56 protein-coding genes and 1 pseudogene (1 of these 57 cut by a window edge) are annotated in these 56230 nt (G+C 60.3%); 30 read left to right on the plus strand and 27 right to left on the minus strand.

Annotated features, from left to right (window positions below):
• Together rep and AC1RBR_RS00010 are read left to right on the plus strand one after the other, a co-directional pair.
• Complete coding sequence (gene rep / locus AC1RBR_RS00005; protein WP_027610430.1) at positions 1–2010, plus strand: DNA helicase Rep; 2010 nt, start codon at positions 1–3, stop codon at positions 2008–2010.
• 55 nt (positions 2011–2065) lie between these two features.
• Positions 2066–2638 carry a xanthine phosphoribosyltransferase gene (locus tag AC1RBR_RS00010; protein ID WP_007962388.1) on the plus strand — a complete coding sequence of 191 codons (573 nt, stop codon included), beginning with the start codon at positions 2066–2068 and terminating at the stop codon, positions 2636–2638.
• Positions 2639–2767: 129 nt separating this feature from the next.
• On the opposite strand, the gene AC1RBR_RS00015 is transcribed toward AC1RBR_RS00010, so the two are convergent.
• From AC1RBR_RS00015 to dadA, 6 genes are all read right to left on the minus strand, one after another.
• Positions 2768–4690: an acetyl-CoA hydrolase/transferase C-terminal domain-containing protein gene (locus AC1RBR_RS00015; RefSeq protein WP_492562402.1), complete on the minus strand. Its 1923-nt coding sequence runs from the start codon at positions 4688–4690 to the stop codon at positions 2768–2770.
• A 135-nt stretch (positions 4691–4825) separates the two neighbouring features.
• Complete coding sequence (locus AC1RBR_RS00020) at positions 4826–5242, minus strand: c-type cytochrome (RefSeq protein ID WP_085606091.1); 417 nt, start codon at positions 5240–5242, stop codon at positions 4826–4828.
• Between the two features lie 182 nt (positions 5243–5424).
• Entirely contained in the window at positions 5425–5973 is a 549-nt protein-coding gene (locus tag AC1RBR_RS00025) for a cupin domain-containing protein (protein ID WP_007920393.1), read from the minus strand.
• 88 nt (positions 5974–6061) lie between these two features.
• Positions 6062–7135: an alanine racemase gene (gene alr / locus AC1RBR_RS00030; RefSeq protein WP_492562404.1), complete on the minus strand. Its 1074-nt coding sequence runs from the start codon at positions 7133–7135 to the stop codon at positions 6062–6064.
• A gap of 94 nt (positions 7136–7229) precedes the next feature.
• Positions 7230–7583 (minus strand): RidA family protein, encoded by a 354-nt coding sequence (locus AC1RBR_RS00035; RefSeq protein WP_204894034.1) that lies wholly within the window; start codon positions 7581–7583, stop codon positions 7230–7232.
• Positions 7555–8859 (minus strand): D-amino acid dehydrogenase, encoded by a 1305-nt coding sequence (dadA, locus tag AC1RBR_RS00040; RefSeq protein ID WP_492562406.1) that lies wholly within the window; start codon positions 8857–8859, stop codon positions 7555–7557. Before dadA ends, AC1RBR_RS00035 begins: the two co-directional genes overlap by 29 nt.
• 156 nt (positions 8860–9015) lie before the next feature.
• Between dadA and AC1RBR_RS00045 the strand changes: the two genes are divergently transcribed.
• Positions 9016–9504 (plus strand): Lrp/AsnC ligand binding domain-containing protein, encoded by a 489-nt coding sequence (locus AC1RBR_RS00045; protein WP_003177284.1) that lies wholly within the window; start codon positions 9016–9018, stop codon positions 9502–9504.
• A gap of 88 nt (positions 9505–9592) precedes the next feature.
• On the opposite strand, the gene AC1RBR_RS00050 is transcribed toward AC1RBR_RS00045, so the two are convergent.
• A complete protein-coding gene (locus tag AC1RBR_RS00050) occupies positions 9593–9946 on the minus strand; it encodes a YkgJ family cysteine cluster protein (RefSeq protein WP_492562408.1) in 354 nt (117 codons plus the stop codon).
• Positions 9947–10093: 147 nt separating this feature from the next.
• On the opposite strand from AC1RBR_RS00050, the gene AC1RBR_RS00055 reads away from it, so the two are divergent.
• Positions 10094–11404, plus strand: a complete 1311-nt coding sequence (locus AC1RBR_RS00055) for an NAD(P)/FAD-dependent oxidoreductase (RefSeq protein ID WP_492562410.1) — start codon at positions 10094–10096, stop codon at positions 11402–11404.
• 133 nt (positions 11405–11537) lie between these two features.
• Here the strand turns inward: AC1RBR_RS00055 and AC1RBR_RS00060 are convergent, their stop codons facing one another.
• The gene (locus tag AC1RBR_RS00060) at positions 11538–11783 is read right to left on the minus strand and encodes a DUF1127 domain-containing protein (protein WP_115985830.1); all 246 of its coding nucleotides are present in this window, start codon (positions 11781–11783) and stop codon (positions 11538–11540) included.
• A 179-nt stretch (positions 11784–11962) separates the two neighbouring features.
• Between AC1RBR_RS00060 and AC1RBR_RS00065 the strand changes: the two genes are divergently transcribed.
• Positions 11963–13381 (plus strand): aminotransferase-like domain-containing protein, encoded by a 1419-nt coding sequence (locus AC1RBR_RS00065; RefSeq protein ID WP_115985829.1) that lies wholly within the window; start codon positions 11963–11965, stop codon positions 13379–13381.
• Here the strand turns inward: AC1RBR_RS00065 and AC1RBR_RS00070 are convergent, their stop codons facing one another.
• The 4 genes from AC1RBR_RS00070 to AC1RBR_RS00085 form a co-directional block, all read right to left on the minus strand.
• Positions 13382–13921, minus strand: a complete 540-nt coding sequence (locus AC1RBR_RS00070; RefSeq protein ID WP_492562412.1) for a DUF1120 domain-containing protein — start codon at positions 13919–13921, stop codon at positions 13382–13384. It abuts the gene before it with no gap.
• Entirely contained in the window at positions 13918–16311 is a 2394-nt protein-coding gene (locus tag AC1RBR_RS00075) for a fimbria/pilus outer membrane usher protein (RefSeq protein WP_492562413.1), read from the minus strand. The genes AC1RBR_RS00070 and AC1RBR_RS00075 overlap by 4 nt, the downstream gene beginning before the upstream one ends.
• A gap of 35 nt (positions 16312–16346) precedes the next feature.
• Positions 16347–17060 carry a fimbria/pilus chaperone family protein gene (locus AC1RBR_RS00080; protein ID WP_492562414.1) on the minus strand — a complete coding sequence of 238 codons (714 nt, stop codon included), beginning with the start codon at positions 17058–17060 and terminating at the stop codon, positions 16347–16349.
• A gap of 87 nt (positions 17061–17147) precedes the next feature.
• Complete coding sequence (locus tag AC1RBR_RS00085; RefSeq protein ID WP_095137691.1) at positions 17148–17798, minus strand: DUF1120 domain-containing protein; 651 nt, start codon at positions 17796–17798, stop codon at positions 17148–17150.
• A 312-nt stretch (positions 17799–18110) separates the two neighbouring features.
• Here AC1RBR_RS00085 and AC1RBR_RS00090 point away from each other — a divergent pair, with 312 nt between their 5' ends.
• Positions 18111–19661 (plus strand): phospholipase D family protein, encoded by a 1551-nt coding sequence (locus AC1RBR_RS00090; protein WP_492562416.1) that lies wholly within the window; start codon positions 18111–18113, stop codon positions 19659–19661.
• A gap of 86 nt (positions 19662–19747) precedes the next feature.
• Here AC1RBR_RS00090 and AC1RBR_RS00095 read toward each other — a convergent pair whose 3' ends face one another.
• The gene (locus tag AC1RBR_RS00095; RefSeq protein ID WP_456018222.1) at positions 19748–20890 is read right to left on the minus strand and encodes an MFS transporter; all 1143 of its coding nucleotides are present in this window, start codon (positions 20888–20890) and stop codon (positions 19748–19750) included.
• A 186-nt stretch (positions 20891–21076) separates the two neighbouring features.
• Positions 21077–22570 carry an aldehyde dehydrogenase gene (locus AC1RBR_RS00100; RefSeq protein WP_047596781.1) on the minus strand — a complete coding sequence of 498 codons (1494 nt, stop codon included), beginning with the start codon at positions 22568–22570 and terminating at the stop codon, positions 21077–21079.
• A 233-nt stretch (positions 22571–22803) separates the two neighbouring features.
• Here AC1RBR_RS00100 and AC1RBR_RS00105 point away from each other — a divergent pair, with 233 nt between their 5' ends.
• On the plus strand, positions 22804–23166 hold the full coding sequence (locus tag AC1RBR_RS00105; RefSeq protein ID WP_096796087.1) for a cupin domain-containing protein: 363 nt from the start codon (positions 22804–22806) through the stop codon (positions 23164–23166).
• Between the two features lie 179 nt (positions 23167–23345).
• Here the strand turns inward: AC1RBR_RS00105 and rpmG are convergent, their stop codons facing one another.
• Entirely contained in the window at positions 23346–23501 is a 156-nt protein-coding gene (gene rpmG, locus AC1RBR_RS00110) for a 50S ribosomal protein L33 (protein WP_003177274.1), read from the minus strand.
• Positions 23502–23512: 11 nt separating this feature from the next.
• Complete coding sequence (gene rpmB, locus AC1RBR_RS00115) at positions 23513–23746, minus strand: 50S ribosomal protein L28 (protein WP_003229474.1); 234 nt, start codon at positions 23744–23746, stop codon at positions 23513–23515.
• 446 nt (positions 23747–24192) lie between these two features.
• On the opposite strand from rpmB, the gene AC1RBR_RS00120 reads away from it, so the two are divergent.
• Positions 24193–25779, plus strand: a complete 1587-nt coding sequence (locus AC1RBR_RS00120) for an ABC transporter substrate-binding protein (RefSeq protein ID WP_492562420.1) — start codon at positions 24193–24195, stop codon at positions 25777–25779.
• Between the two features lie 135 nt (positions 25780–25914).
• Here AC1RBR_RS00120 and radC read toward each other — a convergent pair whose 3' ends face one another.
• Positions 25915–26589: a RadC family protein gene (radC, locus tag AC1RBR_RS00125; protein WP_027610412.1), complete on the minus strand. Its 675-nt coding sequence runs from the start codon at positions 26587–26589 to the stop codon at positions 25915–25917.
• A gap of 136 nt (positions 26590–26725) precedes the next feature.
• On the opposite strand from radC, the gene coaBC reads away from it, so the two are divergent.
• The 7 genes and pseudogenes from coaBC (at position 26726) to AC1RBR_RS00160 (ending at position 32400) form a co-directional block, all read left to right on the plus strand.
• The gene (gene coaBC, locus AC1RBR_RS00130) at positions 26726–27934 is read left to right on the plus strand and encodes a bifunctional phosphopantothenoylcysteine decarboxylase/phosphopantothenate--cysteine ligase CoaBC (RefSeq protein WP_095137696.1); all 1209 of its coding nucleotides are present in this window, start codon (positions 26726–26728) and stop codon (positions 27932–27934) included.
• 5 nt (positions 27935–27939) lie between these two features.
• Complete coding sequence (dut, locus tag AC1RBR_RS00135; RefSeq protein ID WP_003229483.1) at positions 27940–28395, plus strand: dUTP diphosphatase; 456 nt, start codon at positions 27940–27942, stop codon at positions 28393–28395.
• Positions 28396–28725: 330 nt separating this feature from the next.
• Positions 28726–30102 (plus strand): annotated as a pseudogene (locus AC1RBR_RS00140) (phosphomannomutase/phosphoglucomutase); the annotation flags it as partial.
• A 17-nt stretch (positions 30103–30119) separates the two neighbouring features.
• Positions 30120–31025: an acetylglutamate kinase gene (argB, locus tag AC1RBR_RS00145; RefSeq protein ID WP_007962366.1), complete on the plus strand. Its 906-nt coding sequence runs from the start codon at positions 30120–30122 to the stop codon at positions 31023–31025.
• Positions 31026–31228: 203 nt separating this feature from the next.
• Positions 31229–31441, plus strand: coding sequence for a hypothetical protein (locus tag AC1RBR_RS00150; RefSeq protein ID WP_095137699.1), 213 nt, complete (start codon positions 31229–31231; stop codon positions 31439–31441).
• Positions 31442–31457: 16 nt separating this feature from the next.
• Positions 31458–32030, plus strand: coding sequence for a hypothetical protein (locus tag AC1RBR_RS00155; RefSeq protein WP_481396082.1), 573 nt, complete (start codon positions 31458–31460; stop codon positions 32028–32030).
• The gene (locus AC1RBR_RS00160) at positions 32017–32400 is read left to right on the plus strand and encodes a hypothetical protein (RefSeq protein WP_095137701.1); all 384 of its coding nucleotides are present in this window, start codon (positions 32017–32019) and stop codon (positions 32398–32400) included. Before AC1RBR_RS00155 ends, AC1RBR_RS00160 begins: the two co-directional genes overlap by 14 nt.
• Before the next feature lie 167 nt (positions 32401–32567).
• Here AC1RBR_RS00160 and pyrE read toward each other — a convergent pair whose 3' ends face one another.
• On the minus strand, positions 32568–33212 hold the full coding sequence (gene pyrE, locus AC1RBR_RS00165) for an orotate phosphoribosyltransferase (RefSeq protein ID WP_042608114.1): 645 nt from the start codon (positions 33210–33212) through the stop codon (positions 32568–32570).
• An 81-nt stretch (positions 33213–33293) separates the two neighbouring features.
• Here pyrE and crc point away from each other — a divergent pair, with 81 nt between their 5' ends.
• Entirely contained in the window at positions 33294–34073 is a 780-nt protein-coding gene (gene crc / locus AC1RBR_RS00170) for a catabolite repression control protein Crc (RefSeq protein WP_003229491.1), read from the plus strand.
• A 69-nt stretch (positions 34074–34142) separates the two neighbouring features.
• On the opposite strand, the gene gltS is transcribed toward crc, so the two are convergent.
• From gltS to rph, 3 genes are all read right to left on the minus strand, one after another.
• On the minus strand, positions 34143–35351 hold the full coding sequence (gene gltS / locus AC1RBR_RS00175) for a sodium/glutamate symporter (RefSeq protein WP_492562423.1): 1209 nt from the start codon (positions 35349–35351) through the stop codon (positions 34143–34145).
• Positions 35352–35738: 387 nt separating this feature from the next.
• On the minus strand, positions 35739–36107 hold the full coding sequence (locus AC1RBR_RS00180) for a DUF4870 domain-containing protein (RefSeq protein ID WP_003229492.1): 369 nt from the start codon (positions 36105–36107) through the stop codon (positions 35739–35741).
• A gap of 29 nt (positions 36108–36136) precedes the next feature.
• Positions 36137–36859, minus strand: a complete 723-nt coding sequence (gene rph / locus AC1RBR_RS00185) for a ribonuclease PH (protein ID WP_027610407.1) — start codon at positions 36857–36859, stop codon at positions 36137–36139.
• Between the two features lie 270 nt (positions 36860–37129).
• Between rph and AC1RBR_RS00190 the strand changes: the two genes are divergently transcribed.
• From AC1RBR_RS00190 to AC1RBR_RS00215, 6 genes are all read left to right on the plus strand, one after another.
• On the plus strand, positions 37130–37993 hold the full coding sequence (locus AC1RBR_RS00190) for a YicC/YloC family endoribonuclease (RefSeq protein ID WP_443535271.1): 864 nt from the start codon (positions 37130–37132) through the stop codon (positions 37991–37993).
• 10 nt (positions 37994–38003) lie between these two features.
• Positions 38004–38624 carry a guanylate kinase gene (gmk, locus tag AC1RBR_RS00195; RefSeq protein WP_003229498.1) on the plus strand — a complete coding sequence of 207 codons (621 nt, stop codon included), beginning with the start codon at positions 38004–38006 and terminating at the stop codon, positions 38622–38624.
• A 167-nt stretch (positions 38625–38791) separates the two neighbouring features.
• Complete coding sequence (rpoZ, locus tag AC1RBR_RS00200) at positions 38792–39055, plus strand: DNA-directed RNA polymerase subunit omega (protein ID WP_003229503.1); 264 nt, start codon at positions 38792–38794, stop codon at positions 39053–39055.
• A gap of 57 nt (positions 39056–39112) precedes the next feature.
• Positions 39113–41218, plus strand: coding sequence for a bifunctional GTP diphosphokinase/guanosine-3',5'-bis pyrophosphate 3'-pyrophosphohydrolase (gene spoT / locus AC1RBR_RS00205; RefSeq protein WP_025112705.1), 2106 nt, complete (start codon positions 39113–39115; stop codon positions 41216–41218).
• 24 nt (positions 41219–41242) lie between these two features.
• The gene (locus tag AC1RBR_RS00210) at positions 41243–41623 is read left to right on the plus strand and encodes a RidA family protein (protein WP_003229509.1); all 381 of its coding nucleotides are present in this window, start codon (positions 41243–41245) and stop codon (positions 41621–41623) included.
• 73 nt (positions 41624–41696) lie between these two features.
• Positions 41697–42437, plus strand: coding sequence for a putative periplasmic lipoprotein (locus tag AC1RBR_RS00215; protein WP_007962358.1), 741 nt, complete (start codon positions 41697–41699; stop codon positions 42435–42437).
• A gap of 138 nt (positions 42438–42575) precedes the next feature.
• On the opposite strand, the gene AC1RBR_RS00220 is transcribed toward AC1RBR_RS00215, so the two are convergent.
• The gene (locus tag AC1RBR_RS00220) at positions 42576–43433 is read right to left on the minus strand and encodes an SDR family oxidoreductase (RefSeq protein WP_095137705.1); all 858 of its coding nucleotides are present in this window, start codon (positions 43431–43433) and stop codon (positions 42576–42578) included.
• Between the two features lie 188 nt (positions 43434–43621).
• On the opposite strand from AC1RBR_RS00220, the gene exbB reads away from it, so the two are divergent.
• From exbB to AC1RBR_RS00255, 7 genes are all read left to right on the plus strand, one after another.
• On the plus strand, positions 43622–44578 hold the full coding sequence (gene exbB / locus AC1RBR_RS00225; protein ID WP_492562427.1) for a tonB-system energizer ExbB: 957 nt from the start codon (positions 43622–43624) through the stop codon (positions 44576–44578).
• Between the two features lie 6 nt (positions 44579–44584).
• A complete protein-coding gene (gene exbD / locus AC1RBR_RS00230; RefSeq protein ID WP_007920333.1) occupies positions 44585–45013 on the plus strand; it encodes a TonB system transport protein ExbD in 429 nt (142 codons plus the stop codon).
• The gene (locus tag AC1RBR_RS00235) at positions 45010–45759 is read left to right on the plus strand and encodes a TonB family protein (protein WP_492562429.1); all 750 of its coding nucleotides are present in this window, start codon (positions 45010–45012) and stop codon (positions 45757–45759) included. The genes exbD and AC1RBR_RS00235 overlap by 4 nt, the downstream gene beginning before the upstream one ends.
• 296 nt (positions 45760–46055) lie before the next feature.
• Positions 46056–46973, plus strand: coding sequence for an IS110 family RNA-guided transposase (locus AC1RBR_RS00240; RefSeq protein WP_480403306.1), 918 nt, complete (start codon positions 46056–46058; stop codon positions 46971–46973).
• A gap of 192 nt (positions 46974–47165) precedes the next feature.
• Complete coding sequence (locus tag AC1RBR_RS00245; RefSeq protein WP_007962352.1) at positions 47166–48095, plus strand: hydrogen peroxide-inducible genes activator; 930 nt, start codon at positions 47166–47168, stop codon at positions 48093–48095.
• 9 nt (positions 48096–48104) lie between these two features.
• A complete protein-coding gene (gene recG / locus AC1RBR_RS00250; protein WP_027610400.1) occupies positions 48105–50180 on the plus strand; it encodes an ATP-dependent DNA helicase RecG in 2076 nt (691 codons plus the stop codon).
• A gap of 79 nt (positions 50181–50259) precedes the next feature.
• Positions 50260–51660 (plus strand): aminoacyl-tRNA deacylase and HDOD domain-containing protein, encoded by a 1401-nt coding sequence (locus AC1RBR_RS00255; protein ID WP_198758392.1) that lies wholly within the window; start codon positions 50260–50262, stop codon positions 51658–51660.
• 251 nt (positions 51661–51911) lie between these two features.
• Here the strand turns inward: AC1RBR_RS00255 and AC1RBR_RS00260 are convergent, their stop codons facing one another.
• A complete protein-coding gene (locus tag AC1RBR_RS00260; RefSeq protein ID WP_047596805.1) occupies positions 51912–52295 on the minus strand; it encodes a helicase in 384 nt (127 codons plus the stop codon).
• Between the two features lie 518 nt (positions 52296–52813).
• On the opposite strand from AC1RBR_RS00260, the gene AC1RBR_RS00265 reads away from it, so the two are divergent.
• On the plus strand, positions 52814–53185 hold the full coding sequence (locus AC1RBR_RS00265) for a DUF6124 family protein (RefSeq protein WP_492562433.1): 372 nt from the start codon (positions 52814–52816) through the stop codon (positions 53183–53185).
• 93 nt (positions 53186–53278) lie between these two features.
• Here the strand turns inward: AC1RBR_RS00265 and AC1RBR_RS00270 are convergent, their stop codons facing one another.
• The 4 genes from AC1RBR_RS00270 to AC1RBR_RS00285 all read right to left on the minus strand — a co-directional run.
• On the minus strand, positions 53279–53866 hold the full coding sequence (locus AC1RBR_RS00270) for a lysozyme inhibitor LprI family protein (protein ID WP_492562434.1): 588 nt from the start codon (positions 53864–53866) through the stop codon (positions 53279–53281).
• A 38-nt stretch (positions 53867–53904) separates the two neighbouring features.
• Complete coding sequence (locus AC1RBR_RS00275; RefSeq protein WP_492562436.1) at positions 53905–54363, minus strand: cell division protein; 459 nt, start codon at positions 54361–54363, stop codon at positions 53905–53907.
• Positions 54364–54503: 140 nt separating this feature from the next.
• Positions 54504–55871 carry a lysozyme inhibitor LprI family protein gene (locus tag AC1RBR_RS00280; protein ID WP_492567209.1) on the minus strand — a complete coding sequence of 456 codons (1368 nt, stop codon included), beginning with the start codon at positions 55869–55871 and terminating at the stop codon, positions 54504–54506.
• A gap of 114 nt (positions 55872–55985) precedes the next feature.
• A protein-coding gene (locus AC1RBR_RS00285; RefSeq protein WP_492562438.1) for a hypothetical protein crosses the window boundary here: on the minus strand, positions 55986–56230 show its 3' portion. It continues 292 nt past the right edge of the window; 245 of the gene's 537 nt are visible here — the last part of the coding sequence; the start codon falls outside the window, past its right edge — the gene reads right to left on this strand; its stop codon occupies positions 55986–55988.

Raw genomic sequence — 56230 nt, forward strand, 5'->3', positions numbered from 1 at the left:
ATGTCCCGACTCAATCCCCGGCAGCAAGAAGCCGTGAACTACGTCGGCGGCCCTCTATTGGTGCTCGCCGGCGCTGGCTCCGGCAAGACCAGCGTGATCACCCGCAAAATCGCGCACCTGATCCAGAACTGTGGCATCCGCGCCCAGTACATCGTCGCCATGACCTTTACCAACAAGGCTGCGCGCGAGATGAAGGAGCGGGTCGGCACTCTGCTGCGTGCCGGCGAAGGTCGCGGCCTGACGGTCTGCACCTTCCACAACCTGGGCCTGAACATCATCCGCAAGGAGCATGCGCGGCTGGGCTACAAACCCGGTTTCTCGATCTTCGACGAGACCGACGTCAAAGCCCTGATGACCGACATCATGCAGAAGGAATACGCAGGCGACGACGGCGTCGACGAGATCAAGAACATGATCGGCGCCTGGAAAAACGACCTGATCCTGCCGGCCCAGGCGCTGGAAAACGCGCGCAATCCGAAAGAACAGACCGCTGCCATTGTCTACACCCACTACCAGCGCACGCTCAAGGCGTTCAACGCGGTGGATTTCGACGACCTGATCCTGCTGCCGGTAAAGCTCTTCGAAGAGCACGCCGACATTCTCGAAAAGTGGCAGAACAAGGTGCGCTACCTGCTGGTCGACGAGTACCAGGACACCAACGCCAGCCAGTACCTGCTGGTGAAGATGCTGATCGGCAAGCGTAACCAGTTCACCGTGGTGGGCGACGACGACCAGTCGATCTATGCCTGGCGCGGTGCACGGCCGGAAAACCTGATGCTGCTCAAGGATGACTACCCGTCGCTGAAAGTGGTGATGCTCGAGCAGAACTACCGCTCCACCAGCCGCATCCTGCGCTGCGCCAACGTGCTGATCTCGAACAATCCGCACGAATTCGAAAAACAGCTGTGGAGTGAGATGGGCCACGGGGACGAGATCCGCGTGATCCGCTGCCGCAACGAAGACGCCGAAGCCGAGCGCGTGGCCATGGAAATCCTCAGCCTGCACTTGCGCACCGACCGCCCGTACAGCGATTTCGCGATCCTCTATCGCGGCAACTATCAGGCCAAGCTGATCGAACTGAAGTTGCAGCACCACCAGGTGCCGTACCGCCTGAGCGGCGGCAACAGCTTCTTCGGGCGTCAGGAAGTGAAGGACCTGATGGCCTACTTCCGCCTGATCGTCAATCCGGACGACGACAACGCCTTCCTGCGAGTGATCAACGTGCCGCGCCGGGAAATCGGCTCGACCACCCTGGAAAAACTCGGCAACTACGCCACTGAACGCAAGATCTCGATGTACGCCGCCACTGACGAAATCGGTCTGGGCGAGCATCTCGACAGCCGCTTCACCGATCGTCTGTCGCGCTTCAAGCGCTTCATGGACAAGGTGCGCGAGCAGTGTGCCGGCGAAGATCCGATCTCGGCGCTGCGCAGCATGGTCATGGACATCGACTACGAGAACTGGCTGCGCACCAACAGTTCCAGCGACAAGGCTGCGGACTACCGGATGAGCAACGTCTGGTTCCTGATCGAGGCCTTGAAGAACACCCTGGAAAAAGACGAAGACGGCGAGATGACCGTCGAGGACGCCATCGGCAAACTGGTCCTGCGCGACATGCTCGAGCGTCAGCAGGAAGAAGAGGACGGCGCCGAAGGCGTGCAGATGATGACCCTGCATGCGTCCAAGGGTCTGGAATTCCCTTACGTGTTCATCATGGGCATGGAAGAGGAAATCCTCCCGCACCGCTCCAGCATCGAAGCCGACACCATCGAAGAGGAACGCCGCCTGGCCTACGTGGGCATCACCCGCGCGCGTCAGACCCTGGCGTTCACCTTCGCCGCCAAGCGTAAACAGTACGGCGAGATCATCGATTGCGCGCCCAGCCGCTTCCTTGATGAGCTGCCGCCGGACGACCTGGCGTGGGAAGGCAACGACGACACACCGACCGAAGTCAAAGCCGTGCGCGGCAATAGCGCATTGGCTGATATACGCGCGATGTTAAAGCGCTAGAATTGACCACTTTTTTAAAGCTTAGGGCGCACAAGCGCTGAACGAGGACAGCTTCATGGAAGCATTGCAGCAGAAAATCCGCGAACAAGGCATCGTGCTTTCCGACCAGGTCCTGAAAGTCGACGCCTTCCTGAACCACCAGATCGACCCGGCCCTGATGAAGCTGATCGGCGACGAATTCGCCACGCTGTTCAAGGACTCAGGCATTACCAAGATCGTCACCATCGAAGCCTCGGGCATTGCCCCGGCGATCATGACCGGTCTGAACCTCGGCGTGCCGGTGATCTTCGCCCGCAAGCAGCAGTCCCTGACCCTGACCGAAAACCTGCTGTCGGCAACCGTTTACTCGTTCACCAAGAAGACCGAAAGCACCGTGGCCATCTCGCCACGGCACCTGACCAGCAGCGACCGCGTGCTGATCATCGACGACTTCCTGGCCAACGGTAAGGCTTCGCAGGCGCTGATCTCGATCATCAAACAGGCTGGCGCCACCGTCGCCGGTCTGGGCATCGTGATCGAGAAGTCGTTCCAGGGCGGCCGTGCCGAGCTGGATTCGCAGGGCTACCGCGTTGAATCGCTGGCGCGCGTGAAATCGCTGAAGGATGGCGTCGTTACCTTCATCGAATAAAGCCACACCGCAGCTCCCCTGTGGGAGCGGGCTTGCTCGCGAAGGCGTCGTGTCAGTCGACCTATTCTTCGACTGACACACCGCCTTCGCGAGCAAGCCCGCTCCCACCGTTGGTTTTGGGGTGAGCCGTTACTGCGCGGTGGCTTTGAGGCCGGTGAGCAGCAGGCGTTGGAGCAGGTCTTCTTTCAGGCCTTCCGGGTGGGTCAGTTGCATACGTTCAAGGTGTTCGGGGAACGTCGAAGCCTCCGGCGCATCCAGCGCTGCCTTGCCCAGCTCCAGTATCTCGCTCAGTTTGAACTTGCTCTTCAGCCAGTTCAGCGCCCGCAGCAGATCGCGCTCGATCGCGGTGAAATCACAGCCCAGCGGATACTCCGGGAACAGATTCGGATGCTTCGCGGCAATCGCCTGCAAGCGTTGCGGAGTGTTGTCGACGAATCGCGGATCAAGGCGGAAATCCTTCGGCAGTTTGCCGACCTTCTGTGCCTGCTCGATCAGCCCCGGCTGAAAGCGTGAATCGCTGATATTCAACAATGCCTCGATTACCGCCGCATCCGACTTGCCACGCAGATCGGCGATGCCGTACTCGGTGACCACGATGTCGCGCAGGTGCCGTGGAATCGTGCAATGGCCGTATTCCCAGACGATGTTCGAACTGACCTCGCCGCCGGACTCGCGCCAGCTGCGCAGGATCAGAATCGAGCGCGCATCGTGCAGCGCGTGGCCTTGGGCGACGAAGTTGTACTGCCCGCCGACACCGCTGAGCACCCGCCCGTCTTCCAGTTGATCCGCCACACCCGCGCCCAACAGCGTCATGGTGAACACGGTGTTGATGAACCGGGCATCAAGGCGCTGCAAGCGCTTGAGCTCTTCCTGCCCGTACAGCTCGTTGATGTAGCTGATCCGGGTCATGTTGAATTCGAGGCGCTTGCTCTGCGGCCACTCACGCAGGCGCTCGTAGAAACTGCGCGGACCGAGGAAGAAGCCGCCGTGCACCGAGATGCCATCGGTTTGCGCCGACTCGTCGAGAGTGCCCGCGTTGGCCTGCTCCTGAGTGTGCACGTCGGGGTAGACCTTGCGCCGGATGATCCCGGCATCCGCCAGTACCAGCAGACCGTTGACGAACATTTCACTGCAGCCATACAGGCCTTTGGCGAACGGCGCAGTGCCGCCCTCGCGCTCGATCAACTGCGCCCACTGGCTGAGATTGATGTCATTAAGCAGGGCTTGGTAACCGGCGTTGTCTGCCTGCCGCGCAAGCAGTGCGGCGGTCAGTGCATCGCCCATCGAGCCGATGCCGATCTGCAACGTACCGCCGTCGCGCACCAGCGTACTGGCGTGCAAGCCGATGAAGTGATCCTGAAAGCCCACCGGCATGTTCGGCGTGGAAAACAGCGTACTGCTGTCCTTCGCGTCGATCAGCAGGTCGAAGGTGTCGATATCGACTTCGGCATCGCCGGGCATGTACGGCAGATCGGTGTGCACCTGACCGACCAGCAGAATGGTCTCCCCGGCGTCGCGACGTTTGGAGATCATCGGCAACAGGTCGAGGGTGATGTCCGGGTTGCAACTCAGGCTCAGGCGATCAGGATGTTCGCTGCTGCTGGCAAGCAATTGCGCCACCAGATTCAGGCCGGCCGCGTTGATGTCACGGGCGGCATGGCTGTAGTTGCTGCTGACGTAATCCTGCTGGGCCGGCGCGCTGTTGAGCAGGCTGCCGGGCTGCATGAAGAACTGCTGGATGCGGATGTTGGCGGGCAGGCTGTCATGCTGCAGGTCGGCGAGGAAATCGAATTCGGGGTAATCACCGAAGACGCGCTCGACGAAGGGTTCAATGAAGCGCTTCTGCAGACCGTCGCCCAGCGTCGGTCGCCCCAGGCACAGCGCGGTGTACATCGTCAGTTGTCGTTCGGGCAAGTCCTTGATCCGCCGGTACAGCGCGTTGACGAAGTGATTGGGTTTGCCCAGACCCAGCGGCATGCCCATGTGGATATGCGCCGGCAAGCGTGCGAGCACGTCGTCCACCGCCTGTTCGATCGAACACAACTGCACCATCTGAAGCCTCCCGCCCGTTCCGTGAATAGAGGTAGACCGAGCTTGCCTCGACTTTGCTGCAAAGGACAGCGAAAGCCGTGAATCGCAGGCACAAAAAAACCGTCCGGAGACGGTTTTTTTCGTCAGAAGCGCGGCTTATTTCAGGCCGGACATCTTCTGGATCGCACCTTTCAACTCGTCGTCCGAGCAATCGGCACAGGTGCCTTTTGGCGGCATGGCGTTGATGCCGGTGATGGCTTTGGCCAGGATGCCGTCGAGGCCGCCCTGGTGATCGGCGCGTTCTTTCCAGGCCGCGGCGTCACCGATTTTTGGTGCGCCCAGCAGACCCGTGCCGTGGCAAGCATTGCAATGTTTTGCAATCACTTCATCCGGCGTCTTCGCCCCACCACCGCCGCCAGCGGAGGCAGCAACTTCCATTCCTTTGCATTCCTGCCCCTGAACGCACACCTGGCCGACCGGCTCGAGGCGTTTGGCAATGTCGTCATTCGTCGCAGCTTGAGCGCTGACAGCCCAGAGGGCCAGTACGGTTGCTGGTGCGGCCAGCATTTTCATAATTAGGTTCACGCGTTCACCCTCAATGGTGGCTATTCACGCCTGCGGCCACGGTTCGCAGGCGGGCGCAAGTATAGCGGGTAGCCCGCCACACTGAAACAACCCCATAGTCGAAGGGGTTATACCGCGCTGTGGAAAAACTCTGTGGATGCCTTCGCCGTCATGGCTTGGCGCCTCTGTGTTTAAAAATTCGCCGGCGTGGCTGCGCTGATTAGTCGCGCAGGCGCGTCGAACGGATTACGGAAACGATGCGGCTTGGTACTTTCAAAATAGTAGCTGTCGCCGGCTTCGAGAATAAAAGTTTCCAGCCCCACCACCAGTTCCAGACGACCTTCCACCAGAATCCCGGTTTCCTCGCCTTCATGGGTGAGCATTTCTTCGCCAGTATCGGCGCCCGGCGGGTAGATTTCATTGAGGAACGCGATGGCCCGGCTCGGGTGCGCGCGGCCGACCAGTTTCATGGTCACGGCGCCGTCGGAGATGTCGATCAGCTCGTTGGCCTTGTAGACGATCTGGGTCGGGACTTCCTGCAGGATTTCTTCGGAAAAGAACTCGACCATGGACATGGGAATCCCGCCCAGAACCTTTCTCAGCGAACTGATCGAAGGGCTGACGCTGTTCTTTTCGATCATCGAAATGGTGCTGTTGGTGACGCCCGCACGTTTGGCGAGTTCACGCTGGGAAAGCCCTTTGAGCTTGCGGATCGATTGCAGTCGTTCACCGACGTCCAAGGCGGGAGCCTCCTGATGTTGTAAGAATATTGAGCGTTATCATGGCGACAGCGTTCAGTATTTACAACACTTGGCCCCCGCGCTGGCCTCAACCCTCGGAATAGAGCCTTGGCACGCGACGCAGGTTGCAGAAGATCTGATACGGAATGGTGTCCGCCCACTGCGCCACTTCGCTGGCGAGAATGTTTTTGCCCCACAGCTCGACGGTCGAACCGAGGTCCGCTTCCGGCACATCGGTGAGGTCGATGCAGAGCATGTCCATCGACACGCGGCCAAGCAGGCGACTGCGTTTGCCGGCAACCAGTACCGGCGTGCCGGTCGGGGCATGACGCGGGTAGCCATCGGCATAGCCCATGGCAACCACGCCGATGCGCATCGGCTTGTCGGTGATGAATTTGGCGCCATAGCCGATCGGCTCGCCGACGGGCAGCTCACGTACGCAGATGACTTTCGATTCGAGGGTCATCACCGGTTGCAGGCGCTCGGCCACGGCGTTGGCTTCTTCGAACGGCGTGGCGCCGAAGAGCATGATGCCCGGGCGCACCCAGTCGCTGTGAATCTGCGGCCAACCAAGTACAGCCGGCGAGTTGCGCAGGCTGACTTCGGCGGCGAGGCCCTGACGCGCCGCTTCGAACACCGCGACCTGATCGGCACTGCTCTGCTCGTGCAGCTCATCGGCACGGGCGAAGTGGCTCATCAGCACGATCTTCGCCACTTTGCCGCTGGCCAGCAGGCGCTGGTAGGCCGCCGCGTAGTCCTTCGGATGCAGGCCCACACGGTGCATGCCCGAATCGAGCTTGAGCCATACGGTAATCGGTTTGCTCAGTGCCGCCTGCTCGATGGCTTCGAGCTGCCACAGTGAATGCACCACGGTCCAGAAATCATGCTCGACGATCAGCGCCAGTTCATCGGCTTCGAAGATCCCTTCGAGCAACAACACCGGGGCCTTGATGCCGGCCGCGCGCAGCTCCAGCGCTTCTTCGATGCAGGCAACGGCAAACCCGTCGGCTTCAGCTTCCAGCGCCTGGGCGCAACGCACCGCGCCGTGACCGTAGGCATCGGCCTTGATCACCGCCAGCGCCTTGGCGCCGGTGACTTCGCGGGCAATTCGGTAGTTGTGGCGCAGGGCTTCTAGGTCGATCAGGGCACGGGCAGGACGCATGGCGGCAGACTTCTAGGCGGTCATGGAAATAAAAACCGGCGCCGACTGACGACGTGAACCGCCAACAGCGCCGGGAGAGGGATCTTTGAAACGGTTACGGCAACGCGGCGACGATGGAGATCTCGACCAGGATGCTCGGCTTGGCCATCTTCGCTTCGACGGTGGCGCGGGCCGGTGCGGCGCTTTTGGGCAGCCACTGATCCCACACCGAGTTCATTCCGGCAAAGTGCGCCTCGATGTCATTCAGGTAGATCGTCGCCGACAGCAGATGCTGCTTGTCAGTCCCGGCCAGATCGAGCAGGCGCTCGATATTGGCGAGCACCTCGCGGGTCTGCTGCTCAACCCCGGCGTTGAAGTCGTCGCCGACCTGCCCGGCCAGATACACGGTGCCGTTGTGGGTGACGATCTGACTCATGCGCTCATTGGTGAGCTGGCGCTGGATTGCCATGTTTTGCGGACTCCTGAGGCTTATTGCCGTAACGGGAAATATCGAGACCTTCGGCGCTGATCTGCGGCTTTTTCTTCGCCATCAGATCGGCCAGTAAACGACCGGAACCACATGCCATGGTCCAACCCAGGGTGCCGTGACCGGTGTTGAGGAACAAGTTCTTGAACGGCGTGGCGCCAACGATCGGCGTGCCGTCCGGGGTGGTCGGACGCAGACCGGTCCAGAAGCTCGCCTCGGCCAGATTGCCGCCCTGAGGATAAAGGTCGTTGACGATCATCTCCAGGGTTTCGCGCCGACGCGGGTTCAGCGACAGGTCAAAACCGGCGATTTCCGCCATGCCGCCGACGCGGATGCGGTTATCGAAACGGGTGATCGCGACCTTGTAGGTCTCGTCGAGAATGGTCGAGGTCGGAGCCATGCCCGGGTTGGTGATCGGCACGGTCAGCGAGTAACCCTTGAGCGGGTACACCGGGGCCTTGATGCCCAGTGGCTTGAGCAGTTGCGGCGAGTAGCTGCCGAGGGCCAGCACGTAGCGGTCGGCGGTTTCCAGCTTGCCGTCGATCCATACACCGTTGATGCGGTCACCGGCGTAGTCGAGGCGCTGAATGTCCTGGCCGAAGCGGAATTCCACCCCGAGTTTCACGGCCATTTCCGCCAGACGCGTAGTGAACATCTGGCAGTCGCCCGTCTGGTCGTTCGGCAGACGCAGAGCACCGGCGAGGATGTCGGTAACATTGGCCAGGGCCGGCTCGACGCGGGCAATACCGGCGCGGTCGAGGACTTCAAACGGCACGCCGGATTCTTTCAGCACGGCGATGTCTTTGGCGGCACCATCAAGCTGTGCCTGAGTGCGGAACAGTTGCGTGGTGCCGAGGCTGCGGCCTTCGTAGGCGATGCCGGTTTCGGCGCGCAGTTCGTCGAGGCAGTCGCGGCTGTACTCGGACAGACGCACCATGCGCTCCTTGTTCACCGCGTAACGGCTGGCGGTGCAGTTGCGCAGCATCTGCGCCATCCACAGGTACTGGTCGATGTCGGCGGTGGCCTTGATCGCCAGCGGCGCGTGGCGCTGCAGCAACCACTTGATGGCCTTGAGCGGCACACCCGGCGCGGCCCACGGCGAGGCATAACCCGGCGACACCTGGCCGGCGTTGGCGAAACTGGTCTCCATGGCCACGGCTGGCTGCCGGTCGACCACCACCACTTCAAACCCGGCACGAGCCAGATAGTAAGCACTGGCGGTACCGATGACGCCGCTACCCAAGACCATTACGCGCATTTTTGTATCCCTCATCGCGGCGGGGCCGCGTACGTCTGTTATTAGAGCAATGATGCGCGCAGTGTAAAAAAGAATGGCCAGTGCATTTCACTATATAAGCGCCTATATTTGGCGACAATTCTCGGCAAAAACCCTTTTCACGGAGGCGCATCCCCTATGCGTACCAACACTCAGACCAAACGTGAGCTGGACAAGATCGACCGCAACATCTTGCGGATCCTGCAGGCGGACGGGCGCATATCGTTTACCGAACTCGGGGAGAAGGTTGGTCTGTCCACCACACCGTGCACGGAGCGGGTGCGCCGGCTGGAGCGCGAAGGGATCATCATGGGCTACAACGCCCGGCTCAACCCGCAGCATCTGAAGGGTAGCCTGCTGGTGTTCGTCGAGATCAGCCTCGACTACAAATCCGGCGACACGTTCGAAGAGTTCCGCCGCGCAGTGCTGAAACTGCCGCACGTGCTGGAATGCCATTTGGTGTCAGGGGATTTCGACTATCTGGTGAAGGCGCGGATTTCCGAGATGGCCTCGTACCGCAAACTGCTGGGCGACATTCTGTTGAAGCTGCCGCATGTGCGTGAGTCCAAAAGCTATATCGTGATGGAAGAGGTGAAGGAGAGTCTGAGCCTGCCGATTCCAGACTGAGATTTGGAAGATCAAAAGATCGCAGCCTTCGGCAGCTCCTACAGGAGAACGCATTTCCATGTAGGAGCTGCCGAAGGCTGCGATCTTTTCAGACCAGCACCTGCCGATTCGAAGCCATGTACTCGAAGATCTGCTTTTCCACCCGCGGATGAATCAGCTCCACTGGCCCCCGTCCGTTAGGGCACGGCAGGGTTTTGGTGGTACCGAACAAGCGGCAGATCAGCGGCCGCTCGCCATACACCGTGCAGCCATCCGGCCCCAGGTGCACACAGTTCAGCTCATCCATCGCCGCATCCTGCTCGGCACGGGTCTTGCGCGGCAGGCGCGACATCTCTTCCGGCGAAGTGGTCACCGGCCCACAGCAATCGTGGCAACCGGGCACGCAGTCGAACGAGGGAATCTGCTGACGCAGGTCGCGAATGGTCTGGCGGTTGCAACTCATCGAAACGGTAACCCACATGAAATAGGCGGCAATTGTGCCGCAAAAGCCGTGATCCAGACAGCAACGGCCGACCAGTGTTGCCGGTCTTCGGCCGTGCGGCTTATGCTCCGTCAAATTTTCTCGACACCCAGCCGTTGGATGATGCCCATGAATGCCCGCGCCCGAACCTTCGCGAGCCAACCCCACGTTGCCTCTTATTACGCCGCCAGCAGTCTGCCGCAGCCCGACTATCCGGTGCTGCAGGGCGAGCTGAGCGCAGACGTGTGTGTGGTCGGCGGCGGCTTTTCCGGGTTGAACACCGCGCTGGAACTGGCCGAGCGCGGCCTCAGCGTGGTGTTGCTGGAAGCGCACCGGATCGGCTGGGGCGCCAGCGGCCGTAACGGCGGACAGTTGATTCGCGGGCTCGGTCATGGCCTCGATCAGTTCGCCAACGTCATCGGCACCGACGGCGTTCGCCAGATGAAACTGATGGGCCTGGAAGCGGTGGAAATCGTCCGCCAGCGCGTCGAACGGTTCCAGATCCCGTGCGATCTGACCTGGGGCTACTGCGACCTCGCCAACAAACCGGCCGATCTTGAGGGCTTTGCCGAAGACGCCGAAGAGCTGCGCAGCCTCGGCTATCGCTACGAAACCCGTCTGCTGCAAGCTGATGAAATGCACACCGTGGTTGGCTCCAAACGCTACGTCGGCGGTTTGATCGACATGGGTTCCGGGCATCTGCATCCGCTGAATCTGGCGCTGGGCGAAGCCGCTGCCGCACAGCAACTGGGCGTGCAACTGTTCGAGCAATCGACGGTGACGCGTATCGATTACGGCCCCGAAGTTCGCGTCCACACAGCTCAAGGCTCGGTACGGGCGAAGACTCTGGTGCTGGGCTGCAACGCTTACCTCAACGACCTCAATCCGCAACTCAGCGGCAAAGTGCTCCCGGCCGGCAGCTACATCATCGCGACCGAACCGCTTTCCACAGAACTGGCGCACAGCCTGCTGCCGCAAAACATGGCGGTCTGCGACCAGCGCGTGGCGCTGGACTACTATCGGCTCTCGGCGGATCGGCGCCTGTTGTTCGGCGGTGCCTGCCATTATTCCGGGCGCGACCCGAAGGACATCGGCGCCTACATGCAGCCGAAGATGCTCGAAGTGTTTCCGCAACTGGCAGGCGTGAAGATCGACTATCAATGGGGCGGGATGATCGGCATCGGCGCCAACCGTTTGCCACAGATCGGCAGGCTCAAGGATCAGCCGAATGTGTATTACGCCCAGGCCTATTCCGGGCACGGGGTGAATGCCACGCACTTGGCCGGCAAGCTGCTCGCGGAGGCGATCAGCGGGCAGCACAGCTGTGGCTTTGATCTGTTCGCCAAGGTGCCGCACATCACCTTCCCCGGCGGCAAGCATTTGCGTTCGCCGCTGCTGGCGTTGGGGATGTTGTGGCACCGCCTTAAAGAGTTGGTCTGATGTTTTTTTGAGGCCCTGAATACGCCTTCGCGAGCAAGCCCGCTCCCACAAGTGACCGCGCTCCACCTTGAGAACACGGTCGAATGTGGGAGCGGGCTTGCTCGCGAAGGGGCCGAAACAGGCGCTAAAACGTTCAGATCCGCCAAAAAGGTTTCAACCCCTCCTCCTGCGCCTGCTCCCGGGTCAGCCCAATATCTTTGAGCTGCTCCGGCGTCAGGTTGAGCAACGCCTTGCGCGTGTGCAGACGATGCCAGAACAGGCCCCAGCGACTCAGGCCGGATGGCGCGTTGCGCATGGCGCTGTTCCATGCACTGTCCTCCTGCCCTGCCGCCAGTTCCTGACTGTGTAACGTCAGCCGCACATCGCTCAAGCCGTTCATTTTTGTCGCTCCTGTTTACTTGGGTAGCCAGAGATTCCATGATGCGCGGGTCGGCAAAAGCATTACAGATTCAACACATCTGTATTAATTCCATACAGATTTGCCATTTCTGCGTCTGAATCACCGATTTTTGCTGCATCTGTACTGGTTTAACGAATCACCTGCATCGAGGCAGTGCCATGACCCTGTATGTGAACCTCGCCGAGCTGCTCGGTACCCGCATCGAACAAGGCTTCTACCGTCCTGGCGATCGCCTGCCTTCGGTGCGCGCCTTGAGCGTAGAACACGGGGTCAGCCTGAGCACGGTGCAGCAGGCCTATCGCATGCTCGAAGACAGCGGTCTGGCCACGCCGAAACCCAAGTCGGGCTACTTCGTGCCGGTGGGCCGCGAGCTGCCGGAGCTGCCCGCAGTCGGGCGCCCGGCGCAGCGGCCGGTGGAGATTTCGCAGTGGGATCAGGTGCTGGAGCTGATTCGCGCGGTGCCGCGCAAGGACGTGGTGCAACTGGGTCGCGGCATGCCCGACGTGACCACGCCCACCATGAAACCGCTGCTGCGCGGACTGGCGCGGATCAGCCGCCGCCAGGACATGCCCGGTCTGTATTACGACAACATCCACGGCACCCTTGAACTTCGCGAGCAAATCGCCCGGCTGATGCTCGATTCCGGCTGTCAGTTGAGCGCCAGCGACCTGGTGATCACCACCGGTTGCCACGAAGCACTGTCCACCAGCATCCACGCCATTTGCGAGCCGGGCGATATCGTCGCGGTGGATTCGCCAAGCTTTCACGGCGCCATGCAAACCCTCAAAGGGCTGGGCATGAAAGCTCTGGAGATCCCCACCGATCCGCTGACCGGCATCAGCCTCGAAGCGCTGGAACTGGCGCTGGAGCAATGGCCGATCAAGGTCATCCAGATCACCCCCAACTGCAACAACCCGCTCGGCTACATCATGCCGGAGTCGCGCAAACGCGCGTTGTTGACGCTGGCGCAGCGTTTCGACGTGGCGATCATCGAGGACGATGTATATGGCGAACTGGCCTACACCTACCCGCGTCCTCGCACGATCAAGTCCTTCGACGAGGACGGTCGCGTGCTGCTGTGCAGTTCGTTTTCCAAGACCCTGGCGCCGGGGCTGCGCATCGGCTGGGTTGCGCCGGGACGGTATCTGGAACGCGTGCTGCACATGAAATACATCAGCACCGGTTCCACCGCGCCGCAGCCGCAGATTGCCATTGCCGAATTCCTCAAAGGTGGCTACTTCGAACCGCATTTGCGGAGAATGCGCACGCAATACCAGCGCAATCGCGACGTAATGATCGATTGGGTGACGCGCTATTTCCCGGCCGGCACTCGCGCCAGTCGTCCGCAAGGCAGCTTTATGCTGTGGGTCGAATTACCGGAGGGTTTCGATACGCTGAAGCTGAATCGCGCGCTGCATGACCAAGGCGTACAGATTGCCGTCGGCAGCATCTTTTCCGCCTCGGGCAAGTACCGCAATTGTCTGCGGATGAACTACGCGGCGAAACCGACACCGCAGATCGAAGAAGCGGTGCGCAAGGTCGGCGCGGCGGCGATCAAATTGCTGACTGAAACCTGATTATTCCAGCTGAAAGGTGCCGAGCCCCTCAAATCGCTGAAGGTCGGCGACACGGCTTGAGGCATCGCTGACACGGGCTTCGATTTCCAGCTCCACCTCCAGATGGCGCCCGGCGACGAGGCTGCCAGAGCGCCAGGCGGTGATGCGATCACCAGGCTGCAAAAGACCTGCCGCGCCCGCCTCGCTATCATTGCGCATCCATTGCACCGGCGCGCCATCCAGACGCGCCGCCACAATACGTAACTGCAACCGTCCCGGTGCCCAGCGGAAATGCAGCGCGTCGCTGCTCGGCGCAGCAAAGGACCACCTGATCGCGCGCGCAGCCGGACATTGAATCCGTAGATGAACAGTGCGCACACCAAAACTGCCGTCATTGCCCGATGGCCGGGCGAGGAGCTCCGCCCGCGTCGAAACGCCGTAGTCCACAGCGCTCGGCGTAAGCGTCATCTGGCAGGCCACGTCGGCCTTGACCGAGGTCGATGCCAACGATGCCAGCGTGATCAGGACAATCCATCGATGCATGCGCAATAACTCGGTCATGTGAGGTTCAAAGGCTGACAGAGCGCGTCGACGGGCTCGATCAGTGCGTGCTCGTCCGGCGATTCAGCCAGATTGAATTGCAGGTCGCAGTGCGCGCTATCCGACAGCTGCACCCGCAGCGGCTGCCCGGGCTTGATATCCGGCAGAAAGATCGCCCCGGCCTCAAGCACCGTGGTCACGTATTCGCCTTGCCCGTTCCGTACGGCGAGGCCACTGGGCAGCCATTGCCGGTCAAGTGTCCTGGCCTTCAACAGCACACGCCGCACGCGGGTGATGGAAAAATCCATATGCTGAACCGAGCCACGCCCGGCCTCGACCTCCTGATAACCGTCGAGCACCTCGACGTTGCGCGGCAAACTCAACGGATCGACTTCCAGCCGGGCTGTGGAATAGGCCGGCAAACTCGCCGCCACCGCCCGGCCCAATCCATCCGTCCACACCGGGCCTTGCGGCGTGTACAGCTTCAGACCCGCACGGTCGCCAGCCTTGAGCACGGCAAAGGTCTCGCGCAGTGGATACGGCGACAGCGTCACACCATCGCGATGCAACGCCATGCCGCCGCGCAGCCCCAGGTCGAATTCGCTTGCCCCGGCGCGCTGGTTCAGGCCCAGATCCAGACTGGTGTAATGCGCCAGTGCGTTGACCCGCAAACCCAGCGATGGCGCCGCGGCTTCACGCTGTTCGGCACTGGCGCTATAGGCCAGGGTTTCACTGAGCACTTCACTCATCGACACGCCACGGCGCATCCCGGATCGCGGATCGCTGCGCAGGTAGCTACGAACCCTGCGCTGATCGCCCAATGGCATCCCGGCCGTCAGATAGACCGAGGTGCCCCGGTGCCTCGCGTCGGCATCGCCGATCCCCCGCTCCAGACTCAACGACAGGCTGATCCGAGAGGGCAGCGTCTGCGACCAGGACAATCCCAGGCGCATGTTGGGTGGCTCGTCCACGCTGGTGTAGCGCGACCAGGTCATGCCGAATGCCCCCCAGCGCTCGACAGTACCGTTGAGCGAAAATGTCCAGTGATCGCGCCCGGGGGCTTCGGCCCGTCCCTGCTGCTGGCTCCAGCCGGTGTCTGACAGGGTGCGAAAGCCCTGGCCACGGCGCACCGCAACCACACTGGTGGACAGATTCGGCGACAACACGGCACTGACGGTCATTTGCACCTCATGACCTGCAATGCCTGTGTCTCGATCGCTGGACAGCACCTGGCGCACACCGGTGGTCAGATTGCCCGGCCATTGACGCTGCAGCCCCCAGCCTGCCGACAGATAGTCCGCCCCACCGAGGAGCCCGCCGCTCATGCGCAGCGCGCGCGACAGACTCCACTCCCGCCCAAGGGTGGCAAACGAAGGCGCCTGACGATCATCCGAGCCCTGGCGGCGCACCGTGCCAAGCGCCAGGTTGAAGCCGTCGGCGCGATCGAATTGTGGATCCTGCAGGCTGGCTGCCGGGACGCGAAAGCGCCGCACTTGTCCTTCCTGCTCGTGCACGCTGACCTCGAGGTCGAGCTGGTTGCTCAACAACGGCAGCGCGCGCAAGGTGAAGGGGCCGCCAGGCACCAGCGTGGTGTAGATCAGCACGCCGTTCTGCCGGACTTCGATTCGCGATGGCGACCAGGCAATGCCCTCGACCTCGCCGCGTGCGCCCTCCTGTGCTGCGCGCATTTGCGCGAACGCACCTTCCGGCAGAACCTGTACACCGTTGAACGATTCGCCGGCAAACAATGGCGACTGCAGGTTCAATTGGCCGATCTGCACGTTGGCTTCGTAGGCTTCCAGGGTGCGCGTGCCGTAGGCATACAGATGCTCGAAACGCGTGCTGTCGGGCAATTGCGTATAGGACTGGCGACTGCGCAAAATCCAGTTGCCGGCATTCAGGCCGAACTCCGAACCCAGTCTGCGAAAATCGCTGCGCTGCCCCTCGTGCTGGCTGCCCATGACCAAAACATCGTAGTTGAACACGCCGCCCACTCCGCCATTGGCGAAGCTGCGTGGCTGGAATTCCGGCAACGCCAACAGGTCCGTCGGCAGCAGCAGGTCGATCTGTTCCTTGCCGGGATGCAATGCAACGGTTGCCGCTGGCAGACCTTCACCCAGCGTCAGGCACTGCTGCGGTTGCGCGCGGGTCAAAGCCGCTTGCGAGCGCACGCCAGCAGCCTTGAGCAAGGCCGGTTGCAGGCACGGCTCACCTTCTTCATTGAATGGCACGAACACCCGCCCCCGTGGCTGTCCATTGACCTCAAGCGCGACCAGCCATGTGCCTTGGGGGAAACGCGGCGCCTGGCGAAAATACGCAGCCAGTGCGGGGTCGAGTCCACGCTCGCGAAGCATCTGCGCATCGAACTCCACCCCTTCACTGGCCATCGTCATGCCGATCGCATTCGCCATCAGCAGTGCCAGTCCCCGCCGGGCCCTACAGGACATCATCGCGTTACCGGGGCATCGAAATGGCCGACCGCAAAGCCATACGTGGTCGCCGGAAAGATCCGTACCTCCATTGCCCGCACTGTCACGCTCATCGGCAGCCCGACAGACAGGCGCTCTCCCGGCAGGATCCAGGTCCGCGGCAGATCCACCGCCTGTGTGCCCGGCAGCGGAACAATCGCTTTAGCCAGGCGCACCACGTAAGGACTGGGATTACTGACCAGCAAGCCTTCAGCCGTGGCTGACCAGCTCAGGCGTTTCCATGGCTCGCGCTCCACCGGCAGGCCGGCGGGGCGCAGGATCACCGGCAGGTTTTGCCGAACCCCCAGATTGACCCGGGCGCCGTCGACACCTGCGACAGGATTGATCCCCTCAAAAATCACCCGTTTCAGATGCTCGGTCTGCAACGGTTCGGCGCTCTGCAACATGAACCGTACCTGCTGCACCGCCCCGGCTTCGACACGGGCAATCGGCGGACTGAACAGCAACAGCAGTTGATCATGCGGCTCGATATTTTCGACCGTGGTGTGCAGCAGCGCCGGACGCGTTTCGGTGTTTCGCACATTCATCGTCGCTTCACCGATACCCTCACCCACCACCAGCACAGGGGTTTGCGGCACCATTCCGGCAGCGTGGGCCCCGGGCATCAAAATCAAGGCGAGCAGGCACAGTGGCAACGCCCGCCAGCCTGGGCGGCACATGGAAATCGGCATCGGTATTGCTCCGCAGGGCGTAGCGCACCCGTCGAAGGGCGCGCTGAATGAACCTGAAAGAACCCGGTAATGACCGGGCTCTGACGATCAGAGGTAGTACATGTCGAAGGTCACCGAGCCATCGAGCGGAATCTCGCTGGTGATCGGCAGCGCGTTGCTCGGGCCGATGATCGGCAACAGGCTCATCGGAAACCCGTGGTGACGCGCCGCGACCGGGCCAGCTGCTACGCCGGAACCCCATGAGTAGAGCGCCGGCGCATTGCTCACCAGCGGCGAAGCAGGCAGTTGCCACGCCGGTGCTGCCAGAGTGCGTGTCATCAGAGTCTGCGGGGCACCGTCGGCTTCCGGAAGACCGTGACGCAGCGCAAATCCGCCGATACGGATGCCGTTGATTTCACCCAGGCCGTAGAACAAAGCCGGATCGCTGTTACCGGCGCCATCGTTGATGCCCGGCAATTTGGTGGCTGTGCGATTGTCTCTGACCGACACCTCGACCGATGCCTCTGCATCGCAATTGATGTGCAGCGAAATATCGTGGGTCGGCAGCACCGTCTGCGTGGTCTTGTTCAGGGTGGCTGCGGATATCTTGCGCAAATCTACCGTGCCACCACCGGCAAATGCAGGGATGCACGAGGTCGGAATAATGGTTCCGATCACGCTCAGATCCACGCTCTCGGCGACCACCAGGGTGGGTAATACTGCAGCCGCGACGGCTGCCATCCATGTTGTTTTTTTCATCAGTCCCTACTTCATCGGTTATTGATCAATGGCAGTTGTTCAGCGCATTGCCTTCACAAGACGCTGAACACCGGGGCGATGATTTCGTTTTTTGCAGGATCCGTATGTAGGAATCGGCGCCGACCAGGAGCTGAAAAAACAACAAAACAAATAGTCCAAAACCACAGGCGAACTCATTCCTACTTTTGAACGACTAATTGTTTACACAGTGTGGCGAGGAGCCGCCGTTAGCGGTCTTTGAAATCCTCTGCGTGCCATACTCCGTCACCCCCTGCCTCCAGCCGAGAAACCAACGTGCGACCCGGAAAAAAATTGCTCGCTGTCTGTGTGTTGTGCTCGTTGGCCAGTGGTTGCGCCACCCTCGATGCGCCGCGCGAACCCAGCCAGGCGTTGCCGGCCGCGGGCTCCGCATTCGGTCGCTCGATTCAGACCCAGGCCGCGCCCTATCAGGGCCGCTCCGGCTTCCGCTTGCTGTCCAACAGCACCGAGGCGTTCACCGCCCGCGCCGAGCTGATTCGCAACGCACAAACCAGCCTCGACTTGCAGTACTACATCGTCCATGACGGCGTCAGCACGCGGATGCTGGTGGAGGAACTGCTCAAGGCCGCCGACCGCGGCGTGCGCGTGCGCGTCCTGCTCGACGACACCACCAGTGATGGCCTCGACACGATCATCGCCACACTGGCGGCGCATCCGCAGATCCACATCCGCCTGTTCAACCCGCTGCACCTGGGTCGCAGCACCGGCGTGACCCGCGCCGCCGGACGCCTGTTCAACCTGTCGCTGCAACACCGGCGCATGCACAACAAGTTGTGGCTGGCGGACAACAGCGTGGCCATCGTCGGCGGGCGCAATCTGGGCGACGAGTATTTCGATGCCGAGCCGAATCTGAATTTCACCGACATCGACATGCTCAGCGTCGGCCCGGTGGCCGAGCAACTCGGGCACAGTTTCGACCAGTACTGGAACAGCGCGCTGAGCAAGCCGATCGACGAATTCCTCTCCAGCAAACCAAACGCCAAAGACCTGCAGAACACCCGCACGCGCCTGGAAGAGTCGCTGGATGAAACCCGCAAACAGAATCACGCGCTGTATCAACAGTTGATGACGTTCAAGACCGCGCCACGCATGGACATCTGGCGCAAGGAACTGATCTGGGCCTGGAACCAGGCGCTGTGGGATGCGCCGAGCAAAGTGCTGGCCAAGGACGAACCGGACCCGCAACTGTTGCTGACCACGCAACTGGCGCCGGAACTGCGCGGCGTCAGCAAAGAGCTGATCATGATCTCGGCGTACTTCGTGCCCGGCCAGCCGGGGCTGGTGTACCTGACCGGGCGCGCCGACGCCGGGGTCTCGGTGAGCCTGCTGACCAACTCGCTGGAAGCTACCGATGTGCCGGCGGTGCACGGCGGTTACGCACCGTATCGCAAGGCGCTGCTGGAGCACGGGGTGAAACTGTATGAACTGCGCCGTCAGCCCGGGGATAACTATGGCAGCGGCCCGCATCTTTTCTACAGCAAGTCTTTCCGTGGTTCGGATTCCAGCCTGCATAGCAAGGCAATGATTTTCGATCGGCAGAAAGCATTCATCGGCTCGTTCAACTTCGATCCGCGCTCAGTGCTGTGGAACACCGAAGTCGGGGTTCTGGTGGACAGCCCGGAACTGGCCGAACACGTGCGCGAACTGGCGCTGCAAGGCATGGCGCCGGCCCTGAGTTATGAAGCGAAACTGCAGGATGGCGAGATCGTCTGGGTAACCGAGGATAATGGTCAGATGCACACCCTGACCAAGGAACCGGGGAGCTGGTGGCGGCGCGTCAATGCGTGGTTCAGCACCACTGTCGGCTTGGAGCGGATGCTTTAAAAAGCAAAAGATCGCAGCCTGCGGCAGCTCCTACACTGGAATGCGGTTTCCCTGTAGGAACTGCCGCAGGCTGCGATCTTTTGACCTTAAGCCGTCTGCACCGTCCCGAATGCCCCCTGACGCATCAGCAGAATCACCAATCCAAACGCCCCCGCCGCCATCAACAACGGCAACGCATGCCCGCTGATCCACTGACTGCCCGCCCCCGCCAGCAAAGGCCCGATCAGACAGCCGACACCCCACAGCTGCGCAATGTGCGCATTGGCGCGCACCAGAGCATCGTCGCGATAACGCTCGCCAATCAGAATCAGTGACAAGGTGAACAGGCCACCGGCACTGGCGCCGAACAACACCCACAACGGCCAGATCAGCAGCGTGTCGATCAACAGCGGAATCGCCAGACTCGACAGCATCAGGATCACTGCGCAACCGGCGAACAAGGTGCGCCGCGACAGGTAATCCGCCAGCGCGCCGATCGGCAGTTGCAACAGTGCGTCGCCGACCACCACCGTGCTGACCATCGCCAACGCAATCTCGGCGGTGAAGCCCTGCTGCAGGCAATACACCGGCAGCAGCGTGAGGATCATCGCCTCGAACGCGGCGAACAGTGACACTGCCCAAGCAATCGCCGGCAACTCACGGGCAAACCCCCACAGGTCGCCAAAGGTCACGCTGCTGGCTTCACTGCTCGGAGCACCGCTGCGGCCCATCAACAGCAAAGGCGAAACCGTCAGCAACCCGACGCCGACCCAGAATCCATAATCATGCTCAGTACCCAGCGCCCCCAACAGCAGCGGACCAGACAGTTGGCTCAGCGCGTAGCTGCTGCCATACAGAGCGACCAGACGGCCGCGCCAGTTCTCCACCACCAGTTGATTGATCCAGCTTTCGCCAAGGATGAACACGATGGTCAGGATCACCCCGATCATCAGGCGCAATACCAGCCAGACCGGATAACTCGGCAGCAGCGCCAGCAAGCCGATCGACAATGCGCCGGCCCACAGGCACAGGCGCATCAGGTTCGCGGTGCCGAGACGTGCCGCCAGATGACTGGAAATCTTCGCGCCCAGCAATACGCCAAGCGCCGGCATCGCCGCCATCACGCCGATGGCGAAGGACCCATAGCCCCAACTCTCCAGACGCAACGACACCAGCGGCATGCTGACCCCCAGGGCCAGACCGACACTCAAGACAGACGCCAACACGGCGAAATACGTCGCCCAACGCATGGTCCACGCTCCTGTGGATATTTTTATGTGCACTACAAAACCACTGTGGGAGCGGGCTTGCTCGCGAAAACGGTTTCACATTCAGCAGATGTGCTGACTGATACACCGCTTTCGCGAGCAAGCCCGCTCCCACAGGGGATCTCCGTAAGTTCGGGAGCCTGGACGAATCAGACTCCCGCTAACGGCTTACAGCTTGATCCACGTCGCCTTCAGCTCGGTGTACTTGTCGAACGCGTGCAGCGACTTGTCGCGACCGTTGCCCGACTGCTTGAAGCCACCGAACGGCGCGGTCATGTCGCCGCCATCGTACTGATTGACCCACACGCTGCCGGCCCGCAACGCTTTGGCCGTCAGATGCGCCTTGGAAATGTCTTGCGTCCAGACTGCAGCGGCCAGGCCATACGGCGTGTCGTTGGCGATCTGGATCGCTTCTTCGGCGGTATCGAAGGCGATGACCGACAGCACCGGGCCGAAGATCTCTTCCTGAGCGATCTTCATCGCATTGCTCACGCCGTCGAAAATCGTCGGTTCGACGTAAGTGCCACCGGTTTCCTGAAGAATGCGCTTGCCGCCCGCCACCAGTTTGGCGCCGTCGGTGTGACCGGATTCGATGTACGACAGCACGGTGTTCATCTGCTGGGTATCGACCAGCGCACCGACATTGGTTGCCGGGTCCAGCGGATTGCCCGGCTTCCAGGCTTTCAACGCCTCGATCACCATCGGCAGGAATTTGTCCTTGATCGAACGCTCGACCAGCAGACGCGAACCGGCGGTGCAGACTTCGCCCTGGTTGAAGGCGATGGCGCTGGCGGCGGATTCGGCAGCGGCTTGCAGGTCCGGCGCATCGGCGAAGACGATGTTCGGGCTCTTGCCGCCGGCTTCCAGCCACACGCGCTTCATGTTCGATTCGCCGGAGTAGATCATCAGTTGCTTGGCGATCTTGGTCGAACCGGTGAACACCAGGGTGTCGACGTCATTGTGCAGCGCCAGCGCCTTGCCGACGGTGTGGCCATAGCCCGGCAGCACGTTGAGCACGCCTTTCGGAATGCCGGCCTCAACCGCAAGCGCAGCGATGCGGATGGCGGTCAGCGGGGATTTTTCCGACGGTTTGAGGATCACAGAGTTACCGGTCGACAGCGCCGGGCCGAGCTTCCAGCAAGCCATCATCAGCGGGAAGTTCCACGGCACGATGGCGCCGACTACACCGACCGGCTCGCGGGTCACCAGACCCAGTTGATCGTGCGGCGTGGCGGCAACTTCGTCGTAGATCTTGTCGATCGCCTCACCGCTCCAGCTCAGCGCTTGCGCCGCGCCCGGTACGTCGATGTACAGCGAGTCGCTGATCGGTTTGCCCATGTCGAGGGTTTCGAGCAGTGCCAGTTCTTCAGCGTGCTGCTTGAGCAGGCTGGCGAAACGAATCATGGTGGCTTTGCGTTTGGTCGGCGCCAGGCGTGACCAGACGCCGGAATTGAAGGTGGCGCGGGCGTTTTCCACGGCGCGCTGGGCGTCGGCGGCGTCACAGCTGGCGATTTTGCCCAGCAGACGGCCATCGACCGGGCTGATGCACTCGAAAGTCTCGCCGGAGACGGCGTCGGTGTATTCACCGTTGAGGTAGGCGCGGCCTTCGATCTTCAGGTCGCGAGCACGTTGTTCCCAATCGGCACGAGTCAGGGTGGTCATTCGAGTGTCCTCCTCTTGTTGAATAGAGCGCCGCGTCTTCGCGGACGTCTTCAGGAATGCTGCCCGGCCAGCCTGCTTTTCGGCCCAAGGCACCCGCCACCCTAAACCAGCGGCCGGGGTTGTTTCAATATATTTGACATAAGCGCGCCATACGCCCTTGCGGTGTTCATTTTAATAAACATAGACTTTGGCCCATTCAAGCCACCGCGCCGTCATCACGGGAGAAAACAACAATGAACATCCAGAACGTCGTCGATATCAGCCTGACCAGCAGCGAAGCCGAACGCTATCGCCCGGACCCGGCCAAAGTGCTCAAGGGCGACCCAGAGCAAGCGGTGTTCAACCAGTACGACAGCCCTTGCGGGCAAATGGGTGTTGGCGTGTGGGAAGGCGCGGTTGGGCAGTGGATGGTGAACTACACCGAGCATGAATACTGCGAAATCCTGCAGGGGGTTTCGGTGCTGCGTGACAGCGATGGCAATGCAAAGACCTTGCGTGTTGGCGACCGCTTTGTGATTCCGGCCGGTTTCCGTGGTACTTGGGAAGTGTTGGAGGCTTGCCGCAAGATCTATGTGATCTTTGAACAGAAGGCCTGAGTCTTTCGCCGATATTACCGGCCCCTTCGCGAGCAGGCTCGCTCCCACATTCGACCGCATTCCATTGTGGGAGCGAGCCTGCTCGCGAAAGCGTCGCAACAGTCAGCACAAAACTCAAGGCAACAAAAAAGGCCCGTATCGTGAGATACGGGCCTTTTTTGTAAGTCGGGAAAAATCAATTACTTGATTTTGCCTTCCTTGTAGATCACGTGCTTGCGAACAACCGGATCATATTTCTTGATCTCGATTTTGTCCGGGGTAGTACGCTTGTTCTTGTCGGTAGTGTAGAAGTGACCAGTACCGGCGCTCGAGATCAAACGAATCAATTCACGCATGATTAGCTCCCTTAAATCTTGCCATCGCGGCGAAGTTCGGCGAGCACGACACTGATGCCACGCTTGTCGATGATGCGCATGCCTTTGGCAGATACGCGCAGACGCACAAAACGTTTCTCTTCTTCAACCCAGAAGCGGTGATGCTGCAGGTTCGGCAGGAAACGACGACGGGTTTTGTTGTTTGCGTGGGAAATGTTATTCCCGGTTACCGGACCCTTACCGGTAACTTGACATACTCTCGACATGCCTCAGCCCTCTAAAACCACATGCCCAACCCGGCATGGGTTGGCCGCTTAATCTCTCAGTCATTTGGCGCCAGGCGCCGCGTTTCTTTAGAGGTCTTACCGGCTACACCTACAGTGAAGGAACCGGGCCCCTAGAAAAGAGCGCTGCTTTATACCAGAAAGACCGGGGTGCAACAACAATGGATGTGCAATCAAGCGGTAAAAAGGCGCTTTTTCCGGCTGCGGACGCTTTGGATAAAGGCTGAGGCGAGTTTCGACCACTCGTCGCAGAAAACCGCTCTAACAAAGGTTTTCGACTTTTCCTCGTGCACCGTGGTCTGAAAAACGCCACTGCCCCGGCCCGAAAAATGCAAAAAGGGGATAGTCATTTGCAATCCAGCCCTCTAGGGTAACCCTTTTCCAGACTGCACCTGCAGATGGCCTTCGATCTGTAAAGGAAGCCGACCATGCGCCTCGCTGCCCTACCCCTGTTACTCGCCCCGCTTCTGCTGAGTCCCCTGGCCCAGGCTGCCGCCCTGAGCGTGTGCACCGAGGCCAGCCCCGAGGGGTTCGACGTGGTGCAATACAACTCGTTGACCACCACCAACGCTTCGGCCGATGTGCTGATGAACCGTCTGGTCGACTTCGATACCACCAGCGGCAAAGTCGTGCCGAGCCTGGCCGACAGCTGGGAAATCAGCACCGACGGCCTGACTTATGTGTTCAAGCTGCACCCGCAGGTGAAGTTTCACAGCACTGACTATTTCAAGCCGACCCGTACCCTGAGCGCCGAAGACGTCAAATTCAGCTTCGATCGCATGCTCGATCCGGCCAACCCATGGCACAAAGTGACGCAAAGCGGCTTCCCGCACGCCCAGTCCATGCAGTTGCCGGCACTGATCAAGAAAATCGACGCGCTTGACCCGTTGACCGTGCGCTTTACTCTCGACCACCCGGACTCGACGTTCCTCGCGACCCTGAGCATGGGCTTCGCCTCCATCTATTCCGCCGAATATGCCGACAAGCTGCTCAAGGCCGACGCCACCGACAAGCTCAACAGCCAGCCGATCGGCACCGGTCCGTTCATCTTCACGCGCTTCCAGAAAGACGCCTCGGTGCGCTACAAGGCCAACCCGGACTACTTCGGCGGCAAGCCTGCGGTCGACCCGCTGATCTTCGCCATCACCCCGGACGCCAACGTGCGCCTGCAAAAGCTGCGGCGCAACGAGTGCCAGATCGCCCTTTCGCCAAAACCGCTGGACGTGAAGGCCGCGCAGGAAGAGCCGACGCTGAAAGTGGAAAAGACTGACGCGTTCATGACCGCTTTCGTCGGCATCAACAGCCAGCATCCACCGCTCGACAAACCGGAAGTGCGCCAGGCGATCAATCTCGCTTTCGACAAAGCCAACTACGTCAAAGCCGTGTTCGAAGACACCGCCGAACCCGCCAATGGCCCTTACCCGCCGAACACCTGGAGCTACGCGAAGAACCTGCCGGGCTATCCGCACGATGTGGCCAAGGCCAAGGCACTGCTGGCCAAGGCCGGACTCAAGGACGGCTTCCAGACCACCATCTGGACGCGTCCATCCGGCAGCCTGCTCAACCCGAACCCGAGTCTGGGCGCGCAATTGCTGCAGTCGGATCTGGCGGAAATCGGCATTCAGGCGGAAATCCGCGTGATCGAGTGGGGCGAACTGATTCGCCGCGCCAAGGCTGGGGAGCATGACCTGCTGTTCATGGGCTGGGCCGGCGACAACGGCGATCCGGACAACTTCCTCACGCCGCAGTTTTCCTGCGCGGCGGTGAAGTCCGGCACCAACTTCGCCCGCTACTGCAATGCCGACCTGGACAAGCTGATCAGCGCCGGCAAGACCACCAGCGAGCAAGGCGTGCGCACCAAGCTGTACGAACAGGCGCAGGCGCAGATTCAGCAGCAGGCACTCTGGTTGCCGCTGGCACACCCGACCGCTTATGCGCTGACGCGCAAGGATGTGCAGGGTTACGCAGTGAGCCCGTTCGGCCGCCAGGACTACTCCAAGGTCAACCTGAAATAACCTTCCACAACACAGCCCCCCTGTGGGAGCGGGCTTGCTCGCGAAGGCGTCGGATCAGCCAACATTTTTAGTGACTGACTCACCGCATTCGCGACCAAGCCCGCTCCCACAGGGGTTGGCGTTTGTTGTAGAAAGCTACATCCAGCCACACTCCGCCATCGACAGCGGCTCGCCGTCGCCGATGATGAAGTGATCCAGCACCCGCACATCAATCAGGTCCAGAGCCTTCTGCAAACGCTTGGTCAGTTGCCGATCCGCCTGACTCGGATCGCTGTTCCCCGACGGGTGGTTATGGCAGAGAATCACCGCCGCCGCGTTGTTGGCCAATGAGCGTTTCACCACTTCCCGGGGATGCACGCTGGTATTGTCGATCGAGCCGCGAAACAGTGCCTCGAACGTCAGTACTTGATGCTTGGAGTCGAGAAACAGGCAGCCGAACACCTCGTGGGGCTCATGGCGCAGCATGGATTTCAGATAGTCCCGAACTGCCTGCGGATTTTCCAGCGCCGGCTTTTTACGCATGCACTCGGCCAGATGTCGCCGCCCCATTTCCAGCACCGCCTGCAACTGCGCGAATTTCGCAGGCCCCAATCCCAACTGCCCGCTGAACGCCGCGAGATCGGCCTCCAGTAATGCGCGCAGGCTGCCGAATTGCGTCAGCAGGTGTCGCGCCAGATCCACCGCGCTCTTTCCCGTGACCCCGGTACGAAGAAAAATCGCCAGCAACTCGGCATCTGAAAGACTTCCCGAGCCCTGTTCAAGCAGCTTCTCCCGCGGCCGTTCCGCCGCCGGCCAATCGCGAATACTCATACACCTTCCTTGTCTGTGGGCACCGCTGTTCCATAGCGGTCGCTGTGATATCGTAGCCCATCTTTTTTGCGGGCGAATTCACCCTGGGGAGGGGGTTTCGCCACGTATGTCACCCACGAAATGTAAAGGCAGACCTATGCAGCGGCTGTATCGGAAACGCATCGTTCTGGGCGTCGGCGGCGGCATTGCGGCCTACAAGAGCGCCGATCTGGTTCGTCGCCTGATCGACCAGGGCGCCGAAGTGCGCGTGGTCATGACCCATGGCGGCGCCGAGTTCATCACCCCGCTGACCATGCAAGCGCTGTCCGGGCACCCGGTTCACCTGGATCTGCTCGACCCGGCCGCCGAAGCGGCGATGGGCCACATCGAACTGGCCAAATGGGCCGATCTGGTGCTGATCGCCCCGGCCACCGCTGACCTGATCGCCCGTCTGGCCCAAGGCATCGCCAACGATCTGCTGACCACCCTGGTGCTGGCCACCGACGCCGTGGTGGCCGTCGCGCCAGCAATGAATCAGGCGATGTGGCGCGATCCGGCAACCCAAGCCAACCTGCAACTCCTTGAAAGTCGCGGCCTGAAGACTTTCGGCCCGGCCTCTGGCAGCCAGGCCTGCGGCGACGTCGGCATGGGCCGGATGATGGAAGCCACCGATCTGGCGCAGTGCGCGGCGGATTGCTTCCAGCGCCAAGCGCTGACCGGCAAGCATGTGGTGATCACCGCCGGCCCGACCCAGGAAAACATCGACCCGGTGCGCTACATCACCAACCACAGCTCCGGGAAAATGGGCTTCGCTCTGGCCGAAGCTGCGGTGGAAGCCGGCGCCCGCGTGACCCTGATCAGCGGCCCGGTGCACCTGCCGACGCCGGATCGCGTCACGCGCATCGACGTGGTCAGTGCCCGCGACATGCTCGCAGCGTGCGAATCGGCCATTCCATGTGACGTGTTCATCTCGTCGGCGGCGGTGGCGGACTACCGTCCGGAAGTCGTTGCCCCGCAAAAACTCAAGAAAGACCCTACAAGCGGCGACGGCTTCGTCCTGCAAATGGTGCGCAATCCGGACATCTTGGCCACCATCGCGACCCGTCCCGACCGTCCGTTCAGTGTCGGCTTTGCCGCCGAGACCGAACACCTGCTCGACTACGCTGCACGCAAGCTGAAAGACAAGAATCTCGATCTGATCGTCGCCAACGACGTCGCCAACCCGAGCATCGGTTTCAACAGCGAAGAAAACGCCTGCAGCGTGATCGACCGTGGGCTTCACGCCACCGTTTTCGCCCAGACCAGCAAGAGCAAGATCGCTCGCCAACTGGTCACTTTTATCGCCGAACGTCTGAACCAGGTTTAATTTACATGCACGCTTTGCAAGCCAAGATCCTCGACCCCCGCATCGGTACTGAATTTCCGCTGCCGCAATATGCCACCCCGGGCTCCGCCGGCCTCGACCTGCGCGCCATGCTGGAGCAGGACATCGTGATCAAGCCGGGTGAAACCGTGCTGATCCCTACCGGTCTGTCGGTTTACATCGGCGACCCGAACCTCGCCGCACTGATCCTGCCGCGCTCGGGCATGGGCCATAAGCACGGCATCGTGCTGGGCAACCTCGTTGGCCTGATCGATTCGGATTATCAGGGCCCGTTGATGGTTTCCTGCTGGAACCGTGGCCAGAGCGACTTCACCATGACCGTCGGCGAGCGTCTGGCGCAGCTGGTGCTGGTACCGGTGGTGCAGGCGCATTTCGAAATGGTTGAAGAGTTCGTCGAAACCGAGCGCGGCGCGGGCGGATTTGGCCATACCGGCACCAAATAACCGGATATACATCATTGTGGCGAGGGAGCTTGCTCCCGCTGGGCTGCGCAGCAGACCCAAAATCTTGTGGGCGCTGCGCATCCAAGCGGGAGCAAGCTCCCTCGCCACAAAAAATGCGCTACATCGGAAGCAGGCTTTAACACCGTAAATCAAGGTTTTGCCGGCCACAAGCCACGCCCGCCGAGGCGTCATGGCCCTTTCACACCACGAACTCTCTGTGGAAAACGCCGTCATACCCTTCAGTTTGAGCCTGCCGCCGAGTGAATCGTCGGTGTGTCCCGCCACTTTCGAGATGGAGCATTTGTGCAGATGAGCACCCCCGCCAAGATCGCCCCGAAGCTTCCCGACAGCATCTTCCGCGCCTATGACATTCGCGGCACCGTGCCGGAATTCCTCAATGCCGAAACCGCCTACTGGATCGGCCGCGCCATCGGCTCGCAGAGCCTGGCCCAGGGCGAGCCGAACGTTTCCGTCGGTCGCGACGGCCGTCTGTCCGGCCCGGAGCTGGTTGCAGAACTGATCCGCGGTATCGCCGAGAGCGGCTGCCACGTCAGCGACGTCGGCCTTGTGCCGACACCGGCGCTGTATTACGCGGCCAACGTACTGGCTGGCAAGTCTGGGGTAATGCTCACCGGCAGCCACAACCCATCGAACTACAACGGCTTCAAGATCGTGATCGCCGGCGACACCCTGGCCAACGAGCAGATCCAGGTGCTGCACGAGCGCATCAAGACCAATGACCTGACCAGCGGTCAGGGCAGCGTGACCCAGGTCGAAATCCTTGACCGCTACACCACCGAAATCGTCAAGGACGTCAAACTGGCCCGACGCCTGAAAGTCGTGGTCGACTGCGGCAACGGCGCGGCTGGCGTGATCGCCCCGCAACTGATCGAAGCGCTGAACTGCGAGGTCATCCCGCTGTTCTGCGAAGTCGACGGCAACTTCCCCAACCATCACCCGGATCCGGGCAAGCCCGAAAACCTCGTCGACCTGATCGCCAAGGTCAAGGAAACCAACGCCGATCTCGGCCTGGCCTTCGATGGCGACGGCGACCGTGTCGGCGTGGTGACCAACACTGGCAGCATCGTCTACCCGGATCGTCTGCTGATGCTGTTCGCCCGCGATGTGGTGGCGCGCAACCCCGACGCGGAGATCATTTTCGACGTCAAATGCACCCGTCGTCTGGTGCCGCTGATCAAGGAATACGGTGGTCGCCCGCTAATGTGGAAGACTGGTCACTCGTTGATCAAAAAGAAAATGAAACAATCCGGTGCTCTATTGGCCGGCGAAATGAGCGGGCACATCTTCTTCAAGGAACGCTGGTTCGGTTTCGACGACGGGATCTACAGCGCCGCTCGGCTGCTGGAGATCCTCAGCAAGGAAAAATCCACCGCGGAAGAGCTGTTTGCGACCTTCCCGAACGATATTTCTACGCCGGAAATCAATATCCATGTGACCGAAGAGAGCAAATTCAGCATCATTGATGCACTGCACGACGCACAGTGGGGCCCAGGCGCTGACCTGACCACCATCGACGGCGTGCGAGTCGATTACGCCAAAGGCTGGGGCCTGGTGCGCGCGTCCAACACCACACCGGTGCTGGTGCTGCGTTTCGAGGCCGATGACGAGGCAGAACTTGCGCGTATCAAGGCGGTGTTCCACGCCCAACTGAAACGCGTTGCACCTGATCTCCAACTACCGTTCTGATTCACCCGGAGCCCTGAATGACCCTCGAACGCGAAGCCGCCGCCCACACCGCCCAGGTCCTGTCCGAAGCGTTGCCTTACATCCGACGTTATGTCGGCAAGACCCTGGTGATCAAATACGGCGGCAACGCGATGGAAAGCGAGGAGCTGAAAACCGGCTTCGCCCGCGACATCGTTTTGATGAAAGCCGTGGGCATCAACCCGGTGGTGGTTCACGGTGGCGGCCCGCAGATCGGTGATCTGCTCAAGCGCCTGTCGATCGAAAGCCACTTCGTCGATGGCATGCGCGTCACCGACGCCGCGACCATGGACGTGGTGGAAATGGTTCTCGGCGGTCAGGTCAACAAAAGCATCGTCAACCTGATCAACCGTCACGGCGGCAGCGCCATCGGCCTGACCGGTAAAGACGCCGGGCTGATTCGTGCGAAGAAGCTCACCGTCACCCGCCAGACCCCGGAGATGACCCAGCCGGAAATCATCGACATCGGTCAGGTCGGTGAAGTGGTCGGGATCAACACCGAACTGCTGAATCTGCTGGTCAAAGGCAACTTCATTCCGGTGATCGCGCCAATCGGCGTGGGTGAAAACGGCGAGTCGTACAACATCAACGCCGACCTGGTGGCCGGTAAAGTCGCCGAAGCGCTGAAAGCCGAGAAGCTGATGCTGCTGACCAACATCGCCGGCCTGATGGACAAGTCTGGCACCGTGTTGACCGGCCTGAGCACTCAGCAGGTCGACGACCTGATAGCCGATGGCACCATCTACGGCGGCATGCTGCCGAAGATCCGCTGTGCGCTGGAAGCGGTTCAGGGCGGTGTCGGCAGCTCGCTGATCATCGATGGCCGCGTACCGAACGCGATCCTGCTGGAAATCTTCACCGACACCGGTGTGGGCACGCTGATCAGCAATCGCAAGCGTCACTGATCGCTGAAACGCAAAAGATCGCAGCCTGCGGCAGCTCCTACAAAAGCAAATTTCGTGCGTACGAAATTTCTGTAGGAGCTGACGAAGTCTGCGATCTTTTTTATGCCTGCAAGAAGCGTCTGACTCCATTCAGCGAAACGTCCGACATCTCCTCAGAATAAATCGCCCTAGGATCTTCCCTGAACCCACAGGAGATCTTCCCCATGCAAAAAGACCACGTACCGTACGGCAGCGATGTTTCCGCAGGCACCTACGAATGTGCAGATTGCGGACGCGAGTATTCCAACCAGTCGAAAACCTCACTGCCGCCCTGCCCTGACTACCAACCCGGCACTCATGTGCTCAATGGCTGGAACATCCTGACGGGCCAGGGCGACGCTGCTGCCGATCCGTATCCGGGTCAGTCTTCCAAATAACCAAGGGAGACGAGCCATGCAAATATCTTTCAATATCGACGCCGACGCTTTCGAGCAGGAACAAAAGGAACCGGTCAAAAAAACCCTGCGTATCGGCGACGCGGAAATTGCCAACGCCCTTCAGCGCATTGCCAAGGCCAGCCTGACCGAATATCTGAAAATGCTGGTTGAGGGCGGCATGCCCAGCCGGGCCGATGAGGCCAAACAAGATCGCCTGCTGTACCTGATTCAGAGTTACTTTGGGCAGACCTTGCCGACCGAGTCACAGATCTCGACGATCTTCCAGCTGACCCAGAGCCAGAGCAAAACCCTGCTGAAAAACACTGTGTCGCGCTTTCGCAATCAGCTCGACGATATCTTGCAACACAGCATGCGGGCAGTCGTGGCGTCTGCAGAGTATGCGCAAACCGTGTATCTGGTGGTCATCAACTCGGACGTGATTCGTGATGAGCTGAACATGCTGATCACCCAGAATGAGCCGACGTTCAAACCCATCACCAAACGCAAAGGCAGCGCCGGGCAGTTCGAGATCAGTGAGGACTCTCACGATTTGCTGTGCGCGACGCTGGGCCTCAATGCCGTTCAGTGACATCGTCGCGGTCAGCGGCTTGCTGCTGACCTTGACCACCTTCATGTTCAATCTGGCTTGGCCGACGCTCCATGAGGCGTTGGCGCTGGATGAATACCAAACAGGTCCGCAGATCAAAAAACGCAGCCGCGAGAAGATCAAGAATGCTGTTTATTGGCGTGCGCTGCCGCTGACCGGCGCCTTTGCAGCGCTGTTTTACGTCAACCTGCCAGCCGCCGTGGGCATTATCGGCAGCAGCACACTGGATCTATGGGATTTTGAGGTTGATCGCACGCTATACGTGATGGTGGTTGTGGCGTTGCTGGCATTCGCGCTGATCAACGCGGGATTGACCCTGAAACTGCTGAAGAAATGGCGAAACTTACGTTAACCGTAAACAAAAAGACCCCGTTCATCCTGAATGAACGGGGTCTTATTATCACCGAACATCCCCTGTGGGAGCGGGCTTGCTCGCGAATGCGTCGTATCAGTCGACATCAATGCTGAATGAACAACTGCATTCGCGAGCAAGCCCGCTCCCACAAAAGCTGACCGCCGTCAGACGCCGAACTGGGCGCGGTACGCTTCCACGGCTGGCAGATGCTGTTTGAGCTGCGGATCATCGGCGAGGAATTCCAGCACCTGATTCAGCGAAACAATGCTGATCACCGGGATACCGAAGTCACGCTCGACTTCCTGGATCGCCGACAACTCGCCGTTGCCACGCTCCTGACGGTTCAGGGCGATCAGCACGCCGGCGGCCTTGGCGCCGTCCTGGGACGCGATGATCTGCATCACTTCGCGGATCGCGGTGCCGGCGGTGATCACGTCGTCGATGATCAGCACTTCGCCGGTCAGCGGTGCGCCGACCAGGCTGCCGCCTTCGCCGTGGGCCTTGGCTTCCTTGCGGTTGAAGCACCACGGCAGGTCACGGTCGTGATGCTCGGCCAGCGCGACAGCGGTGGTCGCTGCCAGCGGGATACCTTTGTAGGCCGGGCCAAACAGCACGTCGAACGGAATGCCGCTTTCGGCAATGGCTGCCGCGTAGAAACGCCCCAGCTGCGCCAAGGCCGAACCGGAGTTGAACAGGCCGGCATTGAAGAAGTAAGGACTGGTGCGTCCGGACTTCAGGGTGAACTCACCGAAGCGCAAAACGCCGCGATCGATGGCAAAACGAATGAAATCGCGCTGATACGCTTGCATGAAAAAACCCCAAATACCACGGATTTAGCTAATTAGCTTGACGCCGTGTATCATACACGCACGCGATTTTTGGGGCCATTTATGCGGATCATCAGTGTGAACGTCAATGGTATTCAGGCTGCAGTCGAGCGTGGTTTGCTCAGTTGGCTGCAAGCACAGAATGCCGACGTCATCTGCCTGCAGGACACCCGTGCCTCCGCCTTTGAACTGGATGACCCAGCCTTCCAACTGGATGGCTACTTCCTTTATGCCTGCGATGCTGAAGTCCCTGCCCAAGGTGGCGTGGCTTTGTATTCGCGGTTGCAACCGAAGGCTGTCATCAGCGGTCTCGGTTTCGAGACGGCCGACCGCTACGGGCGCTACCTGCAAGCAGATTTCGACAAAGTCAGTATTGCCACCTTGCTGCTTCCTTCGGGGATGAACGGCGATGAGGACTTGAACCAGAAGTTCAAGCTCATGGACGACTTCGGCAAGTACCTGGACAAGCAGCGGCGTAAACGTCGCGAGTACATTTATTGTGGCTCGCTGTACGTGGCGCAGCAGAAGCTCGACATCAAGAACTGGCGCGACAGCCAGCAATCCCCGGGCTTCCTGGCGCCAGAACGCGCCTGGATGGACGAGATTGTCGGCAACATGGGCTACGTCGATGCCCTGCGCGAAGTCAGCCGCGAAGGCGACCAGTACAGCTGGTGGCCGGACAACGAGCAGGCCGAGATGCTCAATCTGGGCTGGCGCTTCGACTACCAGCTGCTGACCCCGGGCCTGCGGCGCTTTGTGCGCAGCGCACGCCTGCCGCGTCAGCCACGGTTCTCGCAGCACGCGCCGCTGATCGTCGACTACGACTGGACGCTGACCATTTAAGCGTCGACTCGTCGTTAAAAAATGCCCGTATCGCGAGATACGGGCATTTTTTATGCCGCAGTCTGAACCTCAGACAGCGACGAAAAACGGCAAGGCCAGGTAAAGCTTGATGACGATGACGTTAATGATGTCGATGAAGAATGCACCAACCATCGGCACCACCAGAAACGCAATCTGCGAAGGCCCGAAACGCTGGGTAACCGCCTGCATGTTGGCGATCGCCGTTGGTGTCGCACCCAACCCAAAGCCGCAATGGCCTGCCGCCAGAACCGCTGCGTCGTAATTACTGCCCATCACTCTGAATGTCACGAAAATCGCAAACAGCGCCATGACCAACGTTTGCGCAGCCAGGATGATAAATATCGGCAGTGCCAACGCTGCCAGATCCCAGAGTTTGAGAGACATCAAGGCAATTGCCAGGAACAGCGACAGGCTGACATTACCCAGCACCGACACTTCGCGCTCGAATACCTGGTACAGGCCCAGCGCCGATAGCCCGTTACGTAGCACCACCCCCACGAACAAAACGCAGACAAACGTCGGCAACTCGAGCGCAGTTCCGTGCAGAAAGCCATTCAGAAGATTGCCAGCCAATAAACTGACCGCAATCAAAGCCAGTGTCTCGATAAACGAAAAGGGCGTAATCGAACGCTCTTTGTTCGGCTGCTCGAAACCCTTTGGCATCCGTAGCGCTTGTTGAGGCTGGCAATCGGGCACCGCAACGCGCTTGATGAGCAGGCGAGCCACCGGCCCACCAATCAAACCACCCAGGACCAGGCCGAAAGTCGCCGACGCAATTGCAAGCTCGGAGGCCGAGGCGAGGCCGTACTTTTCACTGAATACCGTGCCCCACGCCGCACCCGTACCGTGACCGCCCGCAAGCGTGATCGAACCCGTCAGTAGCCCCATCAACGGATCAAGACCCAGCGTTTTGGCAAGGCCAATGCCCAATGCGTTCTGAACCACCAGAAGCCCGGTAACCGCCAGTAGAAATATGCCGACTATACGACCACCTTTCTTCAGGCTGGCAAAGTCTGCACTCAAACCGATTGTGGCAAAGAATGCCAACATCAAAGGCGTTTGCAATGAAGTATCAAATCTGATTTCTATATCAAAAGTTCGCAACATCAATAAACCCAGCGCAACCACCAGTCCACCGGCGACGGGCTCAGGGATATTGTAATTACGCAGAAAACCGACTCGTGCAATAAGTCCGCGCCCCAGTAAAAGCACCAGAGAGGCGGCCACGAGCGTTCCATAAAAATCGAGCTGAATCATTGGGATTATTCTTGGTTATGTATTCATCAGGCGCACTTTTCCGCGCACGCCTATTGAATCGGCTGATTGTCTCAACACTGATTGATTTGGAATTCAAAGACCTTCGATGGCTTGAATATATCGATATATTTCTGAAGCGACGTTACGCGGAGTAACCTTAACAATCGCCAAGTCCTGTTGCCAAGGATTGGAATCGCGCTAAAGCATTGCAGTTGTGACTAAAAGTGTAGGAGTTAAATATATGAAAAATTTCAGCTACCGCTTGTCGCAGATAGAACTATTCCTACACGAAAGAGTAATTATTCAAGTTGCAAAAACGCAAATGCCCTGACAAGTCAGGGCATTTATATTAAAACGTTGCGCGTCATGGAGGCCTTGCATTGATCGCTATTTGATCAGTCGCCAGGTGAACGGATAACGGTAGGGAAAACCTTCGTTCGCCTTCACCCCGGCAATGATCGTCAACACCAGCGCCCCGATGGCCAGCAGGCCCAGCAAGAAGAAGCCAATGATCAACACCATCAGCAGCAGACAGATCGCGGCAGCAATCGCCACGGTGATCTGAAAGTTCAGCGCTTCCTTGCCCTGGGCATCGATGAACGGATCGGTCTCACGCTTCATCTGCCACAGGATCAGCGGTCCGATCAGATTGCCGAACGGAATCCAGATCCCCAGCAAGGCGGACAAGTGACAAAACATCGCCCATTGGCGAACCTCCTGGCTCGGCTTGGGCAGCAACTCTTGCTCATCACTCATCGTGTCCTCCTTGCGGGTTACGAACCTGCTCAGTCGGCCAGTGCAGCCTTTTGCAGTTCGAAGATTTCGTTCATGCCTTTCTTGGCCAGTTCAAGCATGGCGTTCAGATCTTCAGGCTGGAACGGCGCGCCTTCGGCGGTGCCCTGGACCTCAATGAAGCCACCGGTGCTGGTCATCACCACGTTGAGGTCGGTCTCGGCGGCGGAATCTTCAAGATAGTCCAGATCCAGCACCGGCTCGCCCTGATACATACCGACCGACACTGCGCCGATCATTTGCTTGAGCGGGTCGCCGCCTTTCAGGCCGCCGCGCTTCTTGATCACTTTCAGTGCATCGACCAGTGCCACCATGGCGCCGGTGATGGACGCGGTGCGGGTGCCGCCGTCAGCCTGGATCACGTCGCAGTCGACGTACAGGGTCACGTCGCCCAGCTTGGACATGTCCAGCGCAGCACGCAGGGAGCGGCCGATCAGGCGCTGGATTTCCAGGGTGCGACCGCCCTGCTTGCCACGGCTCGCTTCACGCTGGTTACGCTCGCCAGTGGCGCGCGGCAGCATGCCGTACTCGGCAGTCAACCAGCCCTGGCCCTGGCCTTTGAGGAAACGCGGCACGCCGTTTTCGACGCTGACGGTGCAGATGACCTTGGTATCACCGAATTCGACCAGTACGGATCCCTCGGCGTGTTTGGTGTAGTTGCGGGTAATGCGGATCGAGCGAAGCTGATCGGCAGCGCGACCACTTGGACGTTTCATAGGGAATACCTGTACTGGGGACGGAAAACTGCCGAGCATTATAGAGCGCTGCACCGCGCCTGGGCACGGGTTAAAAATTCCGGCCGTCGACCCAGAGCCCTGAAACATGCATAACCGACGGCCTGCAGCCCTTTGTCACACCGTGTGTTTGGGCGCATCCGCCGCACTGCGCTACAATCCTGCGCCTTTGCTGCCAGTCGGCTTAAATTCATTGATATCGAGCCTGCGGAACATCCCTTCTGCGCCGATCTGCATTGCGAGGTCACCGCCATGGTGCACAGCATGACCGCCTTCGCCCGCGTCGAGAAAGCCGGCGTCCAGGGCACCCTGAGCTGGGAGCTGCGCTCGGTCAACAGCCGCTATCTGGAACCGCATCTGCGTCTGCCGGAGTCGTTCCGCGACCTCGAAGGCGCCGTGCGTGAGGCCCTGCGTCAGGGGCTGTCGCGGGGCAAACTGGAATGCACCCTGCGTTTCACTGAAGAAAGCACCGGTAAGCCGTTGCAGGTCGACCGCGAGCGCGCCGCGCAACTGGTTGCCGCCGCTGAAACCGTTGCCGGCCTGATCAAGAACCCGGCAGCACTGAACCCGCTGGAAGTGCTGGCCTGGCCCGGCGTGCTGGTGGCCGACGCCACTGATCCACAAGCGCTGAACGCTGATGCGCTGGCGCTGTTCAATCAAGGCCTCAAGGAACTCAAGGCCGGCCGCGAGCGCGAAGGCGCGGAGCTGGCACGCCTGATCAACGAGCGCCTGACTTCCATTGAAGAGGACGTCGTGACCTTGCGTGAACTGGTGCCGCAGATGCTCGCGACCCAGCGTCAGAAAGTCCTCGACCGCTTCGCCGACATGAAGGCCGAGCTGGATCCGCAGCGCCTGGAACAGGAAATGGTCATGCTCGCGCAAAAGAGCGATGTGGCCGAAGAGCTGGATCGCCTGAGCACCCACATCATCGAAGTGCGCCGGGTACTCAAGTCCGGCGGTGCCGCCGGCCGGCGTCTGGACTTCCTGATGCAGGAGCTCAACCGCGAAGCCAACACACTGGGCTCCAAGGCCTTCGACCCGCGCAGCACCCAGGCCGCCGTCAACCTCAAGGTGTTGATCGAGCAGATGCGCGAACAAGTGCAGAATATTGAGTAAGGCAACAGACATGACCCACAGCACCGGCACCCTGTACATCATTTCCGCGCCATCAGGCGCAGGCAAGAGCAGCCTGGTCAAGGCTTTGACCGATGCCAATCCGGAGATCCGCGTCTCGATCTCCCACACCACCCGCGCCATGCGTCCGGGTGAAGTGGACGGCGTGAACTATCACTTCGTGACCCGCGAAGAGTTCGTGAAGATGGGCGAGCACGGCGATTTCCTCGAGCGCGCCGAAGTCTTCGGCAACTTCTATGGCACCTCGCAAAGCCGCCTGCAGCAGACGCTGGACGAAGGTCACGACCTGATTCTGGAAATCGACTGGCAAGGCGCCGAGCAAGTGCGCAAGCTGATGCCGCAGGCACGCTCGATCTTCATTTTGCCGCCGTCGCTGCAGGCCTTGCACCAGCGTCTGACCAACCGCGGCCAGGATAGCGACGAGATCATTGACGGGCGGATGCGTGAAGCCGTCAGCGAGATGAGCCACTATGTCGAGTACGACTATCTGATCATCAACGACGATTTCGCCCATGCACTGGACGATCTGAAGGCGATTTTCCGCGCCAATCAGCTGCAACAGAAACGCCAGCAGGTACGTTTCGGCAAATTACTGGCCGAACTGCTCGGTTAATCAGCACTTCCCAAAACCGCTGCAAGCGCTTTACATTGGTGCTTGCAGCGCGTTGAAGGGTCTGGTCAAAAAATCAGCGCTTCCCTAATCGCTGGTGATTTTTTAAACTGCTCAGTCCGCTCGCCCAACCGGGCAGCGCGCATATTGCATTCGCTCCGAGGAATACCATGGCCCGCGTAACCGTTGAAGACTGCCTAGAACACGTGGAAAACCGCTTTGAGCTGGTCATGCTCTCTACCAAGCGTGCCCGTCAACTGGCCACCGGCGGCAAAGAGCCACTGGTCCAGTGGGAAAACGACAAGCCGACCGTTGTCGCCCTGCGTGAAATCGCAGAAGGCCTGATGAGCTACGAGTTCATCGCCGAGCAGGAAATCGTCCACGAAGATCCGGTCTTCGCTGCGTTCGAGGACGAGTCCAACGAGGCCGTCTAAGCCTATGCCTGGTCGACGTAGCACGGCGCGGGAACAAAGCTTACGGCAGGAGTCATCATGCCGAGCATAGACGCCCTCGCCGATCGCTTATCGACCTACCTCGGCAACGACCAGGTCAACCTGGTCCGCCGAGCGTATTTCTACGCCGAACAAGCCCATGACGGTCAGCGCCGTCGCAGCGGCGAGGCGTACGTCACGCATCCTCTTGCGGTGGCGAATATTCTTGCCGACATGCACATGGACCATCAAAGCCTGATGGCCGCGATGCTGCATGACGTGATCGAAGACACCGGTATCGCCAAAGAAGCGCTGCAAGCGCAGTTTGGTGAAACCGTGGCCGAACTGGTCGACGGGGTCAGCAAACTGACCCAGATGAACTTCGAGACCAAGGCCGAAGCCCAGGCCGAAAACTTCCAGAAAATGGCCATGGCCATGGCGCGCGACATTCGCGTGATCCTGGTCAAACTCGCCGACCGCCTGCACAACATGCGCACGCTGGAAGTGCTGTCCGGGGAAAAACGCCGCCGGATCGCCAAGGAAACCCTCGAAATCTACGCGCCCATCGCCAACCGGCTGGGCATGCACGCCATTCGTATCGAATTCGAAGACCTCGGCTTCAAGGCGATGCACCCGATGCGTTCGGCGCGGATCTACCAGGCGGTCAAGCGCGCCCGGGGCAACCGCAAGGAAATCGTCAACAAGATCGAAGAGTCCCTCGGCCATTGCCTCGCGATCGACGGCATCCAGGGCGAAGTCAGCGGTCGCCAGAAACACCTCTACGGCATCTACAAGAAAATGCGCGGCAAGCGTCGGGCCTTCAACGAGATCATGGACGTCTATGCGTTCCGGATCATCGTCGACAAGGTCGATACCTGCTACCGCGTGCTGGGTGCTGTGCACAATTTGTACAAACCGTTGCCGGGGCGCTTCAAGGATTACATCGCGATCCCCAAGGCCAACGGCTATCAGTCGTTGCACACCACGCTGTTCGGCATGCACGGCGTACCGATCGAGATCCAGATCCGCACCCGCGAAATGGAAGAGATGGCCAACAACGGCATTGCCGCACACTGGCTGTACAAATCCAGCGGTGACGAGCAGCCGAAAGGCACCCATGCCCGCGCCCGCCAGTGGGTCAAAGGCGTGCTGGAAATGCAGCAACGTGCCGGCAACTCGCTGGAATTCATCGAGAGCGTGAAGATCGACCTGTTCCCGGACGAGGTCTACGTGTTCACGCCCAAAGGCCGGATCATGGAGCTGCCCAAAGGCTCCACGGCGGTCGACTTTGCCTACGCGGTGCACACCGACGTCGGCAACAGCTGCATCGCCTGCCGGATCAACCGCCGACTCGCACCGCTGTCCGAACCGCTGCAAAGCGGCTCCACGGTCGAGATCGTCAGCGCCCCTGGCGCGCGGCCGAACCCGGCGTGGCTCAACTTCGTGGTCACCGGCAAGGCACGTACGCACATCCGCCATGCGCTGAAACTGCAGCGCCGCTCCGAATCCATCAGCCTCGGCGAACGCTTGCTGAACAAAGTGCTCAACGGTTTCGACAGCTCGCTGGAGAAGATCCCGGCCGAGCGCGTCAAGGCGATGCTCAGCGAGTATCGCCTCGAACTGATTGAAGATTTGCTCGAAGACATTGGCCTGGGCAACCGCATGGCCTATGTCGTGGCGCGCCGTCTGCTCGGCGAAGGCGAACAGCTGCCGAGCCCGGAGGGGCCGCTGGCGATTCGCGGTACCGAAGGCCTGGTGCTCAGTTACGCCAAGTGCTGCACGCCGATCCCGGGCGACCCGATTGTCGGGCACCTGTCGGCGGGCAAAGGCATGGTCGTGCACCTGGACAACTGCCGCAACATCAGCGAAATCCGGCACAACCCGGAAAAATGCATCCAGCTTTCGTGGGCCAAGGATGTCACTGGCGAATTCAACGTCGAGCTGCGCGTCGAGCTGGAACACCAGCGCGGCCTGATCGCCCTGCTGGCCAGCAGCGTCAACGCGGCCGACGGCAATATCGAGAAAATCAGCATGGACGAGCGCGATGGTCGCATCAGCGTCGTCCAACTGGTGGTCAGCGTCCACGACCGTGTGCACCTGGCCCGCGTGATCAAGAAACTGCGCGCCCTGACCGGGGTCATCCGCATCACCCGCATGCGTGCCTAATTCACACCTAACAAGGAGTCATACATGACCAAGACTGTTATCACCAGCGACAAGGCCCCAGCCGCCATCGGTACCTACTCCCAGGCGATCAAGGCCGGCAACACTGTCTACATGTCGGGCCAGATTCCTCTGGACCCAAAGACCATGGAACTGGTTGAAGGCTTCGAAGCCCAGACCGTCCAGGTGTTCGAGAACCTCAAAGCCGTGGCTGAAGCCGCTGGCGGTTCGTTCAAGGACATCGTCAAGCTGAACATCTTCCTCACCGACCTGAGCCACTTCGCCAAGGTCAACGAGATCATGGGCAAGTACTTCGATCAGCCGTACCCAGCGCGCGCCGCCATCGGCGTTGCTGCTCTGCCGAAGGGTTCGCAGGTCGAAATGGATGCCATCCTGGTCATCGAGTAATGCACACGGCGCAGCTTTCAAACGCTGCGCCGACTGCTCTGCGGTAAAGAAAAGGTTTTGAAAGGATTCCACCATGCGCAAAGCGCTTGCTCTCTCGCTGCTCGCCATTTTCCTCGGCGGCTGTGCCAGCGACCCCGCCGACCGTGACATCAGCGGCACCTGGATCAACCAGGTGGCGATCGACGCTGCTGCCAAGGGCGGCCCCCTGCGCGAAGCGCTTCAGGCCTATGGCCCGAACCTGGAGTGGGACGTCAACACCAAGGCCGGTCAGGCCCGCTACACCAACGGTTTCGAGAACGTCGAAGGACGGCTGCAGGGCGAACAGTCCGGCGCCTGGAAAGTCGACTTCTATGGCAGCTCCGGCAGCGAGCTGAAACGCGACGGCGGCCGGATGAAACAAGCCGCCACCGAGAACGAGCCGGATCAGTTGTTCGACCGCGCACAAATCCCCGTACCGGAAGGCGCGCCAATTGGCGCCAGCTTCGAACGCGCACTGTATTCGGCCTATCTGGGCGGCAGCTGGAAGATCGCCAGCGGCGACGGCGAAGGCAACACCGTGCAGTTCCAGGCCGATGGCCAGGTGTCCGGCCTGCCCGGCGCCGACCGCTATGCCCTGTGCCTGGCAGGCGACTGCGCCTCGATGAACAGCGACCACGACAGCATGTGGCTGCAACTCAACGGCCAGGGCAACAACTGGATCTTTGCCCGCAAAGGCAAGGCGCTGGAGATCTTCCAGGCGGTGAACAGCGCACTGGCGGATGAAATGCCGCAGTTCACCCCGGGTGAGCGCAAGTGGTTGCTTGAGAAGCAGTAACTGCGCCTGAAAGCAACCCGTAACCCTGTAGGAGTGAGCCTGCTCGCGATGACGGTTTAACAGCCAACATAAGTGTTGAATGTTATGGCCACATCGCGAGCAGGCTCACTCCTACAGTTGTTTTTGGGTGTCTGGAAGTCAGCATTTGCCTTCAAGAATCGCCGCATAACCTTCGCGGTAACTCGGATACGTCGGCGTCCACCCCAACGCCTTCGCCCGGGCATTGCTGCAGCGCTTGCTGCCGGTGCGGCGTACGCTGGCGTCTTCCGCCCAATCGGTGACACCCAGATACTCGCGCAGCCAGGCGACCACTTCGGCAAGAGGTGCCGGTGCATCGTCCACACCGATATAAACATCTTGCAACGTCTCGCCCCGATCAGCCGCCTGTAGCAGAAACGCCATCAGCCCCGCCGCGTCATCAGCATGAATGCGATTGCCGTACAGCGGCGGCTCGACCGCCACCCGATAACCGCGACGCACCTGGGTCAACAGCCATTCACGACCTGGGCCGTAAATACCGGTCAGGCGCACGATGCTCGCCGGGATACCGCTTTTCAGCGCCACTTGCTCAGCCTCAAGCATCACTCGTCCGGAATAGCCGCTGGCGACGGTCGCTGAATGCTCGTCGACCCACTCCCCTTCCTGCTGGCCGTACACGCTGCTGCTGGAAACGAACAGCAGCCGATCAGGCGTCTGCCCGTAGTCGTCCAGCCAGCTAAGCACGTTCTGCAAACCCTGCACGTAAGCCGCACGATAACCGGCTTCATCGTGATCGGTCGCCGCCGCGCAATACACCAGGTAATCCACCGCTCCGACCGGCCAGGTCTCCGGGCAATCTTCCTTGAACAGGTCACCGGCCACGCCGATGACGCCGTCCGGCAAACGCGAAACATCACGGCGCAGACCATGCACCTCCCAGCCGGCAGCCAGCAATTGCTTAGCCAGACGACTGCCGACATCACCACAACCGGCAATCAAAACAGAAGGTGCGGACATCAAAAAACTCCCAAACGAAAGGAACAGACTAGCCCTCACAAAGGACGAACGGCTAGCAATCGAGGAAAAAAAGATACTCTATTACTTCTGTTAACAAGAATTACTTGCAATAATGCACCCCACTTTTGTTCTCGGCCTCACGAGGCCTGGAAGAGCATCAACCGTTTTCTACTTCAGGTCCGGCCAGCATGACACGTAATCAAAACCCCGCTTCGCCAACCAAACGACCTCGCGCCTTCAGCGCGGTGGCGGCCCTGCTGCTCAGCCTGATGCTGGCGCCGACCGCCGCCTTCGCCGATGCCCAGGCACCAGCCGCCCCGGCTGCCACCGAACAACACGCACCTGCCGCCGCCGCGCCAGCCCCCACCGATCCGGTGCAGGCGGTCGACGCCACCCCGGCCGACGCGCCTGAAGTGCTCGAACCCGACAACAGTCTGGGCATGGCCCACGACCTGTCGCCATGGGGCATGTACCAGAACGCCGACATCATCGTGAAAATCGTGATGATCGGTCTGGCCATCGCTTCCATCATCACCTGGACCATCTGGATCGCCAAAGGCTTCGAGCTGATGGGCGCCAAGCGTCGTCTGCGCGGTGAAATCGCTGCGCTGAAAAAAGCCGCGACCCTCAAGGAAGCCAGCGCCACTGCGGCGAAGGAAGGCACCCTCGCCAACCTGCTGGTGCACGACGCGCTCGAAGAGATGCGCCTGTCGGTCAACAGCCGCGAGAAAGAAGGCATCAAGGAGCGCGTCAGCTTCCGTCTTGAGCGTCTGGTCGCTGCCTGTGGCCGCAACATGAGCAGCGGCACCGGCGTCCTCGCCACTATCGGCTCCACCGCTCCGTTCGTCGGCCTATTCGGTACCGTGTGGGGCATCATGAACAGCTTCATCGGCATCGCCAAGACTCAGACCACCAACCTCGCCGTCGTGGCGCCGGGCATCGCCGAAGCGCTGCTGGCCACCGCCCTGGGCCTGGTTGCTGCGATTCCTGCGGTGGTGATCTACAACGTGTTCGCCCGCTCCATCGCCGGCTACAAGGCGCAGGTGTCCGACGCTTCGGCGCAGGTCCTGTTGCTGGTCAGCCGTGACCTCGATCACCAGCCTGAGCGCAGCAGCTCGCAACCACACATGGTGAAAGTGGGGTAATCGGCCATGGGCCTGCATTTGAAAGAAGGCGCAGACGACGATCTGGCCGAGAACCACGAAATCAACGTCACGCCGTTCATCGACGTGATGCTGGTGCTGCTGATCATCTTCATGGTGGCCGCGCCGCTGGCCACTGTGGACATCAAAGTCGACCTGCCGGCCTCGACCGCCAAACCGGCGCCGCGGCCAGAGAAACCGGTGTTCCTCAGCGTCAAGGCTGACCAGCGCCTGTACATCGGCGACGATGAAGTGAAAGCCGAAACCCTTGGCGCCGTGCTCGACGCCAAGACCCAGGGCAAGAAAGACACCACCATCTTCTTCCAGGCCGACAAGGGCGTGGACTACGGCGACCTGATGAGCGTGATGGATAAATTGCGCTCGGCCGGTTATCTGAAGGTCGGTCTGGTCGGACTTGAGACGGCAGCCAAGAAATGATCACGACGCGCCATAAGCTGACGCGTTACAGCGGTAGCCTGGCCGTGGTGCTGGGCGTTCACGCGCTGGCCATCGCGCTGGCGCTGAACTGGACCGCCCGCCCGCCCATCGAACTGCCGCCGCAGGCAATGATGGTCGAGCTGGCACCGGTTCCGACCCCGCCACCGCCTGCTCCGCCGAAAGTCGTCGCACCGCCGCAGCCACCGGCTCCGGTCGAAGAGTTGCCGATTCCGAAACTGGCTGAAGCACCCAAGGCCGAGATTGCCGTACCGAAGCCCAAACCCAAGCCAAAGCCGAAACCGCAGCCGCCCAAACCGGTGGAGAAAAAACCGGAGCCGGTGAAGGAAAAACCTTCCGAGGAAAAACCGGCGGAGACACAGCCGACCCAGGCACCGACGGAGAAATCCGCCCAGCCGGCACCGGGACCGTCGCCCGCACAAATGGCCGCCAAGGCCAGCTGGCAAAACACCCTGCTCGCGCACTTGGGCAAGTACAAGAAGTACCCGGCCAGTGCGCAGGCTCGCGGCAAGGAAGGCTTGAACCGTCTGCGTTTCGTCGTCGACGCTGAAGGCAATGTGTTGTCGTTCGAACTGGTGGGCCGCTCAGGCAACGCCGATCTGGACCGGGCCACCCTGGAAATGATCCGCCGCGCACAACCGCTGCCCAAGCCACCGGCCGACATGCTCAACAACGGCTCGATCGAAATTGTCGCGCCGTTTGTGTACTCGCTGGATAAACGCCGCTGATCCAATGTGGGAGCGGGCTTGCTCGCGAAAGCGTCGTGTCAGTCGACATCCATGTATCTGACACACCGCATTCGCGAGCAAGCCCGCTTGTGTCTGAGTAAGGGGATAAACTCTGGGGTGAGAGGGGTGGATGGCAAGCTGTGAGTCCGCGGTGCTTAAAGCACGAGTGGGAGCAAAGCTGCCATCCACCTTTCTACTCTGGCCCCTAAGCCCGGACAGTTGGACGAGCGCCACTCGAATCACAAGCGTGGGCAAAGCCAGAGCACTCTCACTTCTGAGTGTAAGAGGGTTTTGCCATGATTTCCTGGGTCGGCATCGATATCTCCAAATCCAATCTCGTCGTCTGGGTTCAACCACAGAAAGACGGCTTTGAAGTTCCCAATACGGTTGAAGGCTTTGATGTGCTGATCGCACGTTTAGCTCAGTACACGGTTGGCCGTGTATTGCTGGAAGCCACAGGCGGCTATGAACGCAAGGTCATGGCGGCATTGCAGCAGGCAAGTTTCAGCGTGTTGAGGATCAATCCTCGCCGGGCCAGAGCCTTTGCCGTAGCAATGGGCAAGAACGCCAAAACCGATCCCATCGACGCGGCGGTTCTCGCCGACTTTGCCGAAGCGTTGCATGCGTCTCGCGAAAAGCCCATCTCGCCTGAGCGTGAAGCCCTGCGCGAGTTGATTCAATTACGCGAGCACTTCGTCCAGCAGCGTGATGACAACAAGCGCCGGCTGCAACAGGCCCAGTTGCCCGCGGCCATAGAGGCGATCAAGGATCATATTCGCTACCTGCAGACTCAGATCAAACAGTTTGGCAAAGCCATTGATCGAAGCATGCGTGAGCTGGATGCGGAAAAAGCCGATCGGCTTATCTCCGTCAAAGGCATCGGCACTGTGGCGACCGCCAGCTTGATGGTTTATCTACCCGAACTCGGCGAGCTGGATCGCAGGGAGATCGCCGCCTTGGCGGGAATCGCCCCCTATAACGACGACAGCGGTAATCACAGCGGGAAACGTCAGATTTACGGAGGGAGAGCACGCGTCAGACGTGCGCTTTACATGTCGTGCTGGGTCGTTATCCGCCATCAAGCCGATTTCAAGGCCCGCTATGAATCACTAAGAGAACGAGGCAAGAGCGCGAAAGTCGCGCTCATCGCCTGCATGCGAATACTGCTGATCAGATTGAATGCCATGCTGCGAGACGGCACAGAGTGGCGGTGACGAACGGTCGCAGTAAGACAGTTGCTCCCACAGGGTCGACAGTGGGATCGAAAAGGCACCGAAAGGTGCCTTTTGCCTATCTGGCAACGGCAAACTCACATTGCCCGGTGTCGCATTCCTCACTCAGTCTGATAACGTGCGTCTATCGATTGCAGCCGTTATGCTTGGCCCGCAACTTCATGGACGCTCGCTATGACTCTCACAGAATTACGCTACATCGTTACCCTCGCCCAAGAGCAGCACTTCGGCCACGCCGCCGAGCGTTGCCACGTCAGTCAGCCGACCCTGTCGGTGGGCGTGAAAAAACTTGAAGACGAACTCGGTGTGCTGATTTTCGAGCGCAGCAAAAGCGCCGTGCGCCTGACTCCGGTCGGCGAAGGCATCGTCGCCCAGGCGCAGAAAGTCCTCGAGCAGGCGCAAGGCATCCGTGAACTGGCCCAGGCCGGCAAGAACCAGCTGACCGCGCCGCTGAAAGTCGGCGCGATCTACACCGTCGGGCCGTACCTGTTCCCGCACCTGATTCCGCAACTGCACCGGGTCGCCCCGCAGATGCCGTTGTACATCGAAGAAAACTTCACCCACGTGCTGCGCGACAAACTGCGCAACGGCGAGCTCGACGCAATCATCATCGCCCTGCCGTTCAACGAAGCCGACGTGCTGACCCTGCCGCTGTACGACGAGCCCTTCTACGTCCTGATGCCGGCCCAGCACCCGTGGACGCAAAAAGAATCCATCGACCCGGGCCTGCTCAACGACAAGAGCCTGCTGCTGCTCGGCGAAGGCCACTGCTTCCGCGATCAGGTGCTCGAGGCCTGCCCGACCCTGACCAAGGGCAACGACGGCGCCAAGCACACCACGGTGGAATCCAGCTCGCTGGAGACCATCCGCCACATGGTCGCGTCCGGTCTGGGCATTTCTATCCTGCCGCTGTCGGCGGTGGACAGCCACCACTACGCCCCGGGCGTGATCGAAGTGCGCCCACTGTCGGCGCCGGTGCCGTTCCGCACCGTGGCGATTGCCTGGCGTGCGAGCTTCCCGCGGCCGAAAGCCATCGAGATCCTCGCCGACTCCGTTCGCCTGTGCTCGGTGGCCAAGCCCGCCGCACCGGTCACGGCCGGTTAAGCCAGGGTCATGACCGAGCTGTCGCAAGTGTCGGTGACGGCACTCAAGGGTGTCGGCGAAGCCATGGCCGAGAAGCTGGCCAAGGTCGGCCTGGAAAATCTCCAGGACGTGCTGTTTCACCTGCCGCTGCGTTATCAGGATCGCACCCGCGTGGTGCCGATCGGCCACCTGCGCCCGGGCCAGGACGCCGTGGTCGAAGGCACCGTCAGCGGTGCCGACGTGGTCATGGGCCGGCGTCGCAGCCTGGTGGTGCGCATGCAGGACGGCACCGGCGGGCTGAGCCTACGCTTCTACCATTTCAGCAATGCGCAGAAAGAAGGCCTCAAGCGCGGCACGCGGATTCGCTGCTACGGCGAAGTACGGCCCGGCGCCTCGGGGCTGGAAATCTACCACCCGGAATACCGCGCCATCACCGGTGACGAACCGCCGCCGGTGGACGAAACCCTGACCCCGGTCTACCCGCTCACCGAAGGCCTGACCCAACAGCGCCTGCGCCAGTTGTGCATGCAGACCCTGACCCTGCTCAAGCCGAACACCCTGCCCGACTGGCTGCCGACCGAACTGGCCCGCGACTACCAACTGGCGCCGCTGGCCGACGCGATACGCTACCTGCACAACCCGCCCGCCGATGCCGACGTCGATGAGCTGGCCCTCGGTCATCATTGGGCCCAGCATCGCCTGGCCTTCGAAGAACTGCTGACCCATCAACTGTCGCAACAGCGTCTGCGCGAGAGCATGCGTTCACTGCGCGCGCCAGCGATGCCGAAGGCGAAAAAGCTGCCACCGAAATACCTCGCCAACCTCGGCTTCAACCCGACCGGTGCGCAACAGCGGGTCGGCAACGAAATCGCCTACGACCTCAGCCAGCACGAACCGATGCTGCGGCTGATTCAGGGCGACGTCGGCGCGGGTAAAACCGTGGTCGCCGCCCTCGCAGCACTGCAAGCGCTGGAGGCCGGTTATCAGGTTGCGCTGATGGCGCCGACCGAGATTCTGGCCGAACAACACTTCATCACCTTCAAGCGCTGGCTCGAACCGCTGGGCATCGACGTCGCGTGGCTGGCCGGCAAGCTCAAGGGCAAGAATCGCGTCGCCGCACTGGAACAGATCGCCAGCGGCACGCCGATGGTGGTCGGCACCCACGCGCTGTTCCAGGACGAAGTGCAATTCAAGAATCTGGCGCTGGTGATCATCGACGAGCAACACCGCTTCGGCGTGCAGCAGCGTCTGGCGCTGCGGCAGAAAGGCGTCGGCGGGCGCATGTGTCCGCATCAACTGATCATGACCGCCACGCCGATTCCCCGGACGCTGGCGATGAGCGCCTACGCCGACCTCGACACCTCGATCCTCGACGAACTGCCGCCCGGTCGCACCCCGGTCAACACCGTGCTGGTCACCGACACCCGCCGTGTCGAAGTCATCGAACGGGTGCGCAGCGCCTGCGCCGAAGGGCGTCAGGCCTATTGGGTGTGCACCCTGATCGAAGAGTCGGAAGAGCTGACCTGTCAGGCCGCCGAAACCACCTTCGAAGACCTCACCGCCGCCCTCGGCGAGCTGAAAGTCGGGCTGATCCACGGGCGCATGAAGCCTGCCGAAAAAGCCGCGGTCATGGCTGAATTCAAGGCCGGCAACCTGCAACTGCTGGTCGCCACCACGGTGATCGAAGTCGGCGTCGACGTGCCCAACGCCAGCCTGATGATCATTGAAAACCCCGAGCGCCTCGGCCTTGCACAATTGCACCAGTTGCGCGGTCGCGTTGGCCGGGGCAGCGCGGTCAGCCATTGCGTGCTGCTCTACCATCCGCCGCTGTCGCAGATCGGCCGCCAGCGCCTGGGCATCATGCGCGAGACCAACGACGGCTTCGTCATTGCCGAAAAAGACCTCGAACTGCGCGGCCCCGGCGAAATGCTCGGCACGCGTCAGACCGGTCTGCTGCAATTCAAGGTCGCCGACCTGATGCGCGACGCCGACCTGCTGCCCGCCGTGCGCGATGCCGCGCAAGCGCTGCTGGAACGCTGGCCGACGCACGTCAGCCCATTGCTCGACCGCTGGTTGCGCCACGGGCAGCAATACGGCCAAGTGTGAGCACCGTCGCAGTTTGTGCAGGATCGTTCCTACAGAGCTGGTTATACTCCTGCCATTGTTTCAAAAACGGATACAGACCATGACTGACGCAGCTCTCGCCCCCGAACTCCCGCACGCGCCGTCTGTAATTCGGCTGCTGCTCGGCAAGCTGGGGATCGCCTACGAAGAAGTGCTCGACCACCACGGCCTCAATGCTTCGCGCAAGGTACAAGCCGTGTTGCTGGACGATGCCGTCGGCGCGCTGATGGTGCTGTTTCCGCAGAGCCAGTTGCTGGACCTCAATCGCCTCGCCGAACTCACTGGCCGACGCCTGACCGCCGTGTCCACCGAGCGCCTGGAAAAGATGCTCGGCAAACACAGCCTGAGCCTGCTGCCGGGCCTGCCGGCGCTGACCAGTTCGCCGTGCCTCTACGAAGAAAGCCTGCTGCGCGAGCCGAAGCTGCTGATCAACTCCGGCGAGCCGGGCCTGCTGCTGGAAATCACCAGCGAAGCCTTCAAGAGCATGCTGACCAAGGCCAGCGCCGCCAACTTCGGCGAAGCCCTGAGCAGCATCCGCCCGAACCTCGACCGCCCGGACGATGACCGCGAGGAAATCACCCAGGCCGTACAGGCGTTCACCGCACGCCGGATTCAGCAACGTCTGGAAGCGACCATCGAGATTCCGCCGCTGGCCGAAACCGCGCAAAAAATCATCAAGCTGCGCGTCGACCCCAACGCCACCATCGACGACATCACCGGCGTGGTCGAAACCGACCCGGCGCTGGCTGCACAAGTTGTCAGTTGGGCGGCGTCGCCGTATTACGCTTCGCCGGGCAAGATCCGTTCGGTAGAAGATGCGATCGTTCGCGTGCTCGGTTTCGATCTGGTGATCAACCTCGCCCTGGGCCTGGCCCTCGGCAAGACCCTGAGCCTGCCGAAAGACCACCCGCAACACACCACGCCGTACTGGCAGCAATCGATCTACACCGCCGCCGTCATCGAAGGCCTGACCCGCGCCATGCCGCGCGCCCAGCGCCCGGAAGCCGGCCTGACCTATCTGGCCGGTCTGCTGCACAACTTTGGCTACCTGCTGCTGGCCCACGTGTTCCCGCCGCACTTCTCGCTGATCTGCCGCCACCTGGAGGTCAACCCGCACCTGTGCCACAGCTACATCGAGCAGCACCTGCTGGGCATCAGCCGCGAACAGATCGGCTCGTGGCTGATGCGCTACTGGGACATGCCCGATGAACTGGCCACCGCCCTGCGCTTCCAGCACGACCCAAGCTACGACGGCGCCTACGCCGAATACCCGAACCTCGTCTGCCTGGCCGTACGCCTGCTGCGCAGCCGCGGCATCGGCTCCGGCCCCGACGAAGACATCCCCGACGCCCTGCTCGACCGCGTCGGCCTGACCCGCGACAAGGCCAACGACGTGGTCAGCAAAGTGCTTGAGGCTGAAGTCCTGCTGCGTGAGCTGGCTTCGCAATTCAGCCAGGCTTGAAAACTTCGCGAGCAAGCTCGCTCCCACAAGGTTTCGGTGACCTCCTGTGGGAGCGAGCTTGCTCGCGAAGAATCCACCCCAATCTACCTGACTCAACACAACCTTTGTGGCGAGGGAGCTTGCTCCCGCTCGACTGCGCAGCAGTCGCAAATCCAGCCAACAAGGCATGCCTGACACAACAACGCCTCAGGGTTCAGGGCCGCTCCGCAGCCCAGCGGGAGCAAGCTCCCTCGCCACAACAGCCCTTCCACTCAAGCCTTCGGCTTCGCCTTCCTCGGCTTCAAATACTTCATCAATCCCTGAAACCACATCACCAGCGCCGGATTCCCCTTCAGCTGAATCGACTTGTCCTGAATCCCCTGCATAAACGCCAGCTGCTTGTTCTTCGCCTGCATCGTGGCAAAGGCATAACCCGCATCCTTGAACGCAATCGCAAACGCCGGCTCCGCCACCACGCCAGACTTGCTGGTGATGCGCTGATTCTTCACCACGAAATGCCGCGCCACTTTCCCGTCCAGCGTCTGCAGCTGAAACACCAGATCCTTGTCCCCCAACTGCTGCTGGAACGCAGGATTGGTCCGGCTGGCCTTACCCATCAACAAACCCATCATCCACAGAAGAAAACGAAATTTCATGCGCACAGCCTCAAAAGGAAAATGAACGGCCGGGGCAGTGTAAGGGATTCAGACGATAACGCCACTATCGGCCGCTATTGGAAGATGATGCAGACCATTTCCCGCACGATGACCGCCAAGTCACACTTCTGCACCCACCGTCCTACACCTGTTGAAACACATCCCTGTAGGAGCTGCCGAAGGCTGCGATCTTTTGATCTTCCGGCCTGCAAACCTATGGGAAATTTCCTGCAAAGCGTGGTGTTGTGCGTGAACTAGGCAGAATGAGGGTTCATCGATAGCCTCAATAGGTCACCACGAATTGGTGATACGGACGTGCAAGTCCGGCGGGAGTCCACATTGGTTATGGCAATTCGCCGAGCGTTTTCCTATGCTCGCGGATCGTTATGGCTGCTGTGTATGGGAGGCCTTAGGGTCTGCCGGGTGACTCCACCGGTCTTGCACACCTATGCACAGCTGCCACCACTTTCGAAGTGCGAGCGAAACGGTGTCGGCTCCTGAAACTGGAGTAAGACCGAATGATCAAACCAACACCCAATCCCCCCGAAACCCCAGACATATCGCCCTACGAATCGCTGGAATCCAAGAAATTCCACGAAGCCGCCGAACGCGCCCTCGACCACCATTTCAAACCGCGCACCGAATCCCAACCCAAACGCGAAACCGGCCTCTTCAGCCTCACCCCCGGCACCGACGCCGAAGCCCTGATGGCCAACGCCTCCGAAGACCTCCTGTCCATCAGCGCCATCGCCTGCGACCTCGCCGACGACCTCCACGGCTCCCGCCGCTCGGTAGCACTGGCCCTGAGCAGAATGGCGGATGGGGTGCGATTGATGGTGGAAGGGACGCTCGACCACATTGAAGTGCGGAATCTTGCGACCAAGTCGTAGCGGAATTTGCGGATGAAAAAAAGGGGACGTTAAGTCCCCTTTCTCAATGATCCCCGGCTCACCACTGACAGCCTGTTTCTGGCGAAGCGTTCTTTAGCGGTTCATGGGTAATTGAAAACGCATCCTCACCGCGCAGTAGGCGATGTCTTCACGCAACAGACGGCCAGCCATCTCACAATGCCCTTCTGCGTACTTCTTCCAAAGCGGATCATCGAACTCATCCCCTCCCAGTCGCTCAATGGCGGCCGCTAAATTTCTCTCACGATCCTTCCCCGCAATCGCAGATGCGGATTTGTAAAAGCCATCTAGCGATAAGCCCGTCTGCAGGGCAATCAACTCTCCCAACCGGGCATTGGTCGTTTGTACCAGACACCCAAGCCTTTCGATTGGCGCCTCAGCGCCCGGCAAAGCGGATTGATAAAGCTCCTCGCAAAACGACTCTTTGAAACGCACCCAGTTCTTTTGCACATCTCTCAGATGGCTCTGCTCCGCAGGAGCCAAACTCGTCAGCGCTTTTTTATATTGCTCGTTCAACACAGCATCGACCTTCTCGAAGGTTTGCTGCCCGCAAATGATCAAGTCTGGGTTGGAAAAGCTGTCTGGGTTACACGTCTCTACCGCAAGCGCCGTCGAGGAGGCTGCCAATACCAAGCAGCCGAGCAGAATCGAAAATCCTTTCACGCTATAACTCCTTCATTACCAATATGCCCAATGCCCAGTTATTGAGTGATTTTTTGGCGATCGTGGACATACAGCCAGCTCAACGGCGGCAATAGCACGAGCAACGCAAAACCATCGAGCCACAGGTGCGACCAGACCTGCCGTTGCACTGAAAGCCACATGTCCTGCGGCGCCCATAACAGGATGCCGGCGATCAACCAGCCCCACACCATCGGGGCTTTCGAGCGATTGCCGATGTGCACCAGCGCGAGCATGTACAACGAATAGCTTTGCAGCGTCGCGCCGAACAGCGCGAGCCACCAGACCTGCTGCTCATGGCCGGCGGCGGGTACCGCATCGGCGCCCCAGAATGCGAGTTCGAGATTGTGCAGGTAGTGGTCGAGTAAACCGGAGTGACCGGCCCACGTCAGGTTGATGCCGGCGAGTATGTGCACGATTGCGGCGGCGTATAGCCAGAGCACTAACGCGGGGCGAAGCGAGTTCGAGGGAGCTGGCATTCCGTGTCCTGAGCGCATTCCTTGGGGATGAGGAGTTTAAAGGAAAATGGAGGGACGCCAGCCGCTCAAGTACTAAACATTTTGCGGTAACGGATTCAGGCTCAGGGCGCCCGAAAATGCATCAAATATCACCCCGAACTTCAAATGCAGTGACTGGCCTTGACCGGCTCAGTGCCCTGCGACCCCAATCGCTTCACACTGTCGATGCCCAACTGATCACCTTTGTCAGCCGCCATCTGATAACAGGCTAGCGCTCGGGACACATCCTTCGCTCCCAACTCGCCCCCCTCAAAGCTGGAAGCCAGATAAGTCATCGCATCTGTGGAACCCATGGTAATAGCTCGAATGACCTGTTCTTCTGCCTGCTTGGGATGAAGGCAAGGGCCGTTATAGTCAGTGGAGTTTCCCGAACAAAGAAACGTGGCATAGCCCAGCGCACCACTTGGTATTTTCGAGGCCGTTTTGAACAACGCCTCTACCTTAGGGGTTTCCAACTGAGACGCCATCTGCGAAAGACTCAAGCGTGCCGCCGACAAGCTCGCCTTCGCATCACCCGACTCCGCAGCACATACATAATTTTCCAGCGACGCCTCAATCAACTCCGCAGTCAGCGGATATTGCTCAAGAAATCCCAGCCCTCCTAAAGCTTCAGCACGTTGTTCACAGAAATTCTCTGCGCGGCTCATTCCAGGATTACGTGTTGCGACAAGATCCTTCTCACTGATCGACCAATCCTCAATCCCCTCAAGCACCCAGCACGCCTGACGAGAGAAGTTGAAAATCTTGATATTGCTGTTGCCCGTCCGTTTATCCACCACGTTGACGTGACTGTCATCGACCTCTTCGATCTCGACCCCTGGTGTCTTTCCGGGTGTGATTGCTGCCATCAGCGGGTAGGTGAAATTGGCTCCACCGACACCCGAGGTTGAAGGCTCAAAGGTACTTCGATCCTTTCCCACCACCGGTTTCAGCACCAGCGACTTGACCGTCATCGCAGTGAGGCGGCGTTGTGATTCGCTGTTGGCGGAAAATGCTGTCAGGAAAGCAGGGAACTCCTCCGAAGGACAGGCGCCGTTGGCCGGCGCTGTCGACGCGTTCTTGTCGGATGCAAGCGCAGGGACGATCTTGTCCAGATACGCCGAGCGCTCACGACTCATTCTGGCGATGCACGAGTTAACCGCGTAAACATGCGCTGGCATGCCTGTCTCGATCTCGAACGCCTCCAACGGACAGTTCGCATCGCGTAATTTCAGCCACGCACGTTGCGACTCCTTGACCTTCGCCGCGTACTCCGCGCCCAACGCCGGATCTGCTTGATAGTCAGACTTAAGCCGCGACATCAACTGCTTGTAGCTGACATTCAACTGCGCATCGGCAGCCTTCTTCGCCGCCTCCGAACAGGGCACCATTTCCAGGCTTGAGGTGACATGGCTGCAGTCGTCCTGCGCATAGGCCGCTGAAACGGACAGTAGTAGTGCGGCCAACAGCGTAAAAACAAAGCGGTTCACTGTGTTCATCCTTGAGTCATTCAGGCTTTGCGTTCGGCGAGCCGGGGCCAAACCACGTTCACGCATAATAAAGAGTAGCCTGCCCTATTAAACGCAAAACATTGGCAGCCATCGCTATTTAGCGCCATTTATTTTCTTGATATAAGATTTTATCAACGCTGCATTGACATAAAGAAAATTTTGCTCCTCACCTTCTTGATATCCTTCCATCCCACTCAGATTCTTATCAAATCGGACAAGCTTATTCACAGCCAATTTATTGTCCGCACTTTTTTCATACCCATAAACTTGATAAAGGGTCCCGTACGTTCCAATTCCTCTGCTCGTAATTTCCCAAGAAACCAAAACAAGCACATTTT

Source organism: Pseudomonas sp. GW823-FHT01D03 (genome assembly GCF_058798255.1).

Bases quoted from the DNA above. Each gene is read 5' to 3' on its own strand.
- AC1RBR_RS00010 (WP_007962388.1), top strand. From the start codon at position 2,066: ATGGAAGCATTGCAGCAGAAAATCCGCGAACAAGGCATCGTGCTTTCC.
- AC1RBR_RS00150 (WP_095137699.1), top strand. From the start codon at position 31,229: ATGCAAAAAGACCACGTACCGTACGGCAGCGATGTTTCCGCAGGCACC.
- AC1RBR_RS00240 (WP_480403306.1), top strand. From the start codon at position 46,056: ATGATTTCCTGGGTCGGCATCGATATCTCCAAATCCAATCTCGTCGTC.
- AC1RBR_RS00050 (WP_492562408.1), bottom strand. From the start codon at position 9,946: ATGAGTTGCAACCGCCAGACCATTCGCGACCTGCGTCAGCAGATTCCC.
- AC1RBR_RS00235 (WP_492562429.1), top strand. From the start codon at position 45,010: ATGATCACGACGCGCCATAAGCTGACGCGTTACAGCGGTAGCCTGGCC.
- AC1RBR_RS00015 (WP_492562402.1), bottom strand. From the start codon at position 4,690: ATGGTGCAGTTGTGTTCGATCGAACAGGCGGTGGACGACGTGCTCGCA.
- gmk (WP_003229498.1), top strand. From the start codon at position 38,004: ATGACCCACAGCACCGGCACCCTGTACATCATTTCCGCGCCATCAGGC.
- AC1RBR_RS00035 (WP_204894034.1), bottom strand. From the start codon at position 7,583: ATGGCAATCCAGCGCCAGCTCACCAATGAGCGCATGAGTCAGATCGTC.
- alr (WP_492562404.1), bottom strand. From the start codon at position 7,135: ATGCGTCCTGCCCGTGCCCTGATCGACCTAGAAGCCCTGCGCCACAAC.
- rpmG (WP_003177274.1), bottom strand. From the start codon at position 23,501: ATGCGTGAATTGATTCGTTTGATCTCGAGCGCCGGTACTGGTCACTTC.
- AC1RBR_RS00155 (WP_481396082.1), top strand. From the start codon at position 31,458: ATGCAAATATCTTTCAATATCGACGCCGACGCTTTCGAGCAGGAACAA.
- rpmB (WP_003229474.1), bottom strand. From the start codon at position 23,746: ATGTCGAGAGTATGTCAAGTTACCGGTAAGGGTCCGGTAACCGGGAAT.
- argB (WP_007962366.1), top strand. From the start codon at position 30,120: ATGACCCTCGAACGCGAAGCCGCCGCCCACACCGCCCAGGTCCTGTCC.
- AC1RBR_RS00275 (WP_492562436.1), bottom strand. From the start codon at position 54,363: ATGCCAGCTCCCTCGAACTCGCTTCGCCCCGCGTTAGTGCTCTGGCTA.
- gltS (WP_492562423.1), bottom strand. From the start codon at position 35,351: ATGATTCAGCTCGATTTTTATGGAACGCTCGTGGCCGCCTCTCTGGTG.
- AC1RBR_RS00120 (WP_492562420.1), top strand. From the start codon at position 24,193: ATGCGCCTCGCTGCCCTACCCCTGTTACTCGCCCCGCTTCTGCTGAGT.
- AC1RBR_RS00260 (WP_047596805.1), bottom strand. From the start codon at position 52,295: ATGAAATTTCGTTTTCTTCTGTGGATGATGGGTTTGTTGATGGGTAAG.
- AC1RBR_RS00070 (WP_492562412.1), bottom strand. From the start codon at position 13,921: ATGACCGAGTTATTGCGCATGCATCGATGGATTGTCCTGATCACGCTG.
- AC1RBR_RS00045 (WP_003177284.1), top strand. From the start codon at position 9,016: ATGCGTACCAACACTCAGACCAAACGTGAGCTGGACAAGATCGACCGC.
- rph (WP_027610407.1), bottom strand. From the start codon at position 36,859: ATGAAACGTCCAAGTGGTCGCGCTGCCGATCAGCTTCGCTCGATCCGC.
- rpoZ (WP_003229503.1), top strand. From the start codon at position 38,792: ATGGCCCGCGTAACCGTTGAAGACTGCCTAGAACACGTGGAAAACCGC.
- AC1RBR_RS00160 (WP_095137701.1), top strand. From the start codon at position 32,017: ATGCCGTTCAGTGACATCGTCGCGGTCAGCGGCTTGCTGCTGACCTTG.
- AC1RBR_RS00190 (WP_443535271.1), top strand. From the start codon at position 37,130: ATGGTGCACAGCATGACCGCCTTCGCCCGCGTCGAGAAAGCCGGCGTC.
- exbD (WP_007920333.1), top strand. From the start codon at position 44,585: ATGGGCCTGCATTTGAAAGAAGGCGCAGACGACGATCTGGCCGAGAAC.
- recG (WP_027610400.1), top strand. From the start codon at position 48,105: ATGACCGAGCTGTCGCAAGTGTCGGTGACGGCACTCAAGGGTGTCGGC.
- exbB (WP_492562427.1), top strand. From the start codon at position 43,622: ATGACACGTAATCAAAACCCCGCTTCGCCAACCAAACGACCTCGCGCC.
- AC1RBR_RS00095 (WP_456018222.1), bottom strand. From the start codon at position 20,890: ATGCGTTGGGCGACGTATTTCGCCGTGTTGGCGTCTGTCTTGAGTGTC.
- AC1RBR_RS00180 (WP_003229492.1), bottom strand. From the start codon at position 36,107: ATGAGTGATGAGCAAGAGTTGCTGCCCAAGCCGAGCCAGGAGGTTCGC.
- AC1RBR_RS00075 (WP_492562413.1), bottom strand. From the start codon at position 16,311: ATGGCGAATGCGATCGGCATGACGATGGCCAGTGAAGGGGTGGAGTTC.
- radC (WP_027610412.1), bottom strand. From the start codon at position 26,589: ATGAGTATTCGCGATTGGCCGGCGGCGGAACGGCCGCGGGAGAAGCTG.
- rep (WP_027610430.1), top strand. From the start codon at position 1: ATGTCCCGACTCAATCCCCGGCAGCAAGAAGCCGTGAACTACGTCGGC.
- AC1RBR_RS00100 (WP_047596781.1), bottom strand. From the start codon at position 22,570: ATGACCACCCTGACTCGTGCCGATTGGGAACAACGTGCTCGCGACCTG.
- crc (WP_003229491.1), top strand. From the start codon at position 33,294: ATGCGGATCATCAGTGTGAACGTCAATGGTATTCAGGCTGCAGTCGAG.
- AC1RBR_RS00265 (WP_492562433.1), top strand. From the start codon at position 52,814: ATGATCAAACCAACACCCAATCCCCCCGAAACCCCAGACATATCGCCC.
- AC1RBR_RS00215 (WP_007962358.1), top strand. From the start codon at position 41,697: ATGCGCAAAGCGCTTGCTCTCTCGCTGCTCGCCATTTTCCTCGGCGGC.
- dadA (WP_492562406.1), bottom strand. From the start codon at position 8,859: ATGCGCGTAATGGTCTTGGGTAGCGGCGTCATCGGTACCGCCAGTGCT.
- dut (WP_003229483.1), top strand. From the start codon at position 27,940: ATGCACGCTTTGCAAGCCAAGATCCTCGACCCCCGCATCGGTACTGAA.
- AC1RBR_RS00085 (WP_095137691.1), bottom strand. From the start codon at position 17,798: ATGAAAAAAACAACATGGATGGCAGCCGTCGCGGCTGCAGTATTACCC.
- AC1RBR_RS00220 (WP_095137705.1), bottom strand. From the start codon at position 43,433: ATGTCCGCACCTTCTGTTTTGATTGCCGGTTGTGGTGATGTCGGCAGT.
- AC1RBR_RS00105 (WP_096796087.1), top strand. From the start codon at position 22,804: ATGAACATCCAGAACGTCGTCGATATCAGCCTGACCAGCAGCGAAGCC.
- AC1RBR_RS00245 (WP_007962352.1), top strand. From the start codon at position 47,166: ATGACTCTCACAGAATTACGCTACATCGTTACCCTCGCCCAAGAGCAG.
- AC1RBR_RS00210 (WP_003229509.1), top strand. From the start codon at position 41,243: ATGACCAAGACTGTTATCACCAGCGACAAGGCCCCAGCCGCCATCGGT.
- AC1RBR_RS00255 (WP_198758392.1), top strand. From the start codon at position 50,260: ATGACTGACGCAGCTCTCGCCCCCGAACTCCCGCACGCGCCGTCTGTA.
- AC1RBR_RS00065 (WP_115985829.1), top strand. From the start codon at position 11,963: ATGACCCTGTATGTGAACCTCGCCGAGCTGCTCGGTACCCGCATCGAA.
- AC1RBR_RS00055 (WP_492562410.1), top strand. From the start codon at position 10,094: ATGAATGCCCGCGCCCGAACCTTCGCGAGCCAACCCCACGTTGCCTCT.
- pyrE (WP_042608114.1), bottom strand. From the start codon at position 33,212: ATGCAAGCGTATCAGCGCGATTTCATTCGTTTTGCCATCGATCGCGGC.
- AC1RBR_RS00020 (WP_085606091.1), bottom strand. From the start codon at position 5,242: ATGAAAATGCTGGCCGCACCAGCAACCGTACTGGCCCTCTGGGCTGTC.
- spoT (WP_025112705.1), top strand. From the start codon at position 39,113: ATGCCGAGCATAGACGCCCTCGCCGATCGCTTATCGACCTACCTCGGC.
- AC1RBR_RS00060 (WP_115985830.1), bottom strand. From the start codon at position 11,783: ATGAACGGCTTGAGCGATGTGCGGCTGACGTTACACAGTCAGGAACTG.
- AC1RBR_RS00080 (WP_492562414.1), bottom strand. From the start codon at position 17,060: ATGCCGATTTCCATGTGCCGCCCAGGCTGGCGGGCGTTGCCACTGTGC.
- coaBC (WP_095137696.1), top strand. From the start codon at position 26,726: ATGCAGCGGCTGTATCGGAAACGCATCGTTCTGGGCGTCGGCGGCGGC.